The 53138-nt window shown below is 72.0% G+C and carries 49 protein-coding genes and 1 tRNA gene (1 of these 50 only partly in view); 20 read left to right on the top strand and 30 right to left on the bottom strand.

Features of this window, described 5'->3' with window-relative positions; genetic code table 11:
• Nucleotides 1–177 (top strand): transposase (locus tag RIC31_RS09620; protein WP_350105724.1); only part of this gene is annotated, 177 nt, incomplete at its 5' end.
• 21 nt (nt 178–198) lie between these two features.
• On the opposite strand, the gene RIC31_RS09615 is transcribed toward RIC31_RS09620, so the two are convergent.
• From RIC31_RS09615 to RIC31_RS09595, 5 genes are all read right to left on the bottom strand, one after another.
• Entirely contained in the window at nt 199–1311 is a 1113-nt protein-coding gene (locus RIC31_RS09615) for a site-specific DNA-methyltransferase (RefSeq protein WP_350105692.1), read from the bottom strand.
• Nucleotides 1312–1456: 145 nt separating this feature from the next.
• Nucleotides 1457–2107 carry a ribonuclease HII gene (rnhB, locus tag RIC31_RS09610; protein ID WP_502990115.1) on the bottom strand — a complete coding sequence of 217 codons (651 nt, stop codon included), beginning with the start codon at nt 2105–2107 and terminating at the stop codon, nt 1457–1459.
• 151 nt (nt 2108–2258) lie between these two features.
• Nucleotides 2259–3536: a PA0069 family radical SAM protein gene (locus tag RIC31_RS09605; protein ID WP_350105685.1), complete on the bottom strand. Its 1278-nt coding sequence runs from the start codon at nt 3534–3536 to the stop codon at nt 2259–2261.
• A 74-nt stretch (nt 3537–3610) separates the two neighbouring features.
• On the bottom strand, nt 3611–3814 hold the full coding sequence (locus tag RIC31_RS09600) for a DUF4169 family protein (protein ID WP_350105682.1): 204 nt from the start codon (nt 3812–3814) through the stop codon (nt 3611–3613).
• Nucleotides 3811–4842, bottom strand: a complete 1032-nt coding sequence (locus RIC31_RS09595) for a phosphotransferase (protein WP_350105679.1) — start codon at nt 4840–4842, stop codon at nt 3811–3813. Before RIC31_RS09595 ends, RIC31_RS09600 begins: the two co-directional genes overlap by 4 nt.
• 96 nt (nt 4843–4938) lie before the next feature.
• On the opposite strand from RIC31_RS09595, the gene RIC31_RS09590 reads away from it, so the two are divergent.
• A complete protein-coding gene (locus RIC31_RS09590) occupies nt 4939–5679 on the top strand; it encodes a glycosyltransferase family protein (protein WP_350105676.1) in 741 nt (246 codons plus the stop codon).
• A 12-nt stretch (nt 5680–5691) separates the two neighbouring features.
• Here the strand turns inward: RIC31_RS09590 and moaB are convergent, their stop codons facing one another.
• The 3 genes from moaB to RIC31_RS09575 form a co-directional block, all read right to left on the bottom strand.
• The gene (moaB, locus tag RIC31_RS09585; RefSeq protein WP_350105673.1) at nt 5692–6243 is read right to left on the bottom strand and encodes a molybdenum cofactor biosynthesis protein B; all 552 of its coding nucleotides are present in this window, start codon (nt 6241–6243) and stop codon (nt 5692–5694) included.
• Complete coding sequence (locus tag RIC31_RS09580) at nt 6230–8062, bottom strand: lytic transglycosylase domain-containing protein (protein ID WP_350105670.1); 1833 nt, start codon at nt 8060–8062, stop codon at nt 6230–6232. The genes moaB and RIC31_RS09580 overlap by 14 nt, the downstream gene beginning before the upstream one ends.
• Before the next feature lie 254 nt (nt 8063–8316).
• Nucleotides 8317–9171 carry a uracil-DNA glycosylase gene (locus RIC31_RS09575; protein ID WP_350105665.1) on the bottom strand — a complete coding sequence of 285 codons (855 nt, stop codon included), beginning with the start codon at nt 9169–9171 and terminating at the stop codon, nt 8317–8319.
• A 220-nt stretch (nt 9172–9391) separates the two neighbouring features.
• Between RIC31_RS09575 and RIC31_RS09570 the strand changes: the two genes are divergently transcribed.
• Genes RIC31_RS09570 through RIC31_RS09560 form a run of 3 tightly spaced genes read left to right on the top strand, consistent with a single transcriptional unit; the run spans nt 9392 to nt 13830 of the window.
• Nucleotides 9392–11032, top strand: coding sequence for an electron transfer flavoprotein-ubiquinone oxidoreductase (locus RIC31_RS09570; RefSeq protein ID WP_350105662.1), 1641 nt, complete (start codon nt 9392–9394; stop codon nt 11030–11032).
• Between the two features lie 53 nt (nt 11033–11085).
• Nucleotides 11086–12813 (top strand): tetratricopeptide repeat protein, encoded by a 1728-nt coding sequence (locus RIC31_RS09565; RefSeq protein WP_350105659.1) that lies wholly within the window; start codon nt 11086–11088, stop codon nt 12811–12813.
• Nucleotides 12814–12855: 42 nt separating this feature from the next.
• Nucleotides 12856–13830 carry a 4-(cytidine 5'-diphospho)-2-C-methyl-D-erythritol kinase gene (locus tag RIC31_RS09560; protein ID WP_350105656.1) on the top strand — a complete coding sequence of 325 codons (975 nt, stop codon included), beginning with the start codon at nt 12856–12858 and terminating at the stop codon, nt 13828–13830.
• 125 nt (nt 13831–13955) lie between these two features.
• Here RIC31_RS09560 and RIC31_RS09555 read toward each other — a convergent pair whose 3' ends face one another.
• The 3 genes from RIC31_RS09555 to RIC31_RS09545 form a co-directional block, all read right to left on the bottom strand.
• A complete protein-coding gene (locus RIC31_RS09555; RefSeq protein WP_350105653.1) occupies nt 13956–16970 on the bottom strand; it encodes a peptidoglycan-binding protein in 3015 nt (1004 codons plus the stop codon).
• Between the two features lie 97 nt (nt 16971–17067).
• Entirely contained in the window at nt 17068–17802 is a 735-nt protein-coding gene (locus RIC31_RS09550; protein ID WP_350105649.1) for a hypothetical protein, read from the bottom strand.
• A gap of 236 nt (nt 17803–18038) precedes the next feature.
• Nucleotides 18039–18560, bottom strand: a complete 522-nt coding sequence (locus RIC31_RS09545) for a hypothetical protein (protein WP_350105646.1) — start codon at nt 18558–18560, stop codon at nt 18039–18041.
• Nucleotides 18561–18681: 121 nt separating this feature from the next.
• Here RIC31_RS09545 and RIC31_RS09540 point away from each other — a divergent pair.
• Nucleotides 18682–18756: transfer RNA gene (locus RIC31_RS09540), tRNA-Gln, on the top strand.
• A 24-nt stretch (nt 18757–18780) separates the two neighbouring features.
• On the opposite strand, the gene RIC31_RS09535 is transcribed toward RIC31_RS09540, so the two are convergent.
• The 3 genes from RIC31_RS09535 to RIC31_RS09525 all read right to left on the bottom strand — a co-directional run bounded on the left by RIC31_RS09535 (nt 18781) and on the right by RIC31_RS09525 (nt 22002).
• Nucleotides 18781–20175 (bottom strand): adenylate/guanylate cyclase domain-containing protein, encoded by a 1395-nt coding sequence (locus tag RIC31_RS09535; protein ID WP_350105643.1) that lies wholly within the window; start codon nt 20173–20175, stop codon nt 18781–18783.
• A gap of 111 nt (nt 20176–20286) precedes the next feature.
• Entirely contained in the window at nt 20287–21099 is an 813-nt protein-coding gene (locus tag RIC31_RS09530; RefSeq protein WP_350105640.1) for a class I SAM-dependent methyltransferase, read from the bottom strand.
• 69 nt (nt 21100–21168) lie between these two features.
• A complete protein-coding gene (locus RIC31_RS09525) occupies nt 21169–22002 on the bottom strand; it encodes an MBL fold metallo-hydrolase (RefSeq protein WP_350105637.1) in 834 nt (277 codons plus the stop codon).
• A gap of 225 nt (nt 22003–22227) precedes the next feature.
• Between RIC31_RS09525 and RIC31_RS09520 the strand changes: the two genes are divergently transcribed.
• Entirely contained in the window at nt 22228–23442 is a 1215-nt protein-coding gene (locus tag RIC31_RS09520) for an MFS transporter (protein ID WP_350105634.1), read from the top strand.
• A gap of 24 nt (nt 23443–23466) precedes the next feature.
• On the opposite strand, the gene RIC31_RS09515 is transcribed toward RIC31_RS09520, so the two are convergent.
• From RIC31_RS09515 to RIC31_RS09505, 3 genes are all read right to left on the bottom strand, one after another.
• Nucleotides 23467–24156, bottom strand: coding sequence for a response regulator transcription factor (locus tag RIC31_RS09515; RefSeq protein ID WP_350105631.1), 690 nt, complete (start codon nt 24154–24156; stop codon nt 23467–23469).
• A gap of 73 nt (nt 24157–24229) precedes the next feature.
• On the bottom strand, nt 24230–24514 hold the full coding sequence (locus RIC31_RS09510) for a DUF427 domain-containing protein (protein ID WP_350105628.1): 285 nt from the start codon (nt 24512–24514) through the stop codon (nt 24230–24232).
• Between the two features lie 19 nt (nt 24515–24533).
• Nucleotides 24534–25412, bottom strand: a complete 879-nt coding sequence (locus RIC31_RS09505) for an alpha/beta hydrolase (RefSeq protein WP_350105626.1) — start codon at nt 25410–25412, stop codon at nt 24534–24536.
• 145 nt (nt 25413–25557) lie between these two features.
• Here RIC31_RS09505 and ribA point away from each other — a divergent pair, with 145 nt between their 5' ends.
• The 3 genes from ribA (at nt 25558) to RIC31_RS09490 (ending at nt 28336) form a co-directional block, all read left to right on the top strand.
• Nucleotides 25558–26697: a GTP cyclohydrolase II gene (ribA, locus tag RIC31_RS09500; protein ID WP_350105621.1), complete on the top strand. Its 1140-nt coding sequence runs from the start codon at nt 25558–25560 to the stop codon at nt 26695–26697.
• Nucleotides 26698–26775: 78 nt separating this feature from the next.
• Nucleotides 26776–27798 carry a hypothetical protein gene (locus tag RIC31_RS09495; RefSeq protein WP_350105618.1) on the top strand — a complete coding sequence of 341 codons (1023 nt, stop codon included), beginning with the start codon at nt 26776–26778 and terminating at the stop codon, nt 27796–27798.
• Nucleotides 27799–27814: 16 nt separating this feature from the next.
• Entirely contained in the window at nt 27815–28336 is a 522-nt protein-coding gene (locus tag RIC31_RS09490) for a L,D-transpeptidase family protein (protein ID WP_350105615.1), read from the top strand.
• Nucleotides 28337–28378: 42 nt separating this feature from the next.
• Here the strand turns inward: RIC31_RS09490 and RIC31_RS09485 are convergent, their stop codons facing one another.
• The 5 genes from RIC31_RS09485 to RIC31_RS09465 all read right to left on the bottom strand — a co-directional run bounded on the left by RIC31_RS09485 (nt 28379) and on the right by RIC31_RS09465 (nt 34279).
• Nucleotides 28379–29074 carry a YggS family pyridoxal phosphate-dependent enzyme gene (locus tag RIC31_RS09485; protein ID WP_350105612.1) on the bottom strand — a complete coding sequence of 232 codons (696 nt, stop codon included), beginning with the start codon at nt 29072–29074 and terminating at the stop codon, nt 28379–28381.
• The gene (locus RIC31_RS09480; RefSeq protein ID WP_350105609.1) at nt 29071–30999 is read right to left on the bottom strand and encodes a tetratricopeptide repeat-containing sulfotransferase family protein; all 1929 of its coding nucleotides are present in this window, start codon (nt 30997–30999) and stop codon (nt 29071–29073) included. The genes RIC31_RS09485 and RIC31_RS09480 overlap by 4 nt, the downstream gene beginning before the upstream one ends.
• A gap of 7 nt (nt 31000–31006) precedes the next feature.
• The gene (locus RIC31_RS09475; protein ID WP_350105606.1) at nt 31007–31855 is read right to left on the bottom strand and encodes a sulfotransferase domain-containing protein; all 849 of its coding nucleotides are present in this window, start codon (nt 31853–31855) and stop codon (nt 31007–31009) included.
• 15 nt (nt 31856–31870) lie between these two features.
• Nucleotides 31871–33055, bottom strand: coding sequence for a JmjC domain-containing protein (locus RIC31_RS09470; protein ID WP_350105602.1), 1185 nt, complete (start codon nt 33053–33055; stop codon nt 31871–31873).
• A gap of 123 nt (nt 33056–33178) precedes the next feature.
• Nucleotides 33179–34279 (bottom strand): porin, encoded by a 1101-nt coding sequence (locus RIC31_RS09465; RefSeq protein ID WP_350105597.1) that lies wholly within the window; start codon nt 34277–34279, stop codon nt 33179–33181.
• A 267-nt stretch (nt 34280–34546) separates the two neighbouring features.
• Here RIC31_RS09465 and RIC31_RS09460 point away from each other — a divergent pair, with 267 nt between their 5' ends.
• The 4 genes from RIC31_RS09460 (at nt 34547) to holA (ending at nt 39291) form a co-directional block, all read left to right on the top strand.
• The gene (locus tag RIC31_RS09460) at nt 34547–35083 is read left to right on the top strand and encodes a DUF3576 domain-containing protein (RefSeq protein WP_350105594.1); all 537 of its coding nucleotides are present in this window, start codon (nt 34547–34549) and stop codon (nt 35081–35083) included.
• An 84-nt stretch (nt 35084–35167) separates the two neighbouring features.
• A complete protein-coding gene (leuS, locus tag RIC31_RS09455; RefSeq protein WP_350105582.1) occupies nt 35168–37732 on the top strand; it encodes a leucine--tRNA ligase in 2565 nt (854 codons plus the stop codon).
• Nucleotide 37733: 1 nt separating this feature from the next.
• Nucleotides 37734–38237 carry an LPS assembly lipoprotein LptE gene (gene lptE / locus RIC31_RS09450; protein ID WP_350105579.1) on the top strand — a complete coding sequence of 168 codons (504 nt, stop codon included), beginning with the start codon at nt 37734–37736 and terminating at the stop codon, nt 38235–38237.
• Between the two features lie 13 nt (nt 38238–38250).
• Nucleotides 38251–39291, top strand: a complete 1041-nt coding sequence (gene holA / locus RIC31_RS09445; RefSeq protein ID WP_350105576.1) for a DNA polymerase III subunit delta — start codon at nt 38251–38253, stop codon at nt 39289–39291.
• A gap of 21 nt (nt 39292–39312) precedes the next feature.
• Here the strand turns inward: holA and RIC31_RS09440 are convergent, their stop codons facing one another.
• From RIC31_RS09440 to mnmE, 5 genes are all read right to left on the bottom strand, one after another.
• On the bottom strand, nt 39313–40467 hold the full coding sequence (locus tag RIC31_RS09440) for a ParB/RepB/Spo0J family partition protein (protein ID WP_350105573.1): 1155 nt from the start codon (nt 40465–40467) through the stop codon (nt 39313–39315).
• A gap of 30 nt (nt 40468–40497) precedes the next feature.
• Nucleotides 40498–41316 carry a ParA family protein gene (locus tag RIC31_RS09435; RefSeq protein ID WP_350105570.1) on the bottom strand — a complete coding sequence of 273 codons (819 nt, stop codon included), beginning with the start codon at nt 41314–41316 and terminating at the stop codon, nt 40498–40500.
• On the bottom strand, nt 41309–41914 hold the full coding sequence (gene rsmG / locus RIC31_RS09430; RefSeq protein ID WP_350105565.1) for a 16S rRNA (guanine(527)-N(7))-methyltransferase RsmG: 606 nt from the start codon (nt 41912–41914) through the stop codon (nt 41309–41311). Before rsmG ends, RIC31_RS09435 begins: the two co-directional genes overlap by 8 nt.
• Nucleotides 41911–43818 (bottom strand): tRNA uridine-5-carboxymethylaminomethyl(34) synthesis enzyme MnmG, encoded by a 1908-nt coding sequence (gene mnmG, locus RIC31_RS09425; RefSeq protein ID WP_350105562.1) that lies wholly within the window; start codon nt 43816–43818, stop codon nt 41911–41913. Before mnmG ends, rsmG begins: the two co-directional genes overlap by 4 nt.
• Before the next feature lie 170 nt (nt 43819–43988).
• Entirely contained in the window at nt 43989–45338 is a 1350-nt protein-coding gene (mnmE, locus tag RIC31_RS09420; protein ID WP_350105558.1) for a tRNA uridine-5-carboxymethylaminomethyl(34) synthesis GTPase MnmE, read from the bottom strand.
• Between the two features lie 182 nt (nt 45339–45520).
• On the opposite strand from mnmE, the gene RIC31_RS09415 reads away from it, so the two are divergent.
• The 3 genes from RIC31_RS09415 (at nt 45521) to RIC31_RS09405 (ending at nt 47887) form a co-directional block, all read left to right on the top strand.
• On the top strand, nt 45521–45994 hold the full coding sequence (locus RIC31_RS09415) for a methylated-DNA--[protein]-cysteine S-methyltransferase (RefSeq protein ID WP_350105554.1): 474 nt from the start codon (nt 45521–45523) through the stop codon (nt 45992–45994).
• An 85-nt stretch (nt 45995–46079) separates the two neighbouring features.
• Nucleotides 46080–46775 (top strand): dienelactone hydrolase family protein, encoded by a 696-nt coding sequence (locus RIC31_RS09410; protein WP_350105550.1) that lies wholly within the window; start codon nt 46080–46082, stop codon nt 46773–46775.
• Between the two features lie 137 nt (nt 46776–46912).
• A complete protein-coding gene (locus RIC31_RS09405; protein WP_350105547.1) occupies nt 46913–47887 on the top strand; it encodes a quinone oxidoreductase family protein in 975 nt (324 codons plus the stop codon).
• 82 nt (nt 47888–47969) lie between these two features.
• On the opposite strand, the gene rho is transcribed toward RIC31_RS09405, so the two are convergent.
• The 3 genes from rho to hemE all read right to left on the bottom strand — a co-directional run bounded on the left by rho (nt 47970) and on the right by hemE (nt 50893).
• A complete protein-coding gene (rho, locus tag RIC31_RS09400; protein ID WP_350105544.1) occupies nt 47970–49229 on the bottom strand; it encodes a transcription termination factor Rho in 1260 nt (419 codons plus the stop codon).
• A 192-nt stretch (nt 49230–49421) separates the two neighbouring features.
• Entirely contained in the window at nt 49422–49853 is a 432-nt protein-coding gene (hemJ, locus tag RIC31_RS09395; RefSeq protein WP_350105541.1) for a protoporphyrinogen oxidase HemJ, read from the bottom strand.
• Nucleotides 49854–49870: 17 nt separating this feature from the next.
• Entirely contained in the window at nt 49871–50893 is a 1023-nt protein-coding gene (hemE, locus tag RIC31_RS09390; protein ID WP_350105538.1) for a uroporphyrinogen decarboxylase, read from the bottom strand.
• Nucleotides 50894–51299: 406 nt separating this feature from the next.
• Here hemE and RIC31_RS09385 point away from each other — a divergent pair, with 406 nt between their 5' ends.
• The 3 genes in view from RIC31_RS09385 to coaE are tightly spaced (at most 16 nt apart) and all read left to right on the top strand, a layout consistent with a single transcriptional unit that may run on beyond the window.
• Entirely contained in the window at nt 51300–52142 is an 843-nt protein-coding gene (locus tag RIC31_RS09385) for a pyruvate, water dikinase regulatory protein (protein ID WP_350105535.1), read from the top strand.
• Entirely contained in the window at nt 52135–52782 is a 648-nt protein-coding gene (locus tag RIC31_RS09380) for a Maf family protein (RefSeq protein WP_350105532.1), read from the top strand. The genes RIC31_RS09385 and RIC31_RS09380 overlap by 8 nt, the downstream gene beginning before the upstream one ends.
• Before the next feature lie 16 nt (nt 52783–52798).
• Nucleotides 52799–53138, top strand: partial view of a dephospho-CoA kinase gene (gene coaE / locus RIC31_RS09375; RefSeq protein WP_350105529.1) — the 5' portion only. The gene runs 347 nt beyond the window's last position; the window shows 340 of its 687 coding nt (coding positions 1–340); it begins with the start codon at nt 52799–52801; the stop codon falls past the right edge of the window.

The raw sequence follows: 53138 nt of genomic DNA, 5'->3' as shown, positions 1-53138 counted from the left end.
CGATCCGTCGACCATCAGATCTACCGACAACGCAACCTCGTCGAACGCTTCTTCAACCGACTCAAACACTTCCGGGCCATCGCAACCCGATATCACAAGCTCGCCAGAAACTTCCTCGCCGCCATCGCACTCGCATCCGCCAGACTCTGGATCAGGCAATATGAGTCCACGACCTAAACGCCGGGGGCGACCGGACGGCTACGCCCCGACCCGGCTGGCCGGGGCCTCGCCGACCGCCCGCAGCTGCTGGCGGAACACGTCGATGGCGATCGGCATGCCCTTGCGCTCGGCGTGCCAGAACATCCAGCCGTTGCAGGCCGGCGCGCCCTGGACGGCGGCGCCGACGCTGTGGATCGAGCCCTTGTGGGCGTCGGTGATCAGGTGGCCGTCGGCCCGCACCTTGGCGAACCAGCGCCGGCGTGCGTCGAACAGCACCTCGCCGGGCCGGATCAGGCCTTCCTCGATCAGCCGGCCGAACGGCACCCGCGGCTGCTCGCGGCGGTTGGCCAGGGCCAGGGCCAGCGGGTCGTCGACCGCCTCGGTCTCGGCGATCCGCGCCTTGGCGACCGCGGCATAGCCGGGATCGCGCTCGATGCCGATCCAGCGCCGCCCCAGTCGCTTGGCGACCGCGCCGGTGGTGCCGGTGCCGAAGAACGGGTCGAGCACCACGTCGCCCGGCCGGCTGGCGGCCAGCAGAACGCGGGCCAGCAGGCTCTCCGGCTTCTGGGTCGGGTGCGCCTTGGAGCCGTCCTCGGCCTTCAGCCGCTCGGCGCCGGTACACAGCGGCAGGAACCAGTCCGAGCGCATCTGCTGGTCGTCGTTCAGCGCCTTCATGGCGTCGTAGTTGAAGGTGTAGCGCCGGCTGTCCTCGCTGCGCGCCGCCCAGATCAGTGTCTCGTGGGCATTGGTGAAGCGCTTGCCGCGGAAGTTCGGCATCGGGTTGGCCTTGCGCCAGACCACGTCGTTCAGGATCCAGTAGCCCAGGTCCTGGACGATGGCGCCGACCCGGAAGATGTTGTGGTAGCTGCCGATCACCCACAGCGTGCCGGTGTCCTTCAGCACCCGGCGGCACTCGGCCAGCCAGGCGCGGCAGAACTTGTCGTAGGCCTCGAAGCCGCCGAACCGGTCCCAGGCGTCGTCGACCCCGTCGACCCGGGTGTTGTTGGGCCGCAGCAGCTCGCCCCCGAGCTGCAGGTTGTAGGGTGGATCCGCGAACACCAGATCGACGCTCCGATCCGGAAGCGCGCGCAGTTCCTCGATACAGTCGCCGATCAGAATCCGTCCGACCGGAAGGCGTCCACCGTCCGTCATTGTCCCCCCGCCCGTGCCAAGCCGAGACCGGGAGAATCGCACGACCGCTGGAATCGGTCAACGGCATACCGACGAATCATCCAGCGGACTCAATGACTTGTTAGTATGACCCAAGATATTGCGGTAGGACTCTTCACCAACCCCCTCATCGGGCGTCCGAGTCGATCAGAGCGCGGATCGGCGCAAAGCTTCGGCGATGGTGCTCGGTCACGCCGAGGCGGCGCAATCCGTCCCGATGCGCCGGGGTTCCATAGCCGGCGTTGCTCTCCCAGCCATAGCCGGGATACCGGCGGGCCAGCTCGGCCATCTCGGCATCGCGGGCCAGCTTGGCGGCGATCGCCGCGGCCGCGATCGACAGGCAGCTGGCGTCGCCCCGGACCACCGCCCGGGCCGCATGGGGCCAGTCCGGCAGCCGGTTGCCGTCGACCAGGATCAGGTCGGGCGGGCGCGGCAGGGCCGGCAGCAGCGCCTCGACCGCGCGGCACATCGCCAGCATCGAGGCCTGCAGGATGTTCAGCCGGTCGATCTCGACGACCTCGGCCCGCCCGAGCGCCACCCGGGCGTGGCCGGCGAAGGCATCGCGGGCGGTCAGCCGGCGCGCCGCCGTCAGGGTCTTGGAATCGGCGATCAGAGCGGCCGCCCCGGGCGGCAGCGCGGCCAGGTCGAGGATTGCGGCGGCCGCCACCACCGGCCCGGCCCACGGCCCCCGGCCGACCTCGTCGACGCCGACCACCAGCGCGCCGTCGCCGGCGCCGGCGGCGCGCTCCAAGGCATCGGTCGGGTGGGTCGGGGGCAGCGCCAATGATGTCTCCGGCGGCGGAAGACAGCGGTTTTCAACTCAGAACGGAGTTTTTTCCGCCAGATCCGGTGCTACCAGGATATGCAGTCCATATCAATATGATATGCCCGGATCCTCATACAATGGGCGACCAGGAAAGCTACCGCCGTCAGTCGCCGAACAGGGACAGCTGGGCGCGCGGCGCCTGCGGTGCCCGGAACCGGGTGGTGTCCAGCCCGGCGGTGCGGCGCGCCAGCCCCAGCCGGCCGCAGGCGTTACGGAACCGCTGCCCGATCATCTGGGCATAGGGGCCTTCGCCGCTCATCCGCTTGCCCCACTCGGCCCGGTACAGCGCGCCGCCGCGGGTCTGGCGGACCAGCGATAGCACCCGGTCGGCCCGGTCCGGGAAATGCGTCCGCAGGAATTCCTCGACCAGCCCGGCGATCTCCAGCGGCAGCCGCAGCAGCACCCAGGTCGCGGATTGCGCGCCGGCGGCCGCGGCGGCCTCCAGGATCGGCTCGATCTCGTGGTCGTTGACCGCCGGGATGACCGGCGCGACCAGCACGCTGGTCGGGACCCCGGCGGCGGCGCAGGCCCGGATCGCCGCCAGCCGCTTGTCCGGCCGCGGCGCCCGCGGCTCGATCCGGCGGGCGAGGTCGCCGTCGAGGGAGGTGACCGAAAGCCCGACCTTGGCCAGGCCCCTGGCCGCCATCGGCGCCAGGATGTCGAGGTCGCGCACGATCAGGTCGGACTTGGTGACGATCATCACCGGGTGGTCGTGCTCGGCCAGCACCTCCAGGATGCCCCGGGTGATCTTCATCTCGCGCTCGAACGGCTGGTACGGGTCGGTGTTGGTGCCCATGGCGATGGTGTCGCACTCGTAGCCCCGGCGGGCGAGCTCCTTGCGCAGCAGCGCCGGCGCGTCCGGCTTGGCCAGCAGCCGGGTCTCGAAGTCGAGGCCCGGCGACAGCCCGAGGAAGGCGTGGGTCGGCCGCGCGAAGCAGTAGATGCAGCCGTGCTCGCAGCCGCGATACGGGTTGATCGAGCGATCGAACGGGACGTCCGGCGACTGGTTGCGGGCGATCACCGTCCGGCTGGCGTCGATCGCCACGGTGGTGCGCAGCTTCGGTTCGCCGGGATCGTCCGGCTCGGGCTCCCGGGGATTCTGAGCCGGACCGTCCGGCCCGGCACCGGCCGGCACCTGCGGCTTGCTCCAGCCGTCGTCGACCCGCTCGCGGGCATAGGGCTCGAACCGCCCGCTGCGGTTCGACACCGCGCCCCGGCCCTTGCGGGCGAGCGGCGGGATCACCTCGCTCGGATGACCGGCGGCGGGCGACAGGTCGTCGTCCATGGCGCGGTCGCCGAACTCGTCCGCCGGCAGGTCCTGGGCGAACTCGCCGGCGAACACCTCGAGCGGATCGACGGTTCTGGAACGGCTGCGGGACATGGTCCAAGGCTACGCCTCGGACGCGAACAAATCAAGAACAAGCGGATCGGCCCGACGGCCGGCAGCCGCGCCCGTCAGGCCGGCGTCGGTCCGTCGTCCTCGGTCTCGATCAGCCGGCCGTCGTGCTGGCGGTCGGCGACCTCCCGCCGGGCGTCCTCGAACCGCCGCTCGACCTTGCTGCGGCCATGGCGCGTCCGGTTCTCGGCGGCCTCGGCCTCGCGGTCGGCGCGCTCCTTGCGCTTCCGCCAGGTTCTCAGGTTGACGATGTTGCCGCTCACGGGATCAGCTCCTCCACGTTGAACGCCCCCGCCCCGGCCCATTGCTCGCGGGCCGACTCCATCATCGCCGGATCGACGAATCGCGCAAGTCGCCGTGCCAGGCCGGCGGTCGCCGGCTCGGCGGACTCCAGCGCGGCGGTCAGGTCGTTGCGGGCCGCCCAGGCACAGGCCCAGCTGGTGGTGCGCAGCCACACCAGCCGGCGATACGGCAGCACCCAGGCCCGCACCGCGGCGGCGACCGCCGCCGGCACCGCCGCCGCCCAGGCGTTGTGGAAGGCGACGACGTCGGCCCGACCCGCCGAGCCGGTCACCGCCGGGTCCCAGCCCAGCGAGGTCGGCAGGCTGGCATGGGCCAGGTCGACCGCCGGGCTGTCGTATACCGGCCGCTCGACGTCGACCATCACCGCGGTGCCGTCGCAGCGCACCAGAAAGTTGCCGGGATGGGTGTCGGCCAGCACCAGGGCCGGCGCCGGCCGCACCGTGGCCGCGGCGGCCGCAGCCGCGGCCAGCTCGGTCGCCAGCAGCCGCGCGACCGGCGCGGCCAGCCGGTCGCGCACCGGCGCCAGCTGGTCGCGCGCCACCCCGATCAGGTAGCCGACCGGGTCGGCCGGGTCGAGCAGCGGCCGGCGGCGCGCCGGCGACGGCACCGGCAGGCCGTGGACCGCGGCCAGCGCCCGTCCCAGCGCCGGCAGGTCTTCCGGCAGGCGCGGCGGGCGGCCATCGACGGCGTCGACCACCAGCGCGCCCCAGGGCAGCGCCGGGGTGACCCGCAGGATCCCGTGCAGCCGCGGCGTGCTGCCGCCCCGGGCCGCCCGCCGGAACGCCTGCGCCTCGTAGGCCAGGGCGGCGCGCGGGGTAAGGCCGAGATGGCTGAGCTTGGGAACCCGGACCAGCCGGGCCCCGGCCGTACTCTCGACCCGCCAGTGGTCGTGCACCCGGCCCGGTACCGGGGCCGCGGTCACCCGGTCGACCGGCAGGCCGAGGGCAGCCGCGACAGTGGCGCGTGACGGGGAAGGATCGTCTACCATCGGCATCCCGTAGCACAGCGCCCGGCCGCATGCATGCATCCGCCCCGAGCACCCACGGCAACGCGCCCCGGCCCCGCCCTACCGCGTCCGCGGGCCATGCGCACGGACGCGGCGGCCGGCGTCGGCCCGCCCGGCTCGCGCCGGCTGACGCTGGCGGTGGTCGTCGCGCTCGGCCACGACCCCGGGGGCCCGGCGGAGAGGGCCGAGCGGCTGGCCGCCTGCCTCGCCGCCCTGCAGAGCGCGCCGCGCCGCGGCATCGACCTGGAGTTGCTGGTGGTCGACGCCGGCGACCCGGACCCGGCGATCCGGCGGGCCGTAGAGGCGGCCGGCGGCCGCCTGCTCGCGGTCGACGGTTCGCGCGGCGCCCGGTTCGCCGCGGGCGCCAGGGCGGCGACCGCCGAATGGCTGCTGCTGCTGCGCGCCGGGACCGTGCTGGAGACCGGCTGGGACGCCACCCTGATGGTGTTCGCGCACGAGGAGCGCAACCGCGAGCGTGGCGCCGTCTACACCTACCGGGCCGACGGGTCGGGGCCGGCGATGCGTCGGGCCGAGCGCGCCCTGCGGTTCCGCAACCGCTGGCTGGGCCTGCCCTCGGGCGACCAGGGGATGCTGATCCGGCGGCGCTTCCTGGTGCATCTAGGCGGCGTTCCCGACCTGGAGCGCGGCGAGGACCTGGTGCTGGCGCGCCGGCTCGGGACCGGCCGGCTGGCGCTGTTCGACGTGGCCGCCCGGGTCCGGCCCGCGACCGGGGCAGGCGCCTGGATCGGCGGCGCGGTGCGGCTGCTGGGATTCGTGCTGCGGCTGCCGCCGCGCTGGCTGCAGCGGCTCGGCGACTGACGCCGCCCCGGCTCAGACCTTGCCGCGCGACCCCTCGTGCTCGCGCAGCCGCGGCAGGATCTCGACGAAGTTGCAGGGCCGGTACCGGAAGTCGAGCTGGTGCACCAGGATATCGTCCCAGGCATCCTTGCAGGCCCCGGTCGAGCCCGGCAGCGCGAACAGATAGGTGCCGCGCGCCACCCCGGCGGTCGCCCGCGACTGGATGGTCGAGGTGCCGATCTTCTGGAAGCTGAGCCAGCGGAACATCTCGCCGAAGCCCTCGATGCGCTTCTCGTAGACCTGCTCGAAGGCTTCCGGGGTGACGTCGCGGCCGGTCACGCCGGTACCGCCGGTGGCGATGACCACCTCGATGCCGTCGTCGGCGATCCAGGCCCGCAGCTGCGCGGTGATCGCCGCGACCTCGTCCTTGACGATCGCCCGCGCCGCCAGCAGGTGGCCGGCACCGGTAAGGCGCTGCACGAGGGTGTCGCCCGATCGGTCGGTCTCCGGCGTGCGGGTGTCGGAGACCGTCAGGACGGCGATGTGAACGGGAACGAAGGGTCGGGTCTCGTCAATACCTGGCATCACGCACCACGGGGCCGGGGGACTGGTCGGCCGATTCGTAGCGCGGCCACCCCCCGGCCGCCACCCGGTCGAGCGACGGCAGCGGCTGGCCCAGGCGATAGCGGTACACCCAGACGTTGGCGAGCACCTTCTCGATGTATTCGCGGGTCTCGCGGGACGGAATCGACTCGATGAACAGCAGCGGATCGTCACGGTAGTCGACGCGCCGGGACCACTTTCCCAGATTGCCGGGCCCGGCGTTGTAGGCCGCCAGCAGCCGGAACATGTCGCCCTCGACCCGGTCCAGGTCCAGCAGGTGGGTCAGGTAGCGCTGGCCGAGCGCGATGTTCAGCTCCGGGATGTAAAGCTCGTGGCGGTGGTCGAGCTCGTCGTCCTCGTCGACATAGCTGGCGGTCCGCGGCATCAGCTGCATCAGGCCGCGGGCGCCGCGGGCCGAGCGGGCACGCGGGTCGAACCCGGATTCCTGGCGGATGATGCCGTAGATCAGCGCCCGGTCGACCGCGAAGCCGTCCTGCGGCATCCAGCTCGGAAGCGGGAACAGGGCGGCGTGGTAGGTCCGGCCGGTCGACACCCGGATGATCCCGGCGAGCCGGATCGCCAACCCCGGCATGTCGTTGCGCGCGGCGATCGTCATCAGCGGTTCGCGCAGTGATTCGCCCAGGCGCGGGAACAGCTTGCGCCATTCCTTCTCGGCCCGCTCCGCCTGCCCGACCTGCAGCAGGGCGAAGCCGCGGCGGCCGCCGTCATGGGCGGCGAGCGCGGTCAGCTTGGCCACGGTCAGCCGCGGCAGCGACCAGTCGAACGGCACCTCGACGCCGAGCGCCCGGCGCCCGAGCAGTCCGTAGAAGGTCAGCGGGAACTGCGCGGCCCGCGCCAGCCAGCGGGTCGCATCGGCCGGGCGCTGCTGCTGCAGATGTCCGCGCGACGCCCAGTAGGCGCCGGCTGCCCGCAGCATTCGCGAGGCCCGGTCGGACATCGCCAGCGCCTGGAAATGTTCGGTCGCGGCCTCGACCCGGCCGAGGCGCCAGGCCGCCAGGCCGGCCGTCCAGTGCACCCACGGCACGGTGCCGCCCGCTTCCTCGGCGCTGACCTCGGCGAGCCGCAGGGCCTCCGCGTCGTCGCCTTGCATGAAGTAGCCATTGGCGATCTTGCCGCGCTGGTCGGCGAACTCGACCTTGTCGAACAGGTCGCGCGCGTCCTTGCGCGACAGCCGCGACAGCGCCGCGCCCGGCCTGCCGCGCTGCACCAGACGCCGGAGTTCGCGCTTGAGCTGGCGCAGGGCGTCCTTCTCGGCGGCGCTGCGTTCGCGCGGCGAGACGTACAGGATGACGTCGACCACATGGTCGGCGCCGTTGCCGCCGAGATAGCCCGATGTCGGCGAGGTCGGGGCACCGGCCCCGGCCGGCTTGCGCTTCATCGCCAGGCGATAGATGCGGTCGGCGTCGGGATGGTCCGCGTAGAGCGCCAGCCAGCCGCGCAGGTCGCGCCAACTCGACCGGTAGGCAGTCGGGTGCAGGTAGCGCTGGGCCAGCACATGGCCCATCAGCATGCGGTCCTCGAGACTGCGCATCAGCCGGTCGGCGGCGCGCAGCTTGCCCTGGTCCTGGAGCCGGAAGATCTCCCGGTACCGGCGCGCGTCGGCATCGGACAGGATACGCGGCAGCGGCTCGGAGCGCGGGCGCTGGTCGAGCCCGCTCAGGCCGGGGGCCAGGAACGCCGTCTCGCCGCCGGACGTCATCGCCGGGTCGTTGGCCGCCAGCATCTCGCCGACGTCCTGCGCGCGCGCCGTGCCGGCGGATCCCGCCATCAGCGCCGTCATCAGCAGGGTTCCGAGGACCGCTCCCCGAAAGACCCTGCCGGGCAATCGCCGAATATGTCTAAAATGTGGCGGGAGCATGCATCCACAACTAGGATAATTCCTCGCCGGAGACAAGCCGCCGGGGCGTCACGAAAAGCCTAAAGATGTGGATAAGTGATGCGTGCTGCGCGTTGATCGGGCGAAACGACCGATTCGATCTTCAGTCGTTCGCGAAATGATCGATTCTGACTGCGCCCGAAGCTCTTCTGTCGCGATCATTCGGCGCTTCGATCGAGTTCGATTCCGGCCTCTGCGAGCCAGCGCCGGAGGGCCAGCAGATCCTTCCACGCACTGGCCTTCTGGCCGGGCGAGCGCAGCAGATAGGCTGGGTGATAGGTCGCCAGCGCCGGGATCGCCGGCCCGCCCGCCGGGCCTTGCCAGTCGAACCAGCGGCCGCGCAGCCGGGTGATGCCCTCGCTGCGGTCCAGCAGGGTCTTCGCGGAGGTGCCGCCGACCAGCACCAGCACCCTCGGCGCCGCCAGCTCGATGTGCCGGCGGATGAACGGCAGGCAGGCCGCCATCTCGCCCTCGGTCGGGTTGCGGTTGCCCGGCGGCCGCCAGGGCAGCACGTTGCTGATGTAGACGTTGTGCTCGCGCGAGAGCCCGATGCTCGCCAGCATCCGGTCGAGCAGCTGGCCGCTCACCCCCACGAACGGCTTGCCGGCGCGGTCCTCGTCGGCGCCCGGCGCCTCGCCGACGATCATCACCGGCGCCCCGGGGATCCCGTCCGAGAACACGGTGTTGGTGGCGGTGACCTTCAGGCCGCAGCCGTCGAAGCCGCGCAGCGCCTCGCGCAGGGCCTCCAGGCTGGCGGCGGCGCCGGCTGCCGAGCGGGCAGCGCCGGCCGGGCCGTCCGGTGCATCGGCCGGTCCCGCCGGATGCCGGACCGGCACCGGTCGCGGCGACGGGGCGGCAACGCGACTCGGGGCAGCGGTCGGCGCGACCGGAACCGTCGCCGGCCGCCGGGCGTTGGCGAACCGGTCGACCGGTCCGGCGCCGATCGCCTCGTCGACGCCGGCATCCAGGTACCAGCCGAGCAGGGCACGGGCGGCGGCGCGCGGATCGGTCACGGCCGTGTCCTCACGACCAAGTCCCCGCGGCGCCGGTGCCGCCCGGCCGCGGTCGAGATCCGGCCCGGCGGCCGGGTGCTGCCCCTGGATCATGGCACATGCGTGATATATGACAGGTCATGGCGCGTCGGACCATGGCGATCGCCACGATCTGGAACGAGTGACCCGGACCGGCGCCAGGCGGCGCTGCCGGGACAGCCGACGAGGAGGAGCGAGGGGGATGGAGCGCGAATCCATGGAGTGCGACGTCGTGATCGTCGGCGCCGGGCCGGCCGGCCTGGCGGCAGCGATCCGGCTGAAGCAACTCTGCGCCGAGGCCGGGACCGACCTGTCGGTGGTGGTCCTGGAGAAGGGCGCCGAGGTCGGCGCGCACATCCTGTCGGGCGCGGTGATCGAGCCGCGCGCGTTGAACGAGCTGATCCCGGACTGGCAGGAACGCGGCGCGCCGCTGAACACCCCGGCCGCCGACGACCGCTTCGTCTACCTGACCCGCAACGGCGCCTGGCGGCTGCCGACGCCGCCGCAGATGAACAACCACGGCAACTACATCGTCAGCCTGGGCAATGTCTGCCGCTGGCTGGGCGAGCAGGCCGGCGAGCTCGGCGTCGAGATCTACCCCGGCTTCGCCGCCGCCGAGGTGCTGTACCACGAGGACGGCAGCGTCCGCGGCGTGGCGACCGGCGACATGGGCATCGGCAAGGACGGCGAGAAGACCGCCAACTACCAGCCCGGCATGGAGCTGCACGCCAAGGTGACGCTGTTCGCCGAGGGGGTGCGCGGCTCGCTCGCCAAGGGCCTGTTCGAGCGTTTCGACCTGCGCAGGGACTGCGACCCGCAGACCTTCGGCATCGGCCTGAAGGAGCTGTGGGAGGTCGAGCCGGCGAAGCACAAGCCCGGCACCATCGTCCACACCGTCGGCTGGCCGCTGGACGGCGAGACCTACGGCGGCTCGTTCCTGTACCACCTGGAGAACAACCAGGTCGCCATCGGCTTCGTGGTCGGCCTGGACTACAAGAACCCGTTCCTGTCGCCGTTCGAGGAGTTCCAGCGCTTCAAGCAGCACCCGTCGGTGCGGCCGCTGCTGGAGGGCGGGCGGCGGATCTCCTACGGCGCGCGCGCCCTGAACGAGGGCGGCTTCCAGTCGATCCCCGAGCTGGTGTTCCCCGGCGGCGCGATCATCGGCTGCTCGGCCGGTTTCCTGAACGTGCCGAAGATCAAGGGCAGCCACACCGCCATGAAGTCCGGCATGCTAGCGGCGGAATCGGCGTTCGAGGCGCTGAAGGGCGGCGACGCCGCCGGCGGCATCCGCCTCGACTCCTACCCGGACCGGCTGAAGCGCTCCTGGGTATGGGACGAGCTCTACCGGGCCCGCAACATCCGCCCGGCCTTCCACCTCGGGCTGTTCGCCGGCATCGCCTACTCGGCGGTCGACACCTTCCTGCTCCGCGGCCGGGCGCCGTGGACCCTGCACCACCACCGGGACCACGAGAGCCTGCGGCCGGCGGCACAGTGCCCGCGGATCGACTACCCGAAGCCCGATGGCGAGGTGAGCTTCGACCGGCTGTCCTCGGTGTTCCTGTCGAACACCAACCACGAGGAGAACCAGCCGTCGCATCTGACGCTCCGGGACAAGTCGATCCCGGTCGAGCACAATCTCGCGATCTACGACGCGCCGGAGCAGCGCTACTGCCCGGCCGGGGTGTACGAGATCGTGCGCGACGACGACGGCGGCAATCCGCGGCTGCAGATCAACGCCCAGAACTGCGTGCACTGCAAAACCTGCGACATCAAGGATCCGTCGCAGAACATCAATTGGGTGGTTCCGGAAGGTGGGGGTGGTCCGGTCTACCCCAACATGTGAGGTCCAGCTTGCGTCACTTCAGGCCGCGTAGCCGGCGACTCGACCTGCGGGCGATGGCGATGCTCCTGGCCGCGACCCTCGGCGCCTGCGCCGCGGGACCCGCAGCCGACGGCACCGGGTCCGCCGGGGCGCAGCCGCCGATGCCGGATTCCACCGTCGGCGCCTATCTCGCGGGCCAGCACGCGATCCGTGTCGAGGACGTCAGCGCCGCCAGCCGGTTCTTCGACCGCGTGCTGCTGAGCGACCCGGCGAACCCGGCGCTGCGACGCCGCGCATTCCTGCTGCGGCTGGAGTCCGGCCGGCTCGACGACGCCGCTGCCCTGGCCGACGAACTGGCCGGCGGCGCCGGCGAGAGCGCCTCGGTGGCCCGGCTCTTCCTGGCGATCGAGGCCGCGCGCCGTGGCGACTTCGCCCGTACCATCGCCGAGGTCGGACGGTTCGAGGACACCCGCCTGAACCAGGCGCTGGGGCCGATCGTGGCGGCCTGGGCCGAGCTCGGGCGCGGCGATGCGGCCGCCGCCGAGCAGCGGCTGGCCAGGCTGGCCGGCGACGACGGCTTCGGCGGGCTGTACCGGCTGCACGCGGCGATGCTGGCCGAGGCCGCCGGCCAGATCGACCTGGCGGCCGAGCGCTACGCCACGGCGCTGGCCCGCAGCGACGCGCCGCCGCTGCGGCTGCGGCTGGCGGCCGCCCGCTTCGAGGCCCGCAACGGCCGGCTGGAGCAGGCCCTGCGCCGGGTCGACGAGAGCGACGGCGGGATCAGCGATCCGGTCGGGCTGAAGGCGACGTTGCGGCGACTGGCCGAGGACGGCGGCAGCGACGCACCGACCGCGGCGAACGGCATCGCCGAGGCGCTGTTCGACCTGGCGAGCGCCCTGCAGCGGGACCGCGGCTCGAACTCCGCCATGGTGTTCGCGCGTCTGGCGCTGCGGGTGCGGCCCGACTTCGACCTCGCGGCACTGCTGATCGCCGAGATCCTGGACGATCGCAAGCGCTTCGAGGAGGCGTTGGCGATGTACGACGAGGTGCCGGCCGATTCGCCCTACCGCCTGCTGTCCCAGCTGCGGGCCGCCAGCAGCCTCGAGGGCCTGGGGCGCGACGACGACGCCGCGAGCCGGCTGCAGGCGCTCGCCGAAAGCCGTCCCGACCTGGCCGACCCGCTGGTCCGCCTCGGCGATCTCGAGCGCGGCCGCGAGAACTGGCAGGCCGCGATCGCGGCTTACGACGGGGCGCTCGCCCGCATGGGACCGCTGGAAGGCCGCAACTGGTCGGTGCTGTACACCCGCGGGATCGCGCTCGAGCGCTCGAAGCGCTGGAGCGAGGCCGAGTCGGACTTCCTGCGCGCGCTCGAGCTGCGCCCGGACCAGCCTTACGTCCTGAACTATCTCGGCTATTCCTGGGTCGATCGGGGCCAGCATCTGGACCGCGCCAAGGCGATGATCGAGAAGGCGGTCGAGCTGCGGCCGAAGGACGGCTACATCGTCGACAGCCTGGGCTGGGCGCTGTATCGGCTAGGCGACCACGCTGGCGCGGTCACCCATCTGGAGCGCGCGGTCGCCCTGCGGCCGACCGACCCGACCATCAACGACCATCTGGGCGACGCCTACTGGCGGGTCGGACGGCAGGCCGAGGCCCGGTTCCAGTGGCAGCGGGCCCTGACCTTCGACCCGGCGCCCGAGCTGGCGGCCGACATCGAGCGCAAGCTGCGCGAGGGCCTGTCGGGACCGCCCGACCGGTCCGGGATCGGGACCGCCGACGGCAGCGCCCGCCGTCCCGGCTGACCGGTGCGCAGGCGGCCGGGCGGGACGACGAGGCCGGACGGAGTGCTGGGGCCGGTCGTCGAACTGGCACCCGCGAAGATCAACCTCTGCCTCCACGTCACCAGGCGGCGGGCCGACGGCTATCACGAGCTGGACAGCCTGGTGGCGTTCGCCGCGGTCGGCGACAGCATCCGGCTCGAGCCGTTCCCGGACCGGGTCTTTCTGCGGGTGATCGACGGATTTCAACAGGATTCAGGCGGTATTACCCAGGCGGTAGTGCCCGCCGGCACCGACAATCTCGCGTGGCGGGCGCTGGCTCTCGGTGCCCGGTCGGCCGGCGGCCTGGCCGGTGGGCTGGGCCTGTCCCTGACCAAGCGGCTGCCGGCCGGCGCCGGGCTCGGCGGCGGTTCGAGCGACGCCGCCGCGGTGCTGCGCGCGCTCGCCCGGCTGAGCGGCGGGCGGCCCGGCGGCGGCCTCGCGGCCGGGGCCGTGTCGCTCGGGGCCGTGTCGCTCGGGGCCGTGGCGCTCGGCGCCGACGTGCCGATGTGCCTGGCGCCGCGCCCGTACCGGGCCCGCGGGATCGGTGAGCGGCTGCAGCCCGTGGCGCTCGGCCGCGACCTGCCGGCGGTACTGGCTTGGCCCGGCCGGGCGGTCGCCACCCCGGCGGTGTTCGCGGCCCGGCGCGGCGCCTTCGGGACCCCGGTGCCGGACGCCGTGCTGGCCGGGCTGGCGGGCGACGACCCGGCCGCCGCCCTGGCCGAGCTTCGCAACGACCTGACGAAGGCAGCCTGCGCGGTCGAGCCGGCGATCGGCGACGCCCTGGCCGCGGTCGGCGCGCTGCCGGGTTGCCGGCTTGCCCGGATGTCGGGCAGCGGGTCGGCGGTGTTCGGGCTGTTCGACGCCCCGGCCGAAGCGGCCGCGGCGGCAGCGGCCCTGCAGCGGACGCGTCCCGGGTGGTGGGTGCGGGCGACGGTGCTGCGGGCCGGCCCGGTCGAGACCGCCGGCGATCCGGGCGGCGATCCGGACGGCCCCGGATAGCGTCCGCCGGATCTAGAGCCTGATCCGATCGCATCGAATCGATTCGATCGGTGAATCAGTCTCTAATCATTTGTATCTAGAGCAGATTCACGCGACCGGATGATCCCATCCGATCGCGATCTGCTCTAGCCGGACGACTCCCGCGGGGCCAGCCGGACTCTCAGGCTGTTCGACGGCATGCCGGTGATCGGCAGCCCCTCCTGGCGCTGATAGCGTCCGATCGCCTCGCGGGTCCGCGGGCCGGCGATCCCGTCCACCGGGCCGTCATACAGGCCGAGGCGGCTCAGGCCACGCTGGATCGCCACCACGTCCTCAGTGACGACGCCGTCGGCCACGGTGTCGGCGGTGTCGTCCAGGGTGCCGGTATCGGCCGAGGTGCCGCCGGCCTTGAGCCGTGCCCGCGCACCCGAATGGCCGAGTTCGGCGGCCCGGCGCAACAGCTTCTCGGCGGTGGCCGGGTCGCGCTGCACGCCCAGGCCGCCCTCGGTCAGGATCGACAGGTTGTAGAGGGCGGCCGGGACGTCGCGATCGGCGGCGCGGCGGAACCAGCGCGCGGCCTCTGCATAGGACAGCGGGATGCCGCGGCCGGCGGAGTACAGGACCCCGAGATTGTACTGGGCGAGCGGGTGACCCTGCTCGGCGGCGCTGTGATACCAGAGCAGGGCGCGGGTGTCGTCCTGCGGGACCCCGAGACCGCGCTCGTACAGCACCCCGAGATTGTACTGCGCGTTCGGCACCCCCTGGATCGCCGATTCCCGGAACCAGTTGGCGGCCTTGGGATAGTCGGGCTCGGCCGCAGCCGCGAGCCGGGTCGCCAGCACATACTGGGCCCGCGGGTCGCCGCCCCGCGCCTCGTTCAGCAGGGTGGCGTCGTCGACCTCGCCGGCGGGACCGTCGGCCGGTGCGCCCGATGCCGGGGCCATCGCCGCCTGCGTCCCGGCCTCCTGACTCGCAGCCTCCTGCGTCCCGGCCGCCTGCGTCTCGACTGCCGGCCGCGCCGGTTCGACGGCCTGCGGCAGCGGTGGCGCCGGCGGCGGTCCGGCCGGCGACGCGGACGGGGCCACGGCGGAAGGAGCCGGGACGGACGGGGCCGCTTCGGGTACCGGGGCGGCTGCGGCGGCAGGGACTTCGGCGCGTGGACGGCGGGGCGCGCTCGCGGCAGACGGAGCGGGTTCGGTGGCCGGTAGCGCCGCAACGGGCGGTTCCGGCTCCCGGACCGGGACCGGCGCAGGGGCCGCGGGCGCGTCGGCGACCGGTGCCGGTGCCGGGGACGGTGCCGGGGACGGTGCCAAGGGTTCGGGAGCCTGGGCCGGTTGGGTCGGGACGGCTTCGGCCGGGACGGCTTCGGCAGGGTTCGCCGCAACCTGCGGCGGGGCTTCCGGCTCAGTCTCCGCGACCTCCGACGACAACAGGCGCTCCAGCATCCGCTCGATCTCGGCGCTGGCGCTCCGGTAGCCGGACTCGGCCCCGGACCGCAGACTGTCGGCGGTCCGGACCAGGCGTTCGCGCACCCCGTCGACGCTCGGCATGCCGCCGCCGGTGGCAAACCACCAGGCGACCGGAGACCCCAGGAGAACGAACGCCGCCGCCGCCAGCGCCCCGCGCCGGGTGCGACGTGGCGCCGCCGCACGGAACCGGGTCAGCGGGTCGGCGACCGGGGACCTCGCTTCCGTCCGGCTCCACGGCTCCGGGGCCGGCATCGGCTCCATGGGCGGCAGCGGGTCCGCCGCCCGCGGCGCCCCGCGGGCGTCGGGCGCGGCAGCGTCAAGTTCGGCGGTATCGGGTTCGGCGGTATCGGGCTCGGCGGTCTCCGACGCCGTCGCGCCTTCCGGCGGCCCGGGCTGCGGTCCCGGCGCCGGTTCGGCCTGGCGGCGGGTCAGCCAATCCGGCACGGCCCCCTGGAACGGTGCGTCGGCCAGCAGGTCGCCGGTCGGCGGCACCGGTAGCGGCCGGGCCGCCGGCGGCGCGGCCGCGCGGTCCTGTTCCGGACCCTCGGACGGCGCCGCTTCGGGTTCCGCCACCTCAGTGTGCGCGACGGCGGGTGGTTCGTCGGAGCCCGGGAACCGGATCGAGTCGTCCTGGTCATCGAGCGACGCGACGGCGGCAGGGTCCGACTCCACAGGATCCAGCTCTGCCCGGTCCAGCTCTGCCCGGCCCAGATCTGCCCGGCCCAGATCTGCCCGGCCCGGCTCTGACTGGGCCGGTCCCGACCGCATCGTCTCGGCATCGCGCACCAGTTCGTCCCGCCGCAGCCGGACGACCGGCTCCCAACCGGCCGGCGGGGCTTCCGGCAGCGGCCGGTCGGCCGCCGGCGGCTCGGCGCGGGGTGCCGGGGTTTCCAGCGAAGCCGGCGCGTCCCATTCCATGTCGTCCGGGCCGGGCACCGGCTGCGCTTCCCTGCGGGAAACCGCCGGTTCGGGCAGGGTGGGTTCGGGCAGGGCGGGCTCGGGCAGCGCCGGCTCGGGCAGCGCCGGCTCGGGCAGGGTCGGTTCCGGAAAAGCCGGCTCGGGAACGGCCGATTCCGCCACCTCCGGCTCCGGTTTCGCCGGAAGCGGCCGGTCGACCGGAAGCCCGTCGATCGGGAAGTCGCCGGTGGGCGGCTGCGGTTCCGGGAGTTCGCGACGCTGCGTCCCGTCGGCCGGCAGCCCGAAGACCGGAGACCCGGCCACGGCCGGCCTGTCGACGCCGGCCCTGCGGAGCGCCGCGCCGGGTTCGGCCGCACGCTCCTCGAGCGCCACCAGCCGGGCCGCGATGTCCTGGAGCGCAAAGCCGATCGGCCGCATCGCGGCGTCCAGGCGGGCGTCGGCGGCGTCGAGCCGCTCGGCCAGGGCATCGACCGTGCTCAGCGAGACCCGCCCCGCGACCGCGGTCCCCGGACCGCCAACCCCCGGAACGCCACGCCCCGGAACGCCGCGTTCCGACGGGCCGGTCGCCGCCAGGCCGGTGCCCGGACGCGGGTCCGACGCCATCTGTCCCGACGGCCCGTCCGGCGACTGGCCGCGGGACTCGGCGTCGGCGCGGATCGCCTGATCGATCCACTCCCCGATGGTCAGCCCGGCCGCCTGCGATGCCCGCCGCGCGATGTCGCGGGTCGCCTGGTCGATGCCCTTGACGCTCCACGCCGTTCCCTGCCGAGACACGCCGGCTCCTCGATCACTGGGTAGCGCCGATACTATAGGACGGTAGCGCCAAATTTGGAAGCTTGGGAGCGCTGTAGTGCCGGGTCCCGGTCGCGGCTCAGCGCCGGAACAGGCGGGACAGCAGACCGCGGCCGGGACGCTCCTCCGGCAGGGTCAGCTCCTCGACCCGCTGCAGGCGCTCGGCCAGCCGCATGACCGCGCGCTCGATCGGCGCCGTGCTGGCCGCGATCGACCCGGCCGCCTCGCCGGGTCCGGCCGCCGGCCGCGACCGCAGTTCGTCGACTTGCGCGTCGAGCGCCCGGACCTCGCGGGTCAGCGCCGCCGAGCGCGCCTCGGCACGACTCTCCGCCTCTTCCAGGCGGGACCCGAGGGTGGCGAGCTCGGCCGCCACCGCGCCGACCCGGCGCTCGAGCTTCTCCAGTGCCGCCAGCCTGGCCTCCAGGTCGCGCAGATCCTGGACCCGGCGCTCCAGCTCGCGGATCCGCGCCGGGTCGACCGCCGGCGGCTGCGGCCGCGTCACCGCCGGCGGCGCGTGCTGCTGCGGCATCGGCTGCGGCGGGGCGTATTGCGGTGCGGCGTACTGGGCGGGCGGGGGATGCGGCAGCTCCGGCGCGACCAACGCGCTGCGCCATGCGGCGGCGGTCGGGCTCGCGGCGGCCGGACCCGGGGCGGCCGACATGGCGGCGTGGCCCTCCGGGGAGTCCGGGCCGGCGCCCCGCCAGGCGCCCGGCGGATGGCCAAAGCGGCCGTCGCCCGGTGCCGGCGAGCGGCCGGACCGCTCGGACTCGGCGGCTTCGCGGATCTGCCGGGACAGCCATTGACCGATAGGCACGCCGGCGCGCCTCGCCGCCTGTTTGGCAAGGTCGCGTTCTTCGGCGGATATGCCCTTAACGCTCCACGGCGAAGCGCCGGTCATGAAATCTCCCTCAGGCATTCAGACCGCTCGTCACCCCGCATGGACAACCCCGGTCGAACCGACAGTATGACTGGGTCAGTTCGCAGAACTATATTGCATTTTGTGGAATTGTCCACAAGCGCAGGAGTGCGTGGAGACTCGGCCCTACCCGGTCACGATCGCGGTAGAGAACGCCGGTCGTCCTGGTTGCCGCCGATCGCGTCGCCGCCGGTCCCGTCGCCGTCGTCCAGGGACTGCTCGAGTCGCTCGAGGCGGTCGGCCAGCCGGACCACGATATCCTCCAGCGACTGCATCAGCCCGACCAGCCGGGCCTCGCTGCGTTCGACGCGCTCGGCGACCAGCGTGGCGAGGGCCGCCTCGTCGACGGTTTCGGCCGGCGGCGCGGCGGGCGGTTCCGGAAGCGGGGCGACCGTCGGATAGCCGGGCCGGGCGACCCGTGGCTCGACCGCGACCAGGCGGCGACCCGTCAGCACCGGCAGGCTGCGCCGGTTGCCGGCGGCGCTGACCGGCCGACCGGCGGCCTGGGCGGCGCCGACCCGCCGGATCACGTCGCTCAGCCACTCGCCCATGGTGTCGCCCTCGCGCGCGGTCGCCGACTTGGCGAGATCGCGCGCCTCCGGGCTGACGCCTTTGACGCTCCAGGGCATGCGGGCCTTGCCGTCGCGCCGGGACACGGCAGCTTCCTTTCTTGGTCGCGAATCGGCGCATTGTAACGGTTTGCGGCCGGCCGTGCATCCGGCGATCCGGTGCTTGCCGCACACCGGCGTCATGCGTATGTTTCGCCGCGCCGGCTGATGGGGCGTAGCCAAGTGGTAAGGCAGCGGTTTTTGGTACCGCCATTCCCAGGTTCGAATCCTGGCGCCCCAGCCAAGCCCTGAGTGTACAGCCAAGACCTCAGCCGGCCAGTACCACCAGATCCTGCGGCTCGTCGAGGCCGCCCACCGACCGCCCGGGCCGGCGTTCCGGCGGCGCCGGCGGCCGATAGCCCTGCTTGAGCGCGCTCCCGTAGGTCGCGGCGTCGGTCAGCGCCCGCACGCCCTCGGCCTTGGTGTGCTTCTCCAGCTTGGCCGCCAGGTTCACCGGCGCCCCGATGACCGTGTATTCCAGCCGGCTCTGGTCGCCGACTGCGCCGAACACCACCGGGCCGGACGCCACCGCGATCCCGACCGCCGGGGCCGGCCGGCCGGCGGCCCGCCGCCGCTGACCCCAGGCGGCGGCCGCGTCCGCCAGGTCGGCGGCGGCCCGCAGGGCATCGGCCGCGGCGGTCGCGCTCGGCCGGGTCGCCCCGAAGGTCGCCATCACCCCGTCGCCCATGAACTTGTCGATGCTGCCGCCATGGGCCTGCACCACCGGCACCACCAGGCCCTGGTACTCGGCCAGCAGGGCGATCAGGTCGTCCGGCGGGATCTCGGTGGCGAGCTGCGAGAACCCGCGCATGTCGACGTTCAGGACCGCGGCTTCGCGCAGTTCGCCGCGGCCGATCTCGATGCCGGCGTCCAGGTCGATGATGCGGTCGGCGACGTCGCGGGCGAAGAACCGCGACAGCTCGCGGGCCGCCAGGCTCTCGCGCACCGCCCGCACCAGCAGGCGGCGGGCCCGCACGATCGCCACCGCCAGGATGCCGGTGACCGTCAGGATCGAGACGATCTTGTCGAACTCGGCGCCGATCAGCACGCTGTTCGAGGTCATGTAGAGCACGTAGTCGCGGGTCACCGGGCCCGCCATCGGGTCCCACATCAGGGCGTAGCCGGCCATCAGCAGCCAGCCGACCGCGGCGGCGCCGCCGGCCAGCAGCACGTAGCCCGGCTCGAACCGCAGGGTCCGGAGCGCGATAAAGATGAACACGTACAGTAGGGTCGGCGCCTTGAGGTAGAACGCCGCCGGCTGCATGTACTGCAGGTGGAAGCTCCAGATCACCCCCAGGAGCAGCGCCATGTCGGCCAGGATCGACAGCCCGAGGAACCAGCGCGGCAGACGGCCGGCATGGGCCAGCGCCAGGCGGGCCAGGGTGAACGCCACATAGCCCCCGAGCGCCCACGGGATCGGCCGGAACTCGACCTCCGGCGGGAACGCCTTGGGCGAGACCAGGTACAGGGCGCCGAAGGCGGTCACCACCGCCAGCTGGATCCAGCCGATCAGGATCTCGCTGGAGGCCTGCTGCTCGCTCAGCGCCGCCCGGACCCGCGCCGGCAGCGCGGTCTCGCCCGGCCGCGCCGGGGCCGGCCGGTCCGGGTCGGGTCGCGGCAGGGTCGCGGGCGGGCGGCCGGTCTCGCCGGGGGCAACGGTCATCGCGGCACTCTACCTGCCGCGGCCCCGGCCGGCCGATCAAGGACCCGTGACCGCGGGCGGCCTGGAGCCGGGCGGGCCGGAGCCGGGCGGGCGGGCATCGGGCCGACGGCGTCAGGCACCCGGCACCGGGCCGGCGGTGACCGCCCACAGGCTGGACTCGAAGGCCGCCGCGCCGACCGGGATCCGCCCGGCGGCGCCGGCCGCGACCTCGGCCGCCATGCGCGTGCGCACCCACCGGCTGGCGAACCGCAGCCGCAGGCCGCCGCCGGCCAGCCAGCCGGCGACCACCATCTGCTCGGCATACTGCCGCCAGGCCCAGGAATCCGGGTAGCCGTCCGGCAGGAACACGTCGTGCACATGCACCAGCACGCCGGCCGGCAGCCGCGGCAGCACCCGGCCGAACAGCAGGTCGACGTCGGTGCCGGGCAGCGCCAGATGGCTGGAATCGATCACCAGCATGTCGCCTGGCGCGAGGCCGGGGAGCGCCTCGACCCCGGCATCCTGCAGGGTCGTGCGCAGCACCCGCAGCGGCAGATCGCCGGCCAGCCCGGCGATGTCGGCACGCGGCGCCGGATCGATGCACAGCATCTCGGTCGCCAGCCCGCCGTCGATCACCGCGCGCGCCAGGAACCGGGTCGAGTGGCCGGACCCGACCTCGACGATCCGGGCCGGCCGGGTCTCGCGGACCAGCGCGTAGGCGGCGGCGCCGTCGAGCCCGGGAAACCAGTCCTGCTGCCAGCGCGGCAGCGGCGGCCGGGCACCGTCGAAACGGCCGACAACATCGGCATGGCGGTCGATCGCCGCCAGCACCCCGCTGAACGCCGGCTCGGCCGCACGGAACAGCGGCTCCAGCTCGGGATAGCCGGCAGGCGGCCGGACCGAGCCGGCATACCGGTGCGGCACGAAGAAGCCCTCCTGGGTCATACCCAGGACGGTCCGGACAGCAGAAAGACGCTGTTTCAATGACTTGAGGTTCATTCGAGGTAAGACCGACTACCGCCGCAGGACCATGCCGTCCGTCGCCACCAGGGTGCCGGGACGAGCTGCGTCGGCATCCGCGGCGATCCGGTCCATGGCCGCGTCGTCATGCGACGGGTCGTGGTGGAACAGCAGCAGCGTGCCGACCCCGGCGGCGTCGGCCGCCCGCACGCCCGCGCGCCAGGTGGAGTGGCCCCAGCCGCGATACACCTCGTATTCGTCGTCGGTGAAGGTCGCGTCGTAGATCGCCACGTCGGCGCCCGCCATCAGCGCCTGGACGTTCGGGTCCAGGCTGCCGTCCCGCGGATGCTCGGTATCGGTGACATAGGCGAAGCTGCGACCCTGCCAGGTCACCCGGTAGCCACAGGCGCCGCCCGGGTGGTCGAGCGGCCGGGTCTCGACCACCAGCCCCGGGTGCGGTTCCAGCCGGTCGCCGGCGACGAAGTCGCGGAAATCGACGTCGGCGCGGTACATGTCGATCGGCACCGGGAACAGCGGCGGCGACATCATGCGCGCCAGGATGGTCTTCAGCGACAGGCTGCTGTCGAGCCGGGCGGCGTGCAGGTGCACCCGGTTGTCGGGACCATAGGCCGGCTTGAAGAACGGCAGGCCGAGTATGTGGTCCAGGTGGAAATGCGTCAGGAACACGTCGGCCTCGACCGGGCCCGCATTCTCGAGCGACCGGCCCAGCTCGCGGATCCCGCTGCCGCCGTCGAACACCAGCAGATGCGGGCCGCAGCGCAGTTCGACACAGGCGGTTTCACCGCCATAGCGCACGGTCTTCGGGCCGGGGCACGGCACGCTGCCGCGCGCTCCCCAGATCCGGACCAGGATGCCGTCGTCGGCCAACCGCTCCTCCCGCCGCACGTCCGCCCCCTACCGCACGCGAGATCCACCGGTTGCGTGGACACGCGCCGCCACCCGGTCGCGGATGGCCGATCACCCATATCACACCCGTTCGAGGCCGGGAACGCCGGCCGGCTTGCCTCGATCGCGGTCCCGGACCAGACTGCCGCCGCCGCGTCCGCGGCTCCCGCCGCCCCCCTCGAACCGACCGCCCGGATCCGCCCGAACATGCCGCTCGACCGTGCCCGCACCAACTGGACCGGCGTGATGTTCGGCTTCCTGCTGGCGTCGCTGGCGGCGTTCCAGCAGTTCAAGCTGCCGCCGATGCTGCCGGGCATGCTGGCCGAATTCGGCTATCCGAAGACCCTGGCCGGCAGCTTCATGTCGGTCTACGCGGTCATCGGCCTGGCGATGTCGCTGGCGCTCGGCGGGCTGATGATGCGGATCCGGACCGGCCTGATCCTCGGCCTGGCCTTCGCGACCGGGATCGCCGGCAACCTGCTGGCCCTGGTCGCGCCGGGCGACCCCTGGGTCGTGCTCGGGTCGCGCGGCCTGGAGGGCTTCGCCTTCGCGGTGTTCGCGATCGCCGGCCCGGTCTACGCCAACCGCAACGCCGCACCCCGCCACCTGCCGCTGGCGATCGCCCTGTCGGCGATCTGGATCCCGGTCGGGCAGATCGCGGCGAACCTCCTGGTCCCGGTCGCCGAGCTGACCATCGGCTGGCGGGTCGCCTGGATCGCCACCGCCGTGGCGACCGCGGCGATGGCGGGCTGGACATTCCTGATCACCCTGCGCGGCGGCGCCGACCTCGACCTGCGGCGGCGGCCGGCCACGACCCCGGCGCCGATCACCGGCGAGGAGCGCTGGGCCCTGGTGCTGTCGGCGCTGCTGTTCACGCTCTGGTCGGCGCAGTATTTCGGCTACATGACCTGGCTGCCGCAGTTCCTGGTCGAGGCGCACGGCCTGCCGCCCGGCCTGGCGACCCTGGCCTACTCGGTCCCGGTGGTCACCCTGATCGTGGTCGGGCTGGCGACCTCGACCTGGATCCGGCGGGGCGCCGGGGTCGGGCCGCTGCTGGCCGGGTCGATGCTGCTGCAGGCCGCGGTCTGGTGGGCCATGCCGTGGACCGACGGGCTGCTGGCGGGCGGGGCGTCGCTGCTGCTGTACGGCATCGGGATCGGCGTGACGCCGGTCTGCCTGTTCGCCATGCCGAGCACCATCCTGGGCTCGGCCCGGGCCGGGCCGGCGGCGTTCGCGACCATCATGACGGGCCGCAACCTCGGAGTTCTCGCCGGGCCGATCCTGCTTCCGCTGGTCACCCGCGAGCCCTGGGGCTGGGCGATCAGCGGCCCGGTGTTCGGCACGATAACGACGGTCGACGCGATCGGCGCGGTGCTGCTGACCTTCGGCCTGGCGCGGATGGGCCGCCGCGGCCCGGACTGATCGGCCGCCGCCCGGAGGGCCGGCTCAGGGAACCAGCCGGTAGCCGCCGGAATCGGTCACCAGGATGGCGGCCCGCTGCGGGTCCGGCTCGATCTTCTGGCGCAGCCGGTAGACATGGGTCTCCAGGGTGTGGGTGGTGACCCCGGCGTTGTAGCCCCAGACCTCGTTCAGCAGGACCTCGCGCTTCACCATGCGGTCGCCGGCCCGGTACAGGTATTTCAGGATCGCCGTCTCCTTCTCGGTCAGGCGGACCTTCTTGTTGCGGGCCTCGTCGAGCAGGATCTTGGCGGCCGGCTTGAAGCTGTACGGGCCGATCGTGAACACCGCGTCGTCGCTCTGCTCGTGCTGGCGCAGCTGGGCGCGGATGCGCGCCAGCAGGATCGCCACCTTGAACGGCTTGGTGATGTAGTCGTTGGCGCCGGCCTCCAGCCCGAGGATGGTGTCCGCGTCGGAATCCTGGGCGGTCAGCATGATGATCGGCGACTTCACGCCGTGCTTGCGCATCAGCCGGCACAGTTCGCGCCCGTCCATGTCGGGCAGGCCGACATCCAGCAGGATCAGGTCGTAGTGGGTGTCCCTGACCGCCGCCAGTCCGTCGGACGCGGTCGCGGCCTCGGCGGTGACGAATTCCTCGTGCAGCTGCAGCTGCTCCGCCAGGGTGGCGCGCAGGGCGTCGTCGTCGTCGACCAGGAGAATCTTGCGTCCGCTCGTCATGCCCGCTCCCGCCCCGATGCTCTTCATGACCACCCCAATGCCACGCCGCAGATAATGTAACGCTTTGCCGGCCTCAAGGCTCGACGTCGATTCCCTTCCAGAACGCGACCGCGCCCTCGAGCCGCCGCGCCCGCCGCTTCGGGGCCTCGTAGGACCAGGCAGCCGCCGGCTCGACCCGGTCACCGACCCGCACGTCGTAGTAGGTCGCCACGCCGCGCCACGGGCAGACGGTCCGGGTGGCGCAGGGCTCCAGGTGTTCCAGGCGCACGGTCTCGCGCGGGAAGTACAGGGTGCCCTCGACGGTTTCGACCGCCGCGCTTTCGGCCAGCACCACGCCGTTCAGGCTCGCTCGCGCCATATCACGATCCGGTGTGGGCTCAGAAGCTCGGGGCCAGGATCAGCCGGAGCATCGCCTGGCAGAGCGCGTGGTGCGGGTCGCCGAACGCCTCGAGCGCGGTGAAATGGTTGCCGCCCGGCACGTCGACGCTTTCGACCGGCTGCCGGGCCGCCTTCAGCGCGTCGACCAGCTGGTCGCGCTGGCGCAGGTATTCCGGGCCTTCGTCCATGCCGACGGTGGCGATCAGCGGCGGCAGCCGGCGGCCGCCCGGCGCCGGGTCGCGGGTCAGGCCGCGGGCCAGGGCGATCGGGCTGAGGCCGGCCACATCGCCGGCAGCCAGGTGCAGCTGCTCGTTCAGGTAGCTGAGCCGGATCGGCTCCAGGTCGTGCAGGCCGGACACGCTGCAGCCGCCTTTCAGCAGCTCGGGCACCCCGGCCGGCCCGGTCATCATGGCGGCCAGATGGCCGCCGGCCGAGTGCCCGGCGACGAACAACCGCCGCGGATCGCCGCCGAGCCCGCCGCCGTTTCCGGCGATCCAGCGCAGGGCGGCGCGTACGTCGTCGGCGACCTCGGCCACCGTGACCTCCGGGCACAGCCGGTAGCCGATCGAGACGAAGGTGACATCGGCCGCCACGTAGGTCGGGGCGAGGAAATGCACCAGGGTGCGGTCGCGCTGGTGCCAGTAGCCGCCATGCACGAAGGCCAGGATCGGGGCGTCGCCGCGCGCCGCCGGAAACACGTCGACGGCCTGCCGCGGATGCCGGCCGTAGGCGATGTCCAGGTCGCAGGACAGCAGCCCCCGCGCCTCCGCCCCGGCCGCCATCCAGCGCTCGGCGATCGCCCCGGATTCCGGGACCTTGCGGCGGTTGTCGTACTGGGCGTCGAGGGTCGCCTGATCGTAGTCCTGGAAGACGGGCATTGATTCCACCTCTCGGATACCGGCCGAATCCCGGAACCGGCCGGAAGCCAGACTAGCGGAACGGAATCGCGCGCGGCAATGCGGCCGGGACTCGACACGCACGAGTCTTCTTGATTCCCCGGCGCGTCTCCTCAATATGCGCGGCATGCCGAACGATCCCTCCCAGGCCGCGTCGCAGCCGCGCGCAGGCGACCAACTCGCCGTCGACCGCGGAGTCGCCGAGCTCCGTCGCGGCGGCATCGTGGCGGTGCGCGCGGGCGGCGACCGCGATCGCCTCGCCCTGGCGGTCTCCGCCGAACTGATCACCGACGAGACGGTGGCGCGCCTGCGCATGCTGGCCGGCTCCGACCCGGTCCTGGCGATCACGCGCAACCGGGCCGCGGTGCTCGGCTCCGGCGGGTCCGCGCCGGTGGTGTCGCTGACCCTGCCGGCGGGAACCCCGGCCGCCAGGGTCGCCGCGCTCGCCGATCCGACCGCGGGCCGGGCCGACACCGCGGGGCTGGTCACGCTGCCGGAGCCGGAGGCCGGGCCGACCGCCACCGCCGTCAGGCTCGCCAAGCTGGCCAGGCTGATCCCGGCGGCGCTGGTCGCCTCGGTGCCCGACCTTGCGCCCGACCGCATGGAGGGCTGGAGCCGCGAGCACGCGCTGCTGCTGGTCGACCGGGACGCCATCGACACCCATCGCCGGGACGCCGCCGCCCGGCTGGTCCGCGCGGCCTCGGCGCAGGTGCCGCTGGCCGACGCCGAGGACTGCGAGCTGATCGCCTTCCGCCCGCTCGACGGGGGGCTCGAGCATGTGGCGATCCGGATCGGCGACCCCGACCCGGCCGGGCCGGTGCTGGTACGGCTGCATTCGGCCTGCCTGACCGGCGACCTGCTGGGCAGCCTGCGCTGCGACTGCGGCGACCAGCTGCGCGGCGCGATCCGGGCGATCGCCGAGGCCGGCGGCGGCGTGCTGCTGTACCTCGCCCAGGAAGGCCGCGACATCGGCCTGATCAACAAGCTGAAGGCCTACAGCCTGCAGGACCTGGGTGCCGATACGGTCGACGCCAACACCATGCTCGGCTTCGACGACGACGAGCGGGTGTATTTCCCGGCCGCCGAGATGCTCGGCCTGCTCGGCATCGCGCGGGTCCGGCTGATGACCAACAACCCGGAGAAGATCGGCCAGCTCGCGGCCTGCGGGGTCGAGGTGGTCGAGCGGGTGCGACACGTGTTCCCGTCGAACCGCCACAACGAGCGCTATCTCGACGCCAAGGCCCGGCGCTCGGGACACCTGTTCTAGCGGCCGCGTCGGCAAAAGAGTCCGACCGGATTCTGGCACGGGGCTTGCGTCGTTCGGGGCGACGGAAGGAACGCGCCCATGACGACGATCGCAACCGGCACCCCCGCCGCCCCCGACCAGACCGCCCGGACCGCCGGCGCGCAGCCCGACTGGATCCGGCCGCGCACAACGCCCGACGGCGACATCATGCCCGGCGAGGACGTCGCCGCGGAGGACAGCGGCCTCGGCTTCGGCGACCTGCTGGACGTGATCAATCCCCTGCAACATCTGCCGGTGATCGGCACGATCTACCGGGCGCTGACCGGCGACACCATGGGCGAGGCAGCCCGGATGGCCGGCGGCGCCCTGTATGGCGGGCCGTTCGGGGTCATCGGGGCGCTCGCCAACCTGGTGGTCGAGCGCGAGAGCGGCCAGGACATCGGCGACACCGCCATGGCCTGGCTGACCGATGGGCCGGAGGCCGGCGGCGAGACCGGGCGGGCGCTCGCCGACGCCGGTCCGTCCGTGCCGGAGACCCGGGCGCAGGCGATCAACGCCGCCCCGGTGACGATCGCCGCTTCCAACGCTTCCCCGGCCGCCCTGGCTGCCCAGGCCTCCCCGGCCGCCCTGGCGGCCGCGAGCGGCCCGGCCCGGGATGCCGCCAATCCGGGTGCCGCCGGCGAGGCGCCGGCCACCACGGACTTCCAGGGCCGCAACGCCGACCGGCTCGACGCCTTCATCCAGCAGGCCAACGCGGTCCGCCGGCGCAACCCGCTGACGCTGACCTACCGGCCGGACGCCCAGACCGCCACCCAGAGCGCCACCCAGACCGCCACCCAGACCGCCGCCCAGAGCGCCGCCCAGAGCGCCGCTGCAGCCGGCCGACCCGGCATCGCCGCCGGTACCGGCTCGATCGACGCTGCCCGGCTGCAGGCGGCGACCCTCGGGCAGCCGCCCACCGTGTCCGGTCGCGACGGCCAGCCGGGCGGGGACGGCCGCGAACCCGCGGCGAGCGACGACGGCATGCTGCCGCTGGCCGGCAACAACGCCGGCAGCGTGAACGAATGGATGTTGCAGGCCCTCGACAAGTACGAAAACCTGCGCCGGCAGCAGCCATCCTGACCGGACCCGACCCGACATGACCTTGCTGACCGTGCGGGCCGCCGCCGGCGCCAGCCGCGGCATCCTGGCCACCGATACCGGCGAGTGGCCGTGCGCCCTCGGGCGTGGCGGCCTGACCGACGCCAAGCGCGAGGGCGACGGCGCCACGCCGATCGGCCGGTTCCCGCTGCGCCGGCTGTTCTACCGCCCGGATCGGGAACCGCCGCCGGCCACCGCCCTGCCGACGCTGCCGCTGGCCGAGAACCTGGGCTGGTGCGACGACCCGCGGGCGAGCGCCGACTACAATCGCCTGGTCCGGCTGCCGTTCGCGCCGGGCCATGAGCGGATGTGGCGCGACGACGGCCTGTACGACCTGGTGGTCGAGCTCGGCTACAACGACGCGCCGCCGGTGCCCGGGCTCGGCAGCGCGATCTTCCTGCATCTGGCCCGACCGGACTGGGGCCCGACCGAAGGCTGCGTGGCGATGGCCCGCGACGACCTGCTGGCGGTGCTGGCCGGCGCCGGGGCGAGCAGCGAGATCGACGTTGCCCGCCGCTGATTCCGCCGGACCGACACCAGACTACCGGTACTACTCTGAGGCCTACTTGTAGTCCCGGGCACCGAAAATCGCTGTTCCGACACGCACATGGGTGGCGCCGAGCCGGACTGCCAGCTCGTAGTCCCCGCTCATCCCCATCGACAGCCGCTCGAGCCCGTGGCGCTTGGCGATCTCGCGCAGCAGGGCGAAGTGCAGTGCCGGATCCTGGTCGGCCGGCGGGATGCACATCAGCCCGACCACCGGCAGGCCGTGCTCGCCGCGGCAGGCCTCGACGAAGGCGTCGGCGTCGGCCGGCAGCACGCCGGCCTTCTGCGGCTCCTCGCCGGTGTTCACCTGGACGTAGCAGTCCGGCCGCCGGCCCTGCTTCGCCATCTCCCTGGCCAGTTCGGCGGCCAGCTTCGGGCGGTCCACGGTCTGGACCACGTCGAACAGCGCCACCGCCTCGCGCACCTTGTTGGTCTGCAGCGGGCCGATCAGATGCAGTTCGACGCCGGGGTAGCGGGCCCGCAGGTCCGGCCACTTGCCCTGCGCCTCCTGCACCCGGTTCTCGCCGAACACCCGCTGCCCGGCCGCCAGTGCCGCCTCGACCCGCTCCAGCGGCTGAACCTTGCCGACCGCGATCAGGGTCACCGCGGCCGGATCGCGCTCGGCCTCGGCCGCGGCGGCGGCGATGCGCGCGCGGACATCCGCGAGGTTGTCGGCGACTTCGGCCGCAACCTCGGCTGGGACGTCGGTCATGGGTTCTCTCCTGCTTGCTGGTATCCGTAGCGCCGGATCTCCGGCGCCAGCATCCGGGCGACCGGCTCCATCGCGAAATCATAGCGCCGCCAGCGGTCCAGTGCCGTGCGGTAGATCGGCTGGGTGACCTGGGCGGCGCTCGGGGTCGCCAGCACCCCGCGGCGGCGGGCGTGCTCGTCGAACCGGGTCACCGCGTCGTCCCATGGCAGGCCGAGGAACTCCAGGATCCGCGCCGCCTCGCGCGGCAGGTCGTCGACCATGTCCTCGTAGCGCACGGTCAGCCGCGGCGGGTCGAAGGCGGCGGCATAGCCCTCCCAGGTCCCGAGCGCGGCGCGGTACAGCCGGGCGGCCTGATCCAGCCCGGTGAACGACACCATCCAGCTGTTGAGCTGGAAGCTCTGCATGAAGCAGGACAGCACCACGTCACAGGGATGCCGCAGCGCCAGCAGGAAGCGGGCCTCCGGGAACACCGCGCGGATCAGCCCGGCATGCACCAGGTTGAGCGGCATCTTGTCGACCATGTAGCGGGTCGGGGCGGCCGGCAGGAACCGCGCCATGCGCGCCCGGTACCACTGCCGCATCTCCAGCCGCAGGTCGTCCGGCAGATCCGCCAGCGCCCCGGGATAGGGCCGGCCGGCGAGGTTGAGACGCGCGATCAGCCCGGCGACCAGCGGCCGCTCCTCGACCACCGAGACGTCGGGATGGGCATCGAGAACCTGGTCGAGCAGGGTAGTGCCGGAGCGCGGAAACCCGACCAGGAACAGCGGGGTCGGGCCGTCCGGCCCGGCCGGCGGCGAGCCGACCGTCGGCCGACCGGCCGCGTACAGCGCGTCCAGGGCGGCGATCTGCCGGAAGGCGTGCTCCGGGTCGAGATGGCGGGGGGCGGCCTCGCGCTGGGCGGTATTGGCCTCGGCGAAGGCCGCGAACGCCTCGCGCGACCGGCCCGCCGCCTCCAGCGCCTGCGCCCGTTCGAACAGTAGCGGATAGCGCCGCGCCGGCGCCTGCTCGCGGGCCAGCCAGACGTCGGCGACCGCCAGGGCGTCGTCCGGGCGCCGGCGCCGGCGCGACAGCCGGGCCGCCAGCTGGCTGGCGGTGACGTGCCGCGGCGACAGCGCGAGCGCCGCCCGGATCCAGCGCTCGGCGGCATCCAGGTCGGCGCGGTTGTCGGCCAGTTCGGCGACCGCCGCGGCAGCCGCGGCATCCTCCGGCACCAGCAGCGCCGCCCGGCGCACCGCCCGGCCGGCCAGCACCGCGTCGCCGTCGGTGCGGGCGGCAGCGGCGAGCTGGCGGTGCAGGGGCGCGGCACCGGGAGCCCGGGCGATCCCCTCGTCCAGCAGCCGGATCGCCCGGTCCGCCTGGTCGAGGTCGACCAGCAGCCCGGCGAGGTTGACCCGGGCCTCGACCGACGGTGCCAGGGCGAGCGCGGTCTCCAGATGCCGGGCCGCCTCATGCCACTGCCCGAGCGCCCGGCAGGCCGCACCCAGATTGGCGTGCATGGCGGCGTCCTTCGGGGCGCGCGCCAGTCCGGCCCGATAGGCCTCGGCGGCTTCCGGATAGCGGCCGAGCTCGCTGAGGGCGTCTCCGCGCAGCCGGGCGATCGCCGGGTGCGAGCGGCCGGGCTCAGGCACGGAGTCGAGGCAGGCGAGCGCCCCCGCCGGGTCCCCCAGGCCGAGCCTGAGCTGACCGAGATTGGCGAGCAGATCGGGGTCGCGCGGGGTCCGCCGGCGCGCCGCCTCGAGCAGCCGGACCGCGGCCGCCGGCGCGCCGGACCGGGCCTCCAGCATGGCCAGCCGGTACAGCAGGCCCGGCGGCACGTCGGCGGCTTCGGCCAGCAGCCGGTGATGCGGGCGCGCCGGCGCCGGGTCGCCGGCCGCCACGGCACGGTCGATGCGGGCACGGAGGGTCGGGGACAGTCGGCTCGCCATATCCGGATCAGACCGTGGGCCGGCCCTGCTTGTCGAGATAGCCGAGCTCGGTCAGCACCTCGCCATGCACCTCGATCAGACGTGTGACCTGCCCGGGCGTCAACTGCTGGCGCCAGCCGCCGACCCGGCCGGAGTGGAAGAACACCTGGTCCTCGCGCACCCGTTCGCGGAATCCGCCGGCCCGCTCCTGCCGGGCAACCTCTTCGAAGCTGCTGAACTTCACGGCCTTGGCCACCCGCGCCGGATTGGCCGGCAGCTTGAGGAACCGGACGACCCGGTCGAAGGCCTTCATCGGCCTGGCCTTCATGTCCTCGTAGCGCAGCACCAGCGGCTCGAAGCCGGGGATTCCGGTCCAGGACCGGTAGTGATCGCACCAGCGCCCGAGCACCTGGAACACCGCCGCCCCGGTGGTCGGGGTCCGCATCGCCGGCGAGCAGATCGCCTCGACCGCGTCCTCGATGGCCAGGTTGTAGTGGCGGGCCAGCGAAACGGTGACGTCGAACACGTTGCGGGCGATGTAGATCGCGCCCATCGAATGCTCGAGATGGATCAGCGGCCGGCCCTCGTGCTCGCCCAGCAGGTTGTGGGTCTTGACGATGCTGGTCTCCGGCCGGTTGGCCAGGAAGCGCTGCAGCGGCTCGCGCAGCGCGTGGATGGCGCCGTCGTCCATGCCCGCGATCGGGCGGCCGCCGATCCGTTCGTAGAGCGGAATATGGGCGTCGCCGAAGCCGACCACGTTCAGCTCGTTGATCGACACCGGCCGCGCGGCGTCGCGGAACAGGTTCTCCAGGAAGATCCGGATCCAGGTGTTGCCCGACTTCGGATAGGACGCGAGCCAGAGGATGCCGCCGGCCATCGCCGCCTCGCGCCGTCAGACGTGGATCGGGAACACGACCCGGTGCTCGATCAGGGCCTTCAGCAGCCGCTCGCCCGCCGGCCCTCGCGCGCCGTGGGCGGCGTTCAGCTCGGACAGCCAGAACACCTCGCGCTCCAGGATCCAGTCGAGCATCGGCCGGTCGTCGGCCGCGACCGCGACCTCGCCGCCGCCGGCGGTGCGCGCCACTCCGCCCTCGACCGCCGGGCGGTGGCGCGAGACGTAGAAATAGCGGTCGCCGCCGCGGTCCGGAAACCGGTAGCCGGTCACCTTCTCGAACACCCGGCCCTGCTGGTAGTCGATCACCCCGTCGACGAAGGCCGGGTCGGTCAGCATGCCCTTGAGGTGGTCGCCGACCGCCGCCAGGTAGGCCGCCAGGTCGTTCCGGTCCTCGAAATGCGGCAGCCGCCGGCGCAGGAACTCCTGCTTCGGAGCCTCGCTGGACAGCATGCCGACCACGGTGAAGCCGACCAGCGGGGCGGCCCCGAAAGACAGGTGCAGCGAGGCGGTGTCGGTCGCCAGGGCGTCGTGATAGACGCCGCGCGGCAGGTACAGGATGTCGCCGGGGCGCGTCGTGATCTGCCGCGCGACCTTGCCCTTCATCTGGTTGTGCTGCTCTGTCGTGAAGTCGCTGGGGCGGATGCCCGGGGTGAAGGTCGCCTCGCGGAACCGGCCCTCGTAGATGTTCCAGCGCTTCTCGCCTTCGATCTGGATGGCGATCACGTCCATCGTGTCGAAATGCGAGGCGTAGCCGGGCACCTGCTGCCAGGAGCAGTACATGTTGCAGGAGGTGTGGGTGCCGAACAGCCGCTCCAGGCAGCGGGTGACCGCGGCGATCTCCGGGTCGATGCCCTCGAGGAAGTCGAGCACGAAGGTGGCGCCCTTCTGGAGCAGGGCGGTGACGCGCTGGCGGTCGGGCCGCAGGTTGGGCTCGCCGGAGCGTCCGACGCCGGGCCGGCAGTACTCGCGCGGGTCGAGGACCCGGCCGGCGAGCGCCATCTCGACCGACTGGCCGTCCCAGAGCTTGGGGCGCTCCAGCAGGTCGTTGACCTTGGCCCAGGAAAACAGACGGCCGACATCCTGGACGGAGCCGGCCTCGTGGTAGACGTGCTGGTCGAGATAGTCCCGCACGAAGGTCTGACGGTCGATCGCTTTGAACAGTCGATCGAAGTCGACATCCATGTCAGCTCTCCCCCGGGTCGGTCCTCTCTGGCGGTGCCGCCGTTTTAGGACAGCGGTTCCTCAAATGGAAGAGGAGCCGCCCGAAGGCGGCTCCTCCCCAATCGCAACTACTCGTAACCAGGATCAGAAGCTGAGCTTGATACCGGTGACGAAGTAGGTGGCCTCGTTCGAGCCCAGGCCAGCGTCGTCCGAATCGAACTCGGCATGGCCGAGGGTCGCCGCGGCGGTGACGCCCGGGCCCAAGGTGTAGTTGGCCGACAGGTGAACGGTCTTCTGCTCAGCCTGGCCGGTGGTGACACCCGCGGTGGTGGTGCCCTCACGCTCGCCGTTGAAGTAGGTCAGGCTGACGCCGAGCGGGCCGGTGGTGTAGGCCACGCCGATGTTGTAGCCGTCGCCGTCGATACCGGTCGAGTTGTCCTCGGACTTCGCGTAGGAACCGCCAACCTCGAAGCCGCCGAAGCCGACGGTCAGGCCAACGTTGTAGGCGATCGGCTCGTCGGCACCCGTCGGAGCGTTCAGGAACGTGCCGTAGCCACCCGACAGGCCGACGGACGCGCCGGCGAAGTCGCCCTTAAAGTTCGCGCCGATGGCAACCATGTCGGAGTTGACCGCGTCACGATCCGGCGTGGTGTTGCTGTCCTGGCTCGCGTCCGGCGAGTAGGACACACCGAGCTGGAAGCCGCCGAAGCGCGGGGTGTAGTAGGTCAGCTTCTCGGAGTCGTTGTTCGCCGCCGGCTCGATGTAGGTGGAGCCGTACGGGTTGCGGAAGTAGCCGCCGGTCGAGATGCCGGAACCCGACACCGCCGCCCAATCGATCTGGTCGCCCGAGTTCAGGGTGATGCCGTAATCGGTCGGGGCGTAGTGCATCTTGTACATGGCAGAGTTTTCGGAGCCGAGGTTGATCTCGCCGAAGCTGCCCTTCACGATCAGATACGACTCGTCGATCTGGTCGCCGGAGTTGCTGTTCGCCTCGAGCTGGACGTTGACACCGAACTCGATGCCGTTGTCCAGGGTGGTCGAACCAGTGAAGTGAATTTCCGAGTCCGACTTGATGTCGAAGCCGTCGACGTCGCGGTTGGCGGCGTCGTCAACCGACGCATAGCCAATCCACTGCTCCATGTAACCGCCAACCTTGGCCGAAATCTTTTCGGCCGCCGAGGCGGGGCTGGAGGCGATCATGCCCGCGGCGACGATCGCCGTCGTGCCGAGAAGAACCTTCTTCATTCCCCTACTCCCGAGTTCGAGGTGTTTTCCGGGCACGCGACGACGTCTTTGCTTGACGGAGTCCGTCATCCGACGTTGTGTCGCCGCGTCGCCGGTATTGCTATGCCGCTGCCGCGACACCGTCAACAAACCTCGCCACTTAGCCGGTGCAAAACTGTCTCATTGTGACGAAAATGCCACAACCTGGCGACGGCCCCCGATGCGGCAGCGATTGCACGGCGGACCCGCCGCCGGTAATACAGGGATCAAATGTCGAGGACGCGAGTCATGACCCGCTGGATGCTGCCGATCGCCCCGCTCGCCGGCGCCGCCCTTATGGTTGCCGGCTGTGCCGACGTTCCGGTCGAATACTCCTATCCGACCTCGGGACCGGGCGGCAAGCCGACTTACGAGAAGCAGGAGAAGCTGACCGGCCCGGACGGCCTGGACCTGTTCTCGCTCGGCAAGGATGGCGGCCCGGCGACCGGCGGCAGCGGGGTCGCGGTCAACGCCTTCCTGTGGCGGGCCTCGCTCGACACCCTGTCTTTCATGCCGCTGTCCTCGGCCGACCCGTTCGGCGGCGTGATCATCACCGACTGGTATGCGCCGCCGCAGTCGCAGGGCGAGCGGTTCAAGATCACCGTCTACATCCTGGACCGGGCGCTGCGCTCGGACGGCATCCGCGCCAACGTGTTCCGCCAGCAGCGGACGGGCGGCGGCCAGTGGGTGGACGCGGCGGTCGAGCCGAAGCTCGGCAAGGACCTGGAGGACGCGATCCTGACCCGGGCCCGGCAGATCCGCATCCAGCAGACCGCCTCGAAATAGGGCAATCGTGACGCGCGCCGCGCGGCCGCCCGCCGGCGCCCGCACGGCCCGCTTCCGCCGATCCGTACACGAAAGACCGACCGCATGGCGCGCTACAACGTCAAGGAAACCGAGTCACGCTGGCAGCGGCGCTGGGCCGAGGCCGGGTGCTTCGAGGTCGAGGTCGACCCGGGCCGCCCGAAATACTACGTGCTCGAGATGTTCCCGTACCCGTCCGGCCGCATCCACATGGGCCATGTCCGGAACTACACCCTCGGCGACGTGGTCGCGCGCTACAAGAAGGCCAGGGGCTTCAACGTGCTCCACCCGATGGGCTGGGACGCGTTCGGGCTGCCGGCGGAGAACGCCGCGATCGAGCGCGGCGTGCATCCGCACGGCTGGACCCACGAGAACATCGACGCCATGCGCGAGCAGCTCAAGGGCATGGGCCTGAGCTACGACTGGCGCCGCGAGGTCGCGACCTGCGACCCGAGCTACTACCGCCACGAACAGAAGATGTTCCTCGACTTCCTGAAGGCCGGCCTGGCCTACCGGAAGGAGAGCTGGGTCAACTGGGACCCGGTGGAGAACACCGTGCTGGCCAACGAGCAGGTGATCGACGGCCGCGGCTGGCGGTCCGGCGCGCTGGTCGAGAAGCGCAAGCTGAGCCAGTGGTTCCTGCGCATCACCCACTACGCCCAGGACCTGCTGGATGCCCTGGAAGGCCTCGACCGCTGGCCCGACAAGGTCCGGCTGATGCAGCACAACTGGATCGGCCGCTCGGAAGGCGCCCGGGTGCGCTTCGAGCTGGTCGGCCGCGACGACTCTCTCGAGGTCTTCACCACCCGCCCCGACACCCTGTACGGCGCCAGCTTCTGCGCGGTCTCCCCCAACCATCCGCTGGCCGCCGAGGCCGCCGCGTCCGACCCCGAGCTCGCCGCCTTCATCGCCGAGTGCAACCGCAGCAGCACCAGCGAGGCCGACATCGAGACCGCCGAGAAGCGCGGCTACCGCACGCCGCTGACGGTCAGGCACCCGTTCGCCGACGGCCAGGCCCTGCCGGTCTACGTCGCCAACTTCGTGCTGATGGAGTACGGCACCGGGGCGATCTTCGGTTGTCCGGCACACGACCAGCGCGATCTGGACTTCGCGCGCAAATACGCGCTGCCGGTGATCCCGGTGGTGCTGCCGCCGAAGACCGACCCGGCCGGGTTCGAGGTTGCCGACGAGGCCTATGTCGGCCCCGGCACCATCTACAACTCGGATTTCCTGGACGGCATGGAGATCGAGGCCGCCAAGGCGGCGGTCGCCGAGCGCCTCTCCGCACTCGGCCGCGGCGAGGGCACCGTCACCTGGCGGCTCCGCGACTGGGGCGTGTCCCGGCAGCGCTACTGGGGCTGCCCGATCCCGGTGATCCACTGCGACGCCTGCGGCCCGGTCCCGGTGCCCGACGACCAGCTGCCGGTCACCCTGCCGCAGGACGTGGACTTCGACGCGCCCGGCAACCCGCTGGACCGGCATCCGACCTGGAAGCACGTCGCCTGCCCGAGCTGCGGCGCCGCGGCCCGGCGCGAGACCGACACCTTCGATACCTTCTTCGAGTCGTCCTGGTATTTCGCCCGCTTCGCCGACGCCCGGAGCGAGACGGCGTTCGGACGCCGCGAGGCCGACTACTGGCTGCCGGTCGACCAGTATATCGGCGGCGTCGAGCACGCGGTCCTGCACCTGCTGTATTCCCGGTTCTTCACCCGGGCGCTGCGCGACTGCGGCTATCTCGGCCTGGCCGAGCCGTTCGCCGGCCTGGTGACCCAGGGCATGGTGTGCCACGAGACCTACAAGGGACCCGACGGCAAGTGGCTGTACCCGACCGAGGTGACCAGGGGTGAAGGCGGCGCCGCGGTGACCGTCGCCGGCGGCGCCCCGGTCACGGTCGGCCGGGTCGAGAAGATGTCGAAGTCGAAGCGCAACACGGTCGACCCGGCGCACATCATCGACGCCTACGGGGCCGACACCGCCCGCCTGTTCATGCTGTCCGACAGCCCGCCGGAACGCGACCTGGAGTGGACCGAGGCCGGGGTCGACGGCGCCTGGCGCTACCTGAACCGGCTGTGGCGCGCGATCACCGAATCCGATGTCGCCCTGCCGCCCGCCGGGACCCCGCGGCCGAACCAGCTGTCGCCCGATGCCGAGCGGGCCTGGCGGGCCTGCCACAAGACCGTGCTCGGGGTCGGCGAGGCGATCGAGCGGTTCCGGTTCAACACCGCGGTCGCGCAGATCCGCGAGCTGACCAACCAGCTGTTCGCGCTCGAGGGCAGCGGCGCCGGCGAGGCCTGGGTGCTGCGGTTCGGCTGGGAAACCACGGTGCGGCTGCTGGCGCCGATGATGCCGCATGTCGCCGAGGAGCTGTGGCAGCATCTCGGCCATGACGGCATCCTGGCCGACACTCCCTGGCCCGAAGCCGACCCTTCGCTGGCCGAGGACGAGACCGTGACCGTCGCCGTCCAGGTCAACGGCAAGCTGCGCGCCACCCTCGAGGTCGCCAAGGACACCGGCAAGGACGCCCTGATCGAACAGGCGCTGAGTCACCCGAATGTCCTGAAGCAGCTGGAGGGCAAGGCGCCGCGCAAGGTCATCGCGGTGCCGAACAAGATCGTGAACCTGGTCGCCTGACATGGTCGACCGGCGCGCCCTGCTCTCGATGCTGCTGCCGGCGCTGGCGGGCTGCGGGTTCCAGCCGCTGTACGGCAACCACAGCGCGGGCGGCGCGGCGGCACTGCCGCAGATGGAGCAGATCTACATCCCGCCGATCCCGGATCGGTCCGGACAGCTGCTGCGCAACGAGCTGCGCGACCGGCTGACCCCGACCGGGCTGCCCGACAAGCCGCGCTGGCGGCTCGACGTCTCGCTGAAGGAAACCAAGACCGACCTGGTGATCCTGCGCGACGCCACCGCGACCTTCGCGAAATACGTCGGCGTCGCCCGGTGGGTGCTGGTCGACCTCGCCAGCGACGCGCCGGCGGCCCGCGGCCAGGTCACGCGGCGGGCCAGCTATTCGATCAGCTCGTCGGAGTTCGCCTCGCTGCAGGCCGAGGAGGACGCCCGCCGCCGGGTGGTGACGGAGATCGCCGAGGACATCCGGCTGCGGCTGGGTCTGTACTTCAAGCGCGACGGCTGATGAAGGTCGGCGCATGAAGGTCGCGCCGCGCGAGCTCGACGGCTTCCTGAAGCGGCCGCCGGCCGGGCTCCGCGGTGTGCTGGTCTACGGCCCGGACGGCGGCAAGGTGCGCGAGACCGCCGAGCGCCTGGGCCGCACCGTGGTCAGCGACCTGTCCGACCCTTTCAACGTGACCGTGCTGTCCGGCGAGGAGGCGGAATCCGACCCGGCCCGGCTGGCCGACGAGGCGGCGTCCCGATCGCTCATGGGCGGCCGCCGGCTGGTGCGGCTGCGCGACGCCAGGGACCGGACCGCGGAAGCGCTGGTCAACGCCTTCGCCGGACCCGAGACCGACACCCTGATCGTGGTCGAGGCCGGTGAACTGAAGGCCGGCACCGGGCTGCGCAAGCTGTTCGAGGACAAGCGCGGCGACCTGGCGGCGATCGCCTGCTACGCCGACGAGGCCCGCGACCTCGCCCGGGTGATCCGCGAGACCCTGGAGGCCGGCGGCGTGCGGATCGCCCCGGACGCCCTGCAGCTGCTGTCCGAGCGGCTCGGCAGCGACCGCATGGCGACCCGCATCGAGATCGACAAGCTGGCCCTGCTGGCCGGCCAGGGCGGCACCGTCGACCTGGAGACCGCCATGGAGGCGATCGGCGACAGCGCCGCGCTGGAGATCGACGCGCTGGTGTCGGCGGCGGCCGACGGCCGGCCCGACGGCATCATCCCCGGCCTGGACCGGGCGTTCCGCCAGGGCGAGTCGCCGATCCGGATCCTGCGCCAGGCCCAGGGCTACTTCCAGCGCCTGCACCTGGCGGCCGGCCGGGCGGCCGACGGGCGGGGTGCCGCCGACGCCGTGAAGTCGCTGCGCCCGCCGGTGTTCTTCAAGGCGGTCGAGCCGATGACCCGACAGGTGGCGCGCTGGACGCCGACGGCGCTGGCGTCGGCCCTGGCCCGCCTGGGACAGGCCGAGATCCGCTGCAAGTCGACGGGCTATCCCGACGAGGCGGAATGCGGGCAGGCCCTGATCGACGTCGCCCGGATGGCGCTGCAGGCGGCACGCCGGGCGCGCTGACGGCCTGCCCGTCCGGACATCTCAGGCCTTCGGAACCAGCGGATCGTCGTCGTCTTCCGGCAGGTCGTCCCACTCTTCGTCGGCGCCGTCTTCGTCGGCGCCGTCTTCTCCGGGCTCGGGGCGGTCGGCGAGCGCGGGGTCGGCGAGCGCGGCGGCCACGGCCTTCGCGTCGGGACCGGCGTCCTGTTCGTCGTCGTCGAACGACCAGTGCGGACCCTCTCCCGTCCCTTCGGCGCCGCCGCCGTCGTCCGCCGCCGCCGCGGTCCGGCCGGTGGAGATCCCGGACAGACGCTCGATCAGCATGTCGAGCTGGTCGAGATCCTCGTAGTGCACCATGAGCTCGCCACCGCCGGAGCCGGCGTCGTGGTCGATGGACACCGCCAGGCCGAGCCGGATCCCGAGGTCGCGCTCGAGCGCCAGGGTGTCGGCGTCCTTGGGCGCCCGGCCGGCGGCCTTGGACTTGCGCGGCCGCGCCGCCGCCGGCTCCATGCGCCGGCGCTGCACCAGCTTCTCGGTGTCCCGGACGTTCAGCCGGCGGGTCACCACCTCGCGCGCCAGCTCGGCGGCGTCGTCCTGGCCCAGCAGGGCCCGGGCGTGGCCGGCGGTCAGCTGGCCGTCCTCGAGCAGGCTGCGGACCTCCTCCGGCAGGTTCAGCAGCCGCAGGGTGTTGGCGACATGGCTCCGGCTCTTGCCGACCGCCCGGCCGATGTCCTCCTGGGAGTGCCCGTATTCCTCGATCAGGCGCTGGTAGCCGTCGGCCTCCTCCAGCGCGGTGAGATCGCGGCGCTGGACGTTCTCGACCAGCGCGATCTCCATCGCGGTGCGGTCGTCGAACTCGCGCACCAGCACCGGGATCTCGTGCAGCTGGGCCAGCTGCGCCGCCCGCCAGCGCCGCTCGCCGGCGATGATCTCGTAGGTCTCGCCGTCGGCCGCGCGCCGCACCAGCACCGGCTGCAGCACGCCCTGCTCGCGGATGCTCTCGGCCAGCTCGGCCAGCTCGTCGGAATCGAACCGCCGGCGCGGCTGGAACGGCCCGGGCACCAGCCGCTCGACCGGCAGCGACCGGGTCTGGCGCAGGCGGTCGAGCTGGGCCTGGTCCTCCTCCTCGTCGCCGAGCAGCGCGGACAGGCCGCGTCCGAGCTTGTTGGTGCGGCGGCGGGCGGAGTCGTCTGTCATGCGGTCGTTGGTCCCTGCTCGGTCCGTCGGTTACGCCGCGTCGGCGAGCGTGCGCTCGCGCTGCAGCACCTCGCGGGCGAGGTCGAGATAGGCCCGCGACCCGGTGCAGGCGGTATCGTACACGATCACCGGCTTGCCGTAGGACGGTGCCTCGGAGATCCGCACGTTGCGGGGGATCACCGTGCGGTAGACGACGTCGCCGAAATGCCCGCGCACGTCGGCGGCGACCTGCTCCGACAGGTTGTTTCGGCGATCGAACATGGTCAGCACCACGCCCTGGATCTCCAGCCCCGGGTTCAGGGCCTTGCGCACGCGCTCGACCGTGCGGATCAGCTGCGACAGCCCCTCCAGCGCGTAGAACTCGCACTGCAGCGGCACCAGCACCGCGTCGGCCGCCACCAGGGCGTTCAGGGTCAGCAGGCCGAGCGACGGCGGGCAGTCGATCAGGATGTAGTCGTAGGGCGAGGCCGCGACGTGCCGGACCACCGCCTCGCGCAGCCGGAACTCCCGGTGCTCCATGGCGACCAGTTCGATCTCGGCGCCCGACAGGTCCGGCGAGGCCGGCACGATCTCGAGCCCCGGCACCGCCGTGGCGATCGCCGCCGCGGCGATCGACGCCTCGCCGATCAGCACCGCGTAGGAATCCGCGTCGCGCGCCTTGCGCGGGATCCCGAAACCGGTCGAGGCATTGCCCTGCGGGTCCAGGTCGATCACCAGCACCCGCTTGCGGCAGGCGGCCATCGCGGTGGCCAGGTTGACGGCCGTGGTGGTCTTGCCCACCCCGCCCTTCTGGTTCACGACCGCCAGGATGCGCGGGGCCACTACCGCCGAAGAGGTCAGGTCAGACATCGGTCACACCCTCCAATCGGAGTATGACCCCGCGCGTGTCACTCAGGCTCGGGGCCTTGTCAACGCTCATGGTCCAGCGTTCCCGCGCGGTAGTCAACTCGGTATCGGCGCGCTCTCCCTTGAGGAACAGGTAGAGGGTTGATTCGTCGGTGAATGGCCGGGCGTAGTGCAGTAGCTCCGAGACGGTAGCAAGTGCCCGCGCCGTCACGATTCCGGCCCGAATCGGACGTAGTGCCTCAATACGACAGGCCTCGATCGCGACCCTGGTGGCGGTCACGCGAGCCGCCTCCTGGAGAAACGCGGCCTTGCGGCGGTCGGCTTCGACCAGGGTGACATCGTTGCGGCCGAGAATCGCCAGCACCAGCCCGGGGAACCCGGCACCGGAACCGAGGTCGAGCACCGGGCCGGGGCGGTCGGCCATATACGGGAGCAGCTGGGCGGAGTCCAGGATGTGCCGGGTCCACACCTCCGGCAGGGTCGCCGGCGCCACCAGGTTGATCCGGGCCTGCCATTTGGCAAGCAGGGCGACATAGGCCTCGAGCCGCTCGCGCGTCGGGTCGTCCAGCCCGAGTCGTCGCTGTATCTCGGCCGCCGTCATTCCGCGCCCGTCGACCTGGAAGCCCCGGAAGTCCGGGAAGTCCGTCCCTTCAGGTAGCGAAGAAGGGCAAGGGTAGCGGCCGGCGTCACGCCCGGTAGTCGGGCTGCCTGGCCGAGGGTCCGGGGCTGCGCCCGGCGCAGGATCAAGCGAATCTCGGTCGACAGCGAGCCGATTTCGTCGGGATCCAGGTCCTCCGGAAGCACCAGGGCCTCATCGCGGCGGAAGGCCCGGATGTCCGCCTCCTGCCGGTCGAGATAGCCGGCATACAGCGCCTCGATGCCGAGCTGGTCGAGGATCGCGGGCGGAACCGCCGCAATCTCCGGCCAGGCGGCCAGGAGCTGCGCCCGCGAGACCGCCGCATGGCCGAGCAGGTCCCAGGCCCGGCGCCGCTGGCCGTCCTGGTTCACGGCGATTCCCCGCCGCCCGAGCTCCTGAGGGGTCCCGGACAGCGACTCCAATGTTTCACGTGAAACAGCCAGGGCCCGGCGCTTGGCCTCGAAGGCCGCCCAGCGCCGGCTGCCGACCAGCCCGAGCGACTGCCCGAGCGCGGTGAGGCGCTGGTCGGCGTTGTCGGCGCGCAGCCGCAGCCGATATTCCGCCCGCGAGGTGAACATCCGGTAGGGTTCGGGCGCCCCCCGGGTTATCAGGTCGTCGACAAGCACCCCCATATAGCCGTCGGCCCGGTCGATCCCGAGGATCCGGCCACCCCCGCCGGCCGCCAGGGCGGCGTTGGCGCCGGCGATCAGGCCCTGGGCCGCCGCCTCCTCATAGCCGGTGGTGCCGTTGATCTGGCCGGCCAGGTACAGGCCGGGCAGAAGCCGGGTCTCGAGGGTCGCGGCGAGCGACCGCGGGTCGACATAGTCGTATTCGATGGCATAGCCGTGCTGCAGGATCCGCGCCCGCTCCAGGCCGGGGATCGCGGCGACCACCGCGTCCTGCACGTCGCGCGGCAGCGAGGTCGAGATGCCGTTCGGGTAGACCGTGTGGTCGTCCAGGCCTTCCGGTTCCAGGAACAGCTGGTGGCGCGGCTTGTCGGCGAAGCGCACCACCTTGTCCTCGATCGACGGGCAGTATCGCGGCCCGGTGCCGCTGATCTGCCCGGAATACATCGGCGCCCGGTGCAGGTTGGCCCGGATCAGCGCATGCGCCCGTTCGCTGGTATAGGTAATGTGGCAGACGGTCTGCGGCACCGTGATCCGGTCGGTCAGGGTCGAGAACGGCTCGGGCGGATCGTCGCCCGGCTGGGCCTCCAGCCCGGCCCAGTCGACGGTCCGGCCATCCAGTCGCGGCGGCGTCCCGGTCTTCAGCCGGCCGAGCGGGAAGCCGACCGCCTCCAGGGTGCGGGCCAGCCCGACCGCCGGGGCGTCGCCGACCCGGCCGGCCGGGGTTCGCTCCTCCCCCAGATGGATCTCGCCCCGCAGGAAAGTGCCGGTAGTGAGCACCACCGAACCGGCCCGGCGCTCGGCCCCGTCGGCCAGACGCACCCCTGCGCAGCGCCCGCCGGCCAGGATCAGGTCCTCGACCGCCCCGGCCTCGACGGTCAGGGTCGGGTACTCGGCCAGGATCGCGGCGACCGCCTGCCTGTACAGCTTGCGGTCGGCCTGGGCGCGCGGGCCGCGCACCGCCGGGCCCTTCGAGCGGTTCAGCACCCGGAACTGGATGCCGGCCCGGTCGATCGCCCGGCCCATGATGCCGTCGAGCGCGTCGATCTCCCGGACCAGATGACCCTTTCCCAGGCCGCCGATCGCGGGATTGCAGGACATCGCCCCGATGCTGTCGATCCGGTGGGTCAGCAACAGGGTACGGGCGCCGATCCGCGCCGCCGCCGCCGCCGCCTCGCAACCGGCATGACCGCCGCCCACGACGATGACGTCGTATCCCGAAGCTGTGCCCTGCCCGACCATGCCCAGGAGATACGGACTCCGCCCCGGCCTGTCAAAGCCGGACCGCATTGTTTCACGTGAAACATCCTTCGAGGCTCACCGCGGAGCGGCGAGCACCTCAGGATGTGCTTCCGAGAGCAGTAACATTGTCGTCCTGAGGCGCCCGGCGCTCCGCGCCGGGCCGCGAAGGGTCACTTGCCGAGGCAGAATTCCCGGAAGATCGCGTCCAGGATCTCCTCCACATCGACCTTGCCGGTGATCCGGCCGAGCGCGCGGGCCGCGAGGCGGAGGTCCTCGGCCGGCAGTTCGAGCGGAAGGCCGCCGCGCAGACCCTCGGCGGCCCGCCGGACCGCGGTCCGGGCCTCCTCCGCGGCGCTGCGATGCCGGGCCCGGGTCAACGCCGGCGCCTCGCGCAGCCCCATGCGGGCCTCCAACTCCGCCCCGATGCGCGCCAGCAGCGTCTCCAGCCCCTGTCCGGTCGTCACCGATACCGGAATCCAGGGTTCCGGCGGCTCACCGCCGCGGTCGATCTTGTTGGCCACCGCGATCGCGTCACCGTCCAGCCAGCGCGCGACCGCCGCCCGGTCGCCCTCCCCGGCGCCCCAGTCGACCACCACCAGCCGCAGATCGGCCTCCTCGGCCCGCGCCAGGGCCCGGCGAACCCCCTCCAGCTCCACCGAATCGGCGGTTTCGCGGAGCCCCGCGGTGTCCGCGACGGTCGCCGGATAGCCGTTCACGTCCAGGTATACCTCCAGGACATCCCGGGTCGTCCCCGCGGTCGCGCTGACGATCGCTACATCGCGCTTTGCCAACCAGTTGAGCAGGGATGACTTGCCGGCATTCGGGGGGCCGACGATGGCCATACGCAGGCCTTCCCGCAGGCGCTCCCCACGGCCGGCGTCGGCCAGGTGCCCATCCAGGGCGGCGGCCAGGCCGTCGAGGCCGTCCAGCACCGCGCCGACCACCTCGGCGGGCAGGTCCTCGTCGGGGAAGTCGATCCAGGCCTCCAGTCGCGCCATGGCGGCCACCAGCCCGGCCCGCCAGGCCTCGGTCACCGCCGCCAGCCCGCCGCCGGCCTGGCGCAGGGCCTGGCGGCGTTGGGCGTCGGTCTCGGCGTCGACCAGGTCGAGGATGCCCTCGGCCGCGGTCAGGTCGATCCGGTCGTTCAGGAAGGCCCGGCGGGTGAACTCCCCGGGCTCGGCCGGTCGCACCCCCGGCCGCCGCAACACGGCGCCCAGGACCGCCGCCGTGACCGCCCGGCCGCCATGCAGGTGCAGCTCGGCCACGTCCTCGCCGGTGAAGCTGGCCGGGCCCGGGAACAGCACCATCAGGGCGTCGTCCAGGGTCTCGCCGGTGTCCGGGTCGCGCAGTCGCGCCCGCGACAGCCGGCGCGGCTCCGGGAGCCGTCCGGCCAGGGCCCGGACCGCTGCCGCCGCCACCGGCCCGGAGATCCGCAGCACGGCGATCCCGGCCCGGCCCGGCGCGGTCGCCAGGGCGGCGATGGTGTCGTCCGTGGCATTCACCGGCAGATCTTCCACCATGGACATCGGTTCCTCGTCAGCCTCCCGTCCAGCCGGTTGCGGTTTGGCCCGGCGCCGCGGCATCCTACATTGCCCGAGGGAGCATCGATGCCGCGCAAGGACCGGGTAGCACATCCTGCGACGGTCGCCGATGGTCCAGCGACCAGCCACCGGTCCCGGCCGAGCGCCCGAGGAGGAGTTCCATGGCCGCAAGCGACATCGATACCCCGACCGGCCGGGTCCGCGTCGTCAGCGACGGCGAGGCGATCGTCGGGATCGGCTGGATCGCTCCCGGAACGATCCTGGAAAGCCCCGACGAGGACAGTGTTTCACGTGAAACGGCGGCCCAGCTCGAGGCCTATTTCGCCGGCCGGCTGACCGCCTTCGACATCCCGATCCGGTTTCGCGGCGGAAGCCTGTTCGAGCGCGCGGTGTGGATGGCGATGTGCGAAATCCCGTGCGGCGAGACCCGCACCTACGGCGACCTCGCGGCCCTGACCGGCGGCGTGGCCCGGGCGGTCGGCGGGGCCTGCGGCCGCAACCCGATCCCGATCGTCGTGCCCTGCCACCGGGTGGTCGGCTCCGACGGCAAGCTGGTCGGATTCTCCGGTGCCGAGGGCGTGGCCACCAAGCAGTGGCTGCTGGATTTCGAACGCGGCCAGGCCCGGCTGTTCTGACCGGGGCGATCGCGGCCTGGACGCCCGCCGACCGGCCGTCCTAGGGTTCCGCTTCCCCGTTACCGACCGCGAGAGGGAGGCAGCCATGCCCAACGTGACCGTCAAGGCCAAGGACGGCGGATCGTTCCAGGCCTATGTGGCGATGCCCGCCAGGACCCCGGCCCCCGGCCTGGTGGTCATCCAGGAGATCTTCGGCGTCAACAAGGTCATGCGCGACCTGACCGACGCCTACGCCGCCCAGGGCTATGTGGCGATCTGCCCCGACATCTTCTGGCGCATCGAGCCCGGCGTCGACATCACCGACAAGAGCGAGGCCGAGTGGCAGAAGGCCTTCGATCTGTTCGGCAAGTTCGACGTCGATACCGGCGTCCAGGACCTGATCGCCACCCTCGGCCACGTCCGCGCGATGCCGGAATGCACCGGCAAGGCCGGGTCGGTCGGCTACTGCCTGGGCGGCAAGCTGGCCTACCTGATGGCCAGCCGGTCCGATGCCGACGCCAATGTGAGCTTCTACGGGGTCGGGCTGGACGAGCTGATCGGCGAGGCCGGCGGCATCTCGGCGCCCTATCTCTGCCATGTCGCCGAGAAGGACGGCTTCGTGCCGCCGGAGGCCCAGGCCAGGTTCGTGCCGGCGCTCGAGAAGCACCCGAAGGCGACGGTGCACGTCTATGCCGGCCAGGACCACGCCTTCGCGCGGGTCGGCGGCCAGCACTACGACCAGGCGGCGGCCGAGCTCGCCAACGGCCGCACCCGGGATTTCCTGGCCGCGCATCTCGGCTGATCACTCCCGGCGCAGCAGCACTGCCGTGCCGCGCCGGGTCTTTCCGAGTGCCCGGCGGCGCCCTAGTTTCGGCGCCACAAGACGAACCGTGCCCGCAAACACTTCCATACAGAGACGTCCACTGGGAGACTAGGACCATGGTCAAGGCGATCCGTTTCCACCAGCCCGGCGGCCCCGAGGTCATGAAGCTCGAGGATGTCGACCTGGCCGCACCCGGCGCCGGTGAGGTGCAGATCAGGCACACCGCGATCGGGCTGAACTACATCGACACCTACCACCGCAGCGGCCTGTACCCGCTGCCGCTGCCGCATGGCGTCGGCATGGAGGCCGCCGGCACGGTGGCCGCGGTCGGCAGCGGCGTCACCGACTATGCGGTCGGCGACCGGGTCGCCTATGCGGCCGGCCCGCCGAACTCCTATTCGGAGGCCCGCAACATCGAGACCGCCAAGATCGTCAAGGTGCCGGACGGGGTCGACGACAAGACCGCCGCGGCCATGATGCTCAAGGGCATGACGGCGCAGTACCTGATCCGTCAGGTCTACAAGGTGCAGAAGGGCGACACGATCCTGATCCACGCCGCCGCCGGCGGCGTCGGCCTGATCGTCTGCCAGTGGGCCAAGGCCCTCGGCGCCACCGTGCTCGGCACCGTCAGCTCGGACGCCAAGGCCGAACTGGCCAAGGCCAACGGCTGCGACCACCCGATCATCTACACCCGCGACAATTTCGTGGAGAAGACCCTGGAGATCACCGGCGGCAAGAAGCTCCCGGTAGTCTACGACTCGATCGGCAAGGACACCTGGCCGGCCTCGCTGGACGTGCTGCGGCCGCGCGGCATGATGGTCAGCTTCGGCCAGTCGTCGGGCCCGATCCCGCCGGTCGACCTGGGGATCTTCGCCCAGAAGGGCTCGCTGGTGTTCACCCGCCCGACCCTGATGACCTTCAGCGCCACCAAGGAAGGCCTCGCCGAAATGGCGGCCGACCTGTTCGAGGCGGTGAAGTCGGGCAAGGTCAGGATCAACATCGAGCAGACCTACGCCCTGGCCGACATCGTCAAGGCGCACCAGGACCTCGAGGGCCGCAAGACCACCGGCTCGACGGTGATCCTGCCGTAACCCGCACTCGGCCGGATCCGGAAACGCGAAGGGCGGGCCGCAAGGCCCGCCCTTTCTGCATCCGCAGGCCGGATACCGGCCGTCAGGAGTTCATGGCGTCGAAGAAGTCCGAATTGTTCTTCGAGTGCTTGAGCTTGTCGACCAGGAACTCCATGGCGTCGACCGTGCCCATCTGCATGAGGATCCGGCGCAGCACCCACATCTTCGAGAGCGTCGGCTTGTCGACCAGCAGCTCCTCCTTGCGGGTGCCGGAGCGGGTGATGTCGATCGCCGGGAAGGTGCGCTTGTCCGCCAGCTTGCGGTCCAGGATGATCTCGGAGTTGCCCGTCCCCTTGAACTCCTCGAAGATCACTTCGTCCATGCGCGAGCCGGTGTCGATCAGCGCGGTCGCGATGATCGTCAGCGAGCCGCCCTCCTCGATGTTCCGGGCGGCGCCGAAGAACCGCTTCGGGCGCTGCAGGGCGTTGGCGTCGACACCGCCGGTCAGCACCTTGCCGGACGACGGCACCACGGTGTTGTAGGCACGCGCCAAGCGGGTGATGGAATCCAGCAGGATGACCACGTCACGCTTGTGCTCGACCAGGCGCTTGGCCTTCTCGATCACCATCTCGGTGACCGCGACGTGGCGGGTCGCCGGCTCGTCGAAAGTAGAGGAGATCACCTCGCCCTTCACCGAGCGGTCCATGTCGGTCACTTCCTCCGGCCGCTCGTCGATCAGCAGGACGATCAGGTAGACCTCGGGATGGTTCTCGGCGATCGCGTGCGCGATGTTCTGCAGCATCACGGTCTTGCCAGTCCGCGGGGGGGCCACGATCAGCGCGCGCTGGCCCTTGCCGAGCGGCGAGATCAGGTCGATGACCCGGGTCGTGTATTCCTTGTTCTCGGGCTTGAACGGAACCTCGAGACTGAGCTTCTCGTCGGGATACAGCGGCGTCAGGTTGTCGAAGTTGATCCGGTGCCGGACCGCCTCCGGATCCTCGAAGTTGATCGAGTTGACCTTCAGCAGCGCGAAATACCGCTCGCCGTCCTTCGGGGCACGGATCTCGCCCTCGACGGTGTCGCCGGTGCGCAGCCCGAAGCGCCGCACCTGGCTCGGCGAGACATAAATGTCGTCCGGGCCCGGCAGGTAATTCGATTCTGGCGATCTAAGAAAACCAAAGCCATCCGGCAGGGTTTCCAACACGCCCTGCCCGTAGATCGGGACATCGTTGTCCGCCAGCTGTTTAAGGATGGCGAACATCATGTCCTGCTTCCGCAGGGTGCTGGCGTTCTCGATCTCCAGCTCTTCCGCGAAGGCGAGCAGATCGGCGGGTGACTTGGCTTTTAGTTCCTGAAGATTCATTTTATCCGAGCTTATGGATTGGCGGAACGACTCGGCGCTTCGGTTCTGCCGGTCTCACCGGCCGGCGGCCAGTGTCGTGTCGACGCGAGTTGTTCCGGAAGGAGCTGCCACCGCCTTGTGGCGGGTTTTTTTAAACGCGTTACCGAAAGCCGGACACGTTGTCAATCACGGAGTTCTGTATACAAAGTCGCGTCAGAAGGGTTTCAGGACCACCAGGAAGACGATCAGGACCATCAACAGGGTCGGTACTTCGTTCCAGGCCCTGTAGAACCTGGGCGACCGTACGTTCCCGTCGCGCTCGAACGTCTTGCGCCAACGGCCGAACAGATGATGCACCACGGTCATCAGGACAACCAGCGTCAATTTCGCGTGCAGCCAGCCGTCGGACAGCCAGGCCGGCGTCAGCGCCAGCATACCGATCCCGAATCCCCAGGTTCCGATCATCGCCGCGTTCATGATCGCCCGCAGCAGCCGGCGCTCCATCACCTTGAAGGTCTCGGCCTGCGGCGTGCCCGGCCCCGCCTCGGCGTGGTATACGAACAGCCGCGGCAGGTAGAGCATGCCGGCCATCCAGGCGATCACGCTGATCACGTGCAGCGCCTTCGTCACCAGGTACCAGTCCACGCCCGCCTCCCCGGCCGTCAGCCGCGCACCCGCGCCACCAGCGCCGCCACGTGCTCGGGCGGCGTGTGCGGCACGATGCCGTGGCCGAGGTTGAAGACGAACGGCCCGCCGGCCATCGCCTCGAGAATCCGGTCGACCTCCGACGTCAGCGCATCGCCTCCGGCCACCAGGGCGATCGGGTCCAGGTTGCCCTGCACCGGCCGCTCGGCCTGCAGCGCACAGGCCATGGCCAGCGGGATCCCGGAATCCAGGGCCAGCGCCGTCACCCCGGTGGCCGCCCCGTAGCCGCGGGTCTGGGCCCCGGCGCCACGGGCGAAGCCGATGACCGGCAGGTCGGGATGGATCTCCCGCAGCCGCCGCACGATCGTCGCGGTCGGCTGCACCACCCAGCGCTCGAACTGGGTCTCCGGCGCCGCCCCGGCCCAGCTGTCGAACAGCTTCACGACCTGCGCGCCGGCCCGCACCTGGCGGTCCAGGTAACCGACCGTGGCGTCCACCAGCACATCCATCAGCGCCCCGAACCCCTCGGGGTCGCGCCAGGCCCACAGCTTCAGCGCCGCGAAGTCCCGGCTGCTGCCGCCCTCGACCATGTAGGAGGCGACCGTCCAGGGCGCGCCGGCGAAGCCGATCAGCGCGGTCTCCGGCGCCAGGGCCGCCCGCACCCGGGACACCGTCTCGTAGATCGGCGCCAGCACCTTGTGGAAGGCGTCGGCGTCGTAGGCCGGGATCCCGGCCCGGTCGACCACCGGTTCCAGGATCGGCCCGCGTCCCTCCTCGAAGCGCAGCGGCCGGCCGAGGCCGTAGGGCACCATCAGGATGTCGGAGAACAGGATCGCCCCGTCGAAGCCGAAGCGCCGGATCGGCTGCAGCGTCACCTCGGCCGCCAGTTCGGGCGACAGGCACAGGTCGACGAAGCTGCCGGCCCGCGCCCTGAGCTCGCGGTACTCCGGAAGGTATCGTCCGGCCTGACGCATCAGCCAGATCGGCGGGGTATCCAGGGTCTCGCCTGCGAGTGCGCGCAACAGCAGGGATCGGCTCATCCGGTCGGGCTCCGTCGGTGACCCCTATCACTAACCTATTTATTTAGATTCTGAAGGGAAGTTGTAGTGGGAGGGGGGAACACCGGGGATTATAGGGCATCCTCCGAAGTGTCCACAGAATCGCGTCCGGAACCGTTGTCGGCGCCGGCCGGCGGATCGACGGTGGATGGAATCCTCCGGCGTCAGGGGTTCCGCGGCCCGGCGGCGGTCGCCGAAACACGGGGATAACGGGGATGAAATCCGGCCGGGCGACTTCTCCCCGGGTTGCAGGTTCCGCCGGCCCGACTGTCCACCGGGGGGAAACCCGGCGGTTGCGCGACCGGCGGTTCGGCATATCTTCGACCGACGGAAGCCGGGCGGGGATAACCGACCCTGCTGTCCTCACCTTGTCCCCAAGGGGCTGTGCATGACTTCACCGCCGATCCTGCACATCCATCTGGTGTCCGACGCCACCGGCGAGACCAATCACCAGATCGCCCGCGCCTGCCTGGTGCAGTTCGACGGGGTGCGGGCCAAGGAGCATGTGTGGTCGCTGGTCCGCACCCGCAGCTACCTGGACAAGGTGCTGGCCGGGGTCGAGGCGCATCCGGGCCCGGTTCTGTTCACCCTGGTCGAACCCGAGCTGCGCCGCCGCCTGGAGGATACCTGCCGCCGCCTGGAGGTGCCGTGCATCGCCATTCTGGACCCTGTTCTGTCGGCGCTCGGCGCCCATCTCGGGCTCGAATCCCATGGCCGGCCCGGGCGCCAGCACGAGATGGACGCCGCTTATTTCCGGCGCATCGAGGCCATGGACTACACCCTGGCCCATGACGACGGCCAGCTGGTCCACGATCTCGAGGAGGCCGACATCGTGGTGGTCGGCGTGTCGCGGACCTCGAAGACTCCGACCTCGCTGTACCTGGCCAACCGCGGCTTCAAGACCGCCAACGTGCCGATCGTGCCGGGGATCGACCCGCCGGACGAGATCTTCCACCTCCGCAAGCCGCTGGTGGTGGCGTTCACCACCGACCCGACCCGGCTGATCCAGGTCCGCCGCAACCGGGTGCTGATGTTGAAGCAGCGCGAGGAGACCGACTACGTCGCGCTCGAGCAGGTGCGCCGCGAGGTCGCCGACGCCCGGCGGATGTTCGAGCGCAACGGCTGGCCGGTGATCGACGTCACCCGCCGGTCGATCGAGGAGACCGCGGCGGCGGTGCTGCAGTTCCTGGAGCCCGGGGAGACCGAAAATGGCGGGGGCAGCGATGGTTGAACCCGGGAGTCCGGTAGCGCCGGTCGCCGGTCCGGCGGCCGCGACCACCTCGGTGATCCTGGCCTCCGGCAGCCGGTTCCGGGCCGAGATGCTGCGCGCCGCCGGGGTGCCGTTCGCGGTCCTGGTGCCCGGGGTCGACGAGGCGGCGGTCCGGGAGTCCCTGGGCGCCGAGGGTGCGACGGCCGAGGATGTCGCGATCGCGCTCGGCGAGCTGAAGGCGGTCGCGGTGTCGCGCCGGCATCCCGAGGCCCTGGTGATCGGCTCCGACCAGATGCTGGACTGCAACGGGGTGTGGTTCGAGAAGCCGGTCGACCGCGACCATGCGCGGGCCAGCCTGACGGCCCTGGCCGGCCGCGACCATCGGCTGGTGACCAGCGCGGTGGTCGTGCGTGGCGGCGAGCGCATCTGGCATGTATCGCAGAGCGTCCGGATGCGCATGCGGCCGCTGAGCGGCGACTTCATCGAGCGCTATCTGGACGCGGTCGGCGACGACGTGCGGTCGTCGGTCGGGGCCTACCAGCTCGAGGGCCTCGGGGCCCAGCTGTTCACGGCTGTCGAGGGCGACTACTTCACGGTCCTGGGCCTGCCGCTGCTGCCGCTGCTCGACTTCCTGCGGGTCCACGGGGTGCTGGCGCGCTGATGGGGACGGCACGGCCATGAAGGTGCTGGGCCTGACCGGATCGATCGGCATGGGCAAGTCGACGGCGGCCGGCATGCTGCGGCGGCTGGGATTGCCGGTGCACGACGCCGACGCCGCGGTACACCGCCTGCTGGCGCGCGGCGGTGCCGCCGTCCCTGCGATCGACGCGGCGTTTCCGGGGGTCGTGCGCGACGGGGCGGTCGACCGCCCGGCCTTGGGATCCCGGGTGTTCGGCGACCCCGAGGCACTGGCCCGGCTCGAGGCGATCGTGCACCCGCTGGTGCGGCGCGCGACCGCACGCTTCCTGGCCGCATGCCGGCGCCGGCGCGTGAAGCTGGCGGTGCTGGACGTGCCGC

It is taken from the genome of Thalassobaculum sp. (genome assembly GCF_040219615.1).
Lineage (GTDB): Bacteria > Pseudomonadota > Alphaproteobacteria > Thalassobaculales > Thalassobaculaceae > Thalassobaculum_A.
Note: the sequence above shows the minus strand (reverse complement) of the source record. Positions and strands in the feature narration are given on the sequence as shown.

Bases quoted from the DNA above. Each gene is read 5' to 3' on its own strand.
- RIC31_RS09615 (WP_350105692.1), bottom strand. From the start codon at position 1,311: ATGACGGACGGTGGACGCCTTCCGGTCGGACGGATTCTGATCGGCGAC.
- RIC31_RS09605 (WP_350105685.1), bottom strand. From the start codon at position 3,536: ATGTCCCGCAGCCGTTCCAGAACCGTCGATCCGCTCGAGGTGTTCGCC.
- RIC31_RS09595 (WP_350105679.1), bottom strand. From the start codon at position 4,842: ATGGTAGACGATCCTTCCCCGTCACGCGCCACTGTCGCGGCTGCCCTC.
- RIC31_RS09590 (WP_350105676.1), top strand. From the start codon at position 4,939: ATGCGCACGGACGCGGCGGCCGGCGTCGGCCCGCCCGGCTCGCGCCGG.
- moaB (WP_350105673.1), bottom strand. From the start codon at position 6,243: ATGCCAGGTATTGACGAGACCCGACCCTTCGTTCCCGTTCACATCGCC.
- RIC31_RS09580 (WP_350105670.1), bottom strand. From the start codon at position 8,062: ATGACGGCGCTGATGGCGGGATCCGCCGGCACGGCGCGCGCGCAGGAC.
- RIC31_RS09570 (WP_350105662.1), top strand. From the start codon at position 9,392: ATGGAGCGCGAATCCATGGAGTGCGACGTCGTGATCGTCGGCGCCGGG.
- RIC31_RS09565 (WP_350105659.1), top strand. From the start codon at position 11,086: ATGGCGATGCTCCTGGCCGCGACCCTCGGCGCCTGCGCCGCGGGACCC.
- RIC31_RS09535 (WP_350105643.1), bottom strand. From the start codon at position 20,175: ATGACCGTTGCCCCCGGCGAGACCGGCCGCCCGCCCGCGACCCTGCCG.
- RIC31_RS09530 (WP_350105640.1), bottom strand. From the start codon at position 21,099: ATGACCCAGGAGGGCTTCTTCGTGCCGCACCGGTATGCCGGCTCGGTC.
- RIC31_RS09520 (WP_350105634.1), top strand. From the start codon at position 22,228: ATGCCGCTCGACCGTGCCCGCACCAACTGGACCGGCGTGATGTTCGGC.
- RIC31_RS09515 (WP_350105631.1), bottom strand. From the start codon at position 24,156: ATGACGAGCGGACGCAAGATTCTCCTGGTCGACGACGACGACGCCCTG.
- RIC31_RS09510 (WP_350105628.1), bottom strand. From the start codon at position 24,514: ATGGCGCGAGCGAGCCTGAACGGCGTGGTGCTGGCCGAAAGCGCGGCG.
- RIC31_RS09505 (WP_350105626.1), bottom strand. From the start codon at position 25,412: ATGCCCGTCTTCCAGGACTACGATCAGGCGACCCTCGACGCCCAGTAC.
- ribA (WP_350105621.1), top strand. From the start codon at position 25,558: ATGCCGAACGATCCCTCCCAGGCCGCGTCGCAGCCGCGCGCAGGCGAC.
- RIC31_RS09495 (WP_350105618.1), top strand. From the start codon at position 26,776: ATGACGACGATCGCAACCGGCACCCCCGCCGCCCCCGACCAGACCGCC.
- RIC31_RS09490 (WP_350105615.1), top strand. From the start codon at position 27,815: ATGACCTTGCTGACCGTGCGGGCCGCCGCCGGCGCCAGCCGCGGCATC.
- RIC31_RS09485 (WP_350105612.1), bottom strand. From the start codon at position 29,074: ATGACCGACGTCCCAGCCGAGGTTGCGGCCGAAGTCGCCGACAACCTC.
- RIC31_RS09480 (WP_350105609.1), bottom strand. From the start codon at position 30,999: ATGGCGAGCCGACTGTCCCCGACCCTCCGTGCCCGCATCGACCGTGCC.
- RIC31_RS09475 (WP_350105606.1), bottom strand. From the start codon at position 31,855: ATGGCCGGCGGCATCCTCTGGCTCGCGTCCTATCCGAAGTCGGGCAAC.
- RIC31_RS09470 (WP_350105602.1), bottom strand. From the start codon at position 33,055: ATGGATGTCGACTTCGATCGACTGTTCAAAGCGATCGACCGTCAGACC.
- RIC31_RS09465 (WP_350105597.1), bottom strand. From the start codon at position 34,279: ATGAAGAAGGTTCTTCTCGGCACGACGGCGATCGTCGCCGCGGGCATG.
- RIC31_RS09460 (WP_350105594.1), top strand. From the start codon at position 34,547: ATGACCCGCTGGATGCTGCCGATCGCCCCGCTCGCCGGCGCCGCCCTT.
- leuS (WP_350105582.1), top strand. From the start codon at position 35,168: ATGGCGCGCTACAACGTCAAGGAAACCGAGTCACGCTGGCAGCGGCGC.
- lptE (WP_350105579.1), top strand. From the start codon at position 37,734: ATGGTCGACCGGCGCGCCCTGCTCTCGATGCTGCTGCCGGCGCTGGCG.
- holA (WP_350105576.1), top strand. From the start codon at position 38,251: ATGAAGGTCGCGCCGCGCGAGCTCGACGGCTTCCTGAAGCGGCCGCCG.
- RIC31_RS09440 (WP_350105573.1), bottom strand. From the start codon at position 40,467: ATGACAGACGACTCCGCCCGCCGCCGCACCAACAAGCTCGGACGCGGC.
- RIC31_RS09435 (WP_350105570.1), bottom strand. From the start codon at position 41,316: ATGTCTGACCTGACCTCTTCGGCGGTAGTGGCCCCGCGCATCCTGGCG.
- rsmG (WP_350105565.1), bottom strand. From the start codon at position 41,914: ATGACGGCGGCCGAGATACAGCGACGACTCGGGCTGGACGACCCGACG.
- mnmG (WP_350105562.1), bottom strand. From the start codon at position 43,818: ATGGTCGGGCAGGGCACAGCTTCGGGATACGACGTCATCGTCGTGGGC.
- mnmE (WP_350105558.1), bottom strand. From the start codon at position 45,338: ATGGTGGAAGATCTGCCGGTGAATGCCACGGACGACACCATCGCCGCC.
- RIC31_RS09415 (WP_350105554.1), top strand. From the start codon at position 45,521: ATGGCCGCAAGCGACATCGATACCCCGACCGGCCGGGTCCGCGTCGTC.
- RIC31_RS09410 (WP_350105550.1), top strand. From the start codon at position 46,080: ATGCCCAACGTGACCGTCAAGGCCAAGGACGGCGGATCGTTCCAGGCC.
- RIC31_RS09405 (WP_350105547.1), top strand. From the start codon at position 46,913: ATGGTCAAGGCGATCCGTTTCCACCAGCCCGGCGGCCCCGAGGTCATG.
- rho (WP_350105544.1), bottom strand. From the start codon at position 49,229: ATGAATCTTCAGGAACTAAAAGCCAAGTCACCCGCCGATCTGCTCGCC.
- hemE (WP_350105538.1), bottom strand. From the start codon at position 50,893: ATGAGCCGATCCCTGCTGTTGCGCGCACTCGCAGGCGAGACCCTGGAT.
- RIC31_RS09385 (WP_350105535.1), top strand. From the start codon at position 51,300: ATGACTTCACCGCCGATCCTGCACATCCATCTGGTGTCCGACGCCACC.
- RIC31_RS09380 (WP_350105532.1), top strand. From the start codon at position 52,135: ATGGTTGAACCCGGGAGTCCGGTAGCGCCGGTCGCCGGTCCGGCGGCC.